The organism is Yoonia litorea, from assembly GCF_900114675.1.
In the GTDB taxonomy this organism is placed as follows: Bacteria; Pseudomonadota; Alphaproteobacteria; order Rhodobacterales; family Rhodobacteraceae; genus Yoonia; species Yoonia litorea.
In genome coordinates, this window is sequence record NZ_FOZM01000001.1 from 1,462,938 (window position 1) to 1,519,354 (window position 56,417).

Genomic DNA, 56,417 nt, shown 5'->3' on the forward strand with positions numbered 1-56,417 from the left:
GAAGACGACCGCTGGACCCGCGACATCGCAGAAGCCGAACTTCTGACTGATGAGGCGCACGCCGAGTTGCGCCTGCTCGAAGCGCAATCGCGCGCAGGTGAAATTGCTGACGCTTATCTGGCAGATGCAAAGTCAGGCGAGCGTGGCCCCGAACCAACCCATTTCCGCGAAGAATTCCGCACGCGCGGCCCTTCGAACTATCGCCACGGCAAGCAGGTGGAGCTGAACTGATGTATACCTACAACGACTTTGACGAAGCCTTTGTGCGCTCCCGCGTCGCCCAGTTCCGCGCGCAGGTCGAGCGCCGTATCGACGGCTCGCTGACCGAAGACGAGTTCAAGCCGCTGCGCCTGATGAACGGCCTTTATCTGCAGCTGCACGCCTATATGCTGCGTGTGGCAGTGCCCTATGGCACGCTGAACCCGTCGCAAATGCGCCAGCTCGCCGATATCGCTGACCGCTGGGACAAGGGCTACGGGCATTTCACCACGCGTCAGAACATTCAGTATAACTGGCCAAAATTGCAGGACGTGCCGGACACGCTTGAGGCATTGGCTGACGTGGGCATGCACGCCATCCAGACCTCGGGCAACACGATCCGCAACGTGACCGCCGACCATTTCGCCGGTGCCGCCGCAGACGAGATCGAAGACCCCCGCCCCGTCGCAGAGCTTCTACGCCAGTGGTCCACCGACCACCCGGAATTCCAGTTCCTGCCCCGCAAATTCAAGATCGCGGTCAGCGGTGCCGAGCATGACCGCGCTGTGACCAAGGCCCATGACATCGGGTTGCGCATGGTCCGCAACGCGGCTGGCGAGCCCGGCTTTGAGGTGATCGTCGGTGGCGGGCTTGGCCGCACGCCTATGGTCGGAAAGGTCCTGCGTGACTTCCTGCCCAAGGCCGATCTGCTGCCTTATGTCGAGGCCATCGTCAGTGTCTACAACCTGCTTGGCCGCCGCGACAACAAATACAAGGCACGCATCAAGATCACCGTGCATGAAAACGGTTTGGAGAAAATTCAGGAGCTGGTCGAAGAGCGTTTTGCGGCCATCCGTGGTGAATTTACAGGCTTCGATCAGGACCTGCTGACAGAGATCGAAGCGGCCTTCGCCCCGCCCGCCTTTGTCACCAAATCCACCGACGGTTATGAGGCCGCCCGCCTCGCTAACCCTGCTTTCCGGTCATGGACGGACACAAACCTCGCTGACCACAAGGCGGACGGTTACGCCATCGTATCAATCAGCATCAAAAAGCACGGGCAGACACCCGGTGATGCGACCTCGGACCAAATGCGCGTGATGGCGGACCTTGCCGAACGCTACAGCCACGGTGAGCTACGCATCAGTCACGAGCAGAACGTGATCCTGCCGCATGTCCATCAATCGGACCTGCCAGCGGTTTATGCCGCCTTGCGCGAAGCTGATCTTGCCACTGCAAACATCGGATTGGTCTCGGACATCATTGCCTGCCCTGGCATGGATTACTGCGCGTTGGCCACCGCCCGATCCATCCCGATTGCACAGGAGATCGCAACACGTTTCGATGACTTGAAGATCGAACACGAGATCGGCGCGCTCAAGATCAAGATATCGGGCTGCATCAATGCCTGTGGCCACCACCACGTCGGCCACATCGGCATCCTCGGTCTCGACCGGGCTGGTGTGGAAAACTACCAGATCACACTGGGCGGTGACGGCACCGAGACAACGACTATCGGCGAACGGGCCGGCCCTGGTTTCAGTGCAGATGAAATCATGCCTGCTATCGAACGGTTGGTGAAAGGCTACCTCGACCTGCGCACAGACGAGACCGAGACCTTTTTGCAGACCTATCGCCGTCTGGGCCTCGCCCCTTTCAAAGAGATTCTCTATCCAAGTGAGGAGAAAGCAAATGCCGCTTAAGGAACTTGCCGAGCGCCGCAATTTGTTGCACCGCAAATCCGACGCGCAGACCGTTTTGCGGCACGCACTGGACGATCAGAGCATCGGCCCTGTGGCGCTGGTGTCGTCATTTGGAGCGGAAAGCGTCGTCCTGCTGCATATGATCTCCGAGATCGACAAGGCGACGCCGGTTATCTTTCTCGATACTGAAATGCTTTTCCCCGAAACGCTGACCTACCAGCGCGACGTGGCAGCCTATCTCGGCCTGTCAGATGTGGGGATTGCGAGCCCCGACCGCGGAGACGTGCTGACCGAAGATGTGGACGGTATCCTGCATCTGGCCGACACCGATGCCTGCTGCGACCTGCGCAAGTCACGTCCGCTTGAAAGGGCGCTGGAAGGATTTGGCGGCTGGATCACGGGCCGCAAACAATTCCAGAACGGCCAGCGCGCGCAGCTCCCGCTTTATGAAAAGGACGGGCGCCGCATCAAGGTCAATCCGCTGGCATCCTGGTCCGCCCAGGATCTCAAGGCCTATATGGACAAGCACGACCTGCCACGGCACCCGCTTGTGGCGCAGGGTTACCCGTCGATCGGCTGCATGCCCTGCACCACACGCGTCAGCGCACATGAGGACCCGCGTGCAGGCCGTTGGCGCGGCAGTGAAAAAACAGAATGTGGAATCCATTTCGGCACCGATGGACGCGCTGCGCGTGTTGTCGCCGCCGAATGAGTTTTCTTGCCAAGATGAAGACGGAGCGTGGCTCCCGGAGATCAAAATGACAGTGATTGTGACAGACAGCGGCTTTGCCGCAGATGATTTTTCCTGCGGCTTTGTGCCATTGCATGAGGTGGCGGCGAACGATTGCGACTATGGGATCGATCTGGCCTCTGACACGGCCCCTGCGGCGCTGGCAGGGCTGACGAATGCACCAATGATCCGGATCGACTTTCCGTCGTTTGCCGATGGGCGTGGCTTTACGCTGGCACAGCTTTTGCGCCGCGCGGGATACAAAGGCCGCCTGCGAGCCAAGGGCCACGTGATCGCAGATCAATACGCGATGGCCCGCCGCAGTGGCTTTGACGAGGTCGAGATCAGCGATGACCTCGCCACCCGGCAACCTCAGGACCAATGGCTGGCGCGCGCTGACTGGCAAAATCACCACTATCAGGCGCGTATGCGCGGGTAATCCCGCCCCGCCCCTTTCCCTGATCCAGATCAACGACTAAGACGGAGGGCGGCCCTATTGGGGTCGCCATGAGACATATGACCGAGCAAAAGCCTGTGACACTTGATACCGCCAAGCCCGTGCCCACCCTGCCAGATGCGCAGACCGTGACGGACGTCAAACACTACACCGACCGCCTTTTCTCTTTTCGCGTGACGCGCCCTGCGTCACTGCGATTCCGCTCTGGCGAGTTTGTGATGATTGGCCTGATGGGCGATCCCGATCCGAAAACCGGAAAGCAGAAACCGCTGCTGCGCGCCTATTCGATCGCCTCTCCTTCGTGGGACGAGGAACTGGAATTCTACTCGATCAAGGTTCAGGACGGCCCGCTCACCTCGCGCTTGCAACATATCCAGCCCGGAGATGACCTGATCCTGCGGCCAAAGCCCGTTGGCACACTTGTGCATGATGCATTGCTGCCCGGTAAACGGATCTGGTTCTTTGCCACTGGCACAGGGTTTGCGCCCTTCGCCAGCCTTTTGCGCGAGCCGCAAACCTATGAAGATTACGACGAGGTCATCATCACTCATACCTGCCGCGAGGTGGGCGAGCTGACCTATGGCCGCGACCTGATTGAAGGCCTGAAGCAGGATGAACTGCTGAACGAAGTCATTGGCGAAGGCTTCTGGAAGAAGATCAAATACTACCCAACGACGACCCGCGAAGAGAGCCCTAAAATGGGTCGCATTACTGACCTGATGCGCTCCGGCGAAGCCTTTGCCGATCTGGGTGTCCCGCCGCTGTCACCCGAGACGGATCGTGCAATGATCTGCGGCAACCTGGCCTTCAACCTCGAGCTCAAGGATATGCTGGAGGAATACGGTCTGGTCGAGGGTGCGAATTCAAATCCGCAGCACTACGTAGTCGAAAAAGCGTTCCTCGACTGATCCGTCGTCCTATGAAGAAGAAATGGCCGCGCCCTGTCAGAGCGCGGCCATTCTCGTTTCTCACGTCGCGGTCTTACTGATCAGCAGCTTCTGTTTCGCCAGCATCGGTTGCCTCATCGGCGTTACCTGTCAGACTATCCAGCGCGTCGCCCAAAGCGTTGGTTGCGTCTTCCACAGCATTGCTGATTTCGTCGGTTGCTGCGTCAACGGCTTCCTGAGCGGCCTCTGTCGCATTCTCAACAGCGGCTTCAGCCTCAGCGGCAAGTGCTGCAGCAGCGGATTCTGCCTCTTGCTCTGCAGCTTCCAGTTCAGCGGCAGCTTGTGCCGCGGCTTCATCAGCAGCGGCTTGCGCTTCGGCTGCGGCCTCTGCGGCAGCTTCTTCGGCAGCAGCAGCTTCAGCGGCGGCGGCTTCCTCTGCCGCGGCAGCGGCAGCTTCTGCTTCTGCAGCGGCTTGGGCAGCAGCGGCTTCAGCCTCTTGTGTTGCGCCAGTCAGTACGCCAATGGCCTGATCAGGCGTCCGGCCTTCGACGGCATACTGGTAGCCGAAAAAGCCGACAACGGCGGCGACAACGATGATGATGATTGCCCGCATTGGTCCAATCCTTTCCAATTTGCAAATTGGGCCCCCAAAAGACCCGATGTTGAGATATGGTGGAGCAAAGCGGAAACAAGAACAGGTGACGAGGGGGAAATTTCTCTCTTTTGCATCAGCTTTTGCGGGTTGAAGCGGCAACGGCAGAGGTTTAGTTTCTCCAACACCTGTACGGAATAACATAAAGGATAAAGACCATAGGACGTCGACCCCATAACGCGCCACCGCAACGTGACACTGGCCCTCGTATCAACGAACGCATCCGCACCGCTGAAATCAGACTGATCGGTGCAGAGGGCGAAAACATCGGTGTGGTGACACCCGAACGCGGTCTGGCTTTGGCCGAAGATGCTGGCCTCGATCTGGTCGAGATTTCGCCAAACGCAAACCCGCCGGTTTGCAAAATCATGGACTATGGCAAGTTCAAATACGAAACCCAGAAGAAAGAAGCTGAGGCGCGTAAGAAGCAGAAAACGATCGAGATCAAAGAGATCAAATTCCGCCCCAACACCGATAACCACGATTACGAAGTGAAGATGAAGAACGTCTTCAAATTCCTGGAAAACGGCGACAAGGTTAAGATTACGCTTCGTTTCCGTGGACGCGAAATGGCACACCAGGAACTCGGTCGTCAGCTGCTGGAGCGTGTTGCTGAAGACACCAAGGAGCATGGCAAGGTCGAGAACTTCCCCAAAATGGAAGGCCGCCAGATGGTCATGCTGATCGGACCGCTTTCCAAATAATTGCGCTCCCATATAGAATGCAAAAGGCCCCCGCGGATGCAGGGGCCTTCTTTGTTTTTGCCTTTAGGCTTTAGCGCAGCAAGCTTGTAATATTGCGCACTGAGGCGCGACGGTTTGCCCGTTCTGCCTGCAGGGTCTGCACCTTGAGCGCGCTTTCGCCGTAGCCTTGTGTAATAAGGTTTTCCGGCGGGATCGCGAAATACTCCGTCAGCGCCAGGGCAACTGTCTCTGCCCGTCTGTCAGAGAGAGCCAGATTGTAGCTGGCATTGCCGACCGCATCAGTGTGCCCTTCGATGAGGAAGACCTGCGAAGGATCTTCTTCAATGATATCGGAAATCGCCTGACCAAGGTCGATCAGTTCGCGTGCCTGATCGGGCGCAATTGCAGCGGACCCGGATGCGAATGTGATCGTGTCCAATTCAACCTCAGGTGCCAGCTCGCGTACCTGTCGGATCTGACGGATTTGTCTGAGCGAGAACGTCCGGTCTATGTCGGCCCGCTGGCTTGCAAGTAGCGCCGCCCGCAAGGTCTCAACATCGCTTTCTGATGCCTGCGCTTGTGGCGATGGCTGCTTTTGCAAGGAAAGCTCAACGACATCGACAGGGTCAGCGGCTTGCGTATCGTCAAAGAGGACAAATTCACGGCCATCCTCAAGGACGCGCGTACGACGTAATACGCGCCCATCAGCAGCGCGAATAGTAACGATCCGCTCACCGTTTTCGCGGAAAACAGTTGTACGGGTCGATCCGTCGTTGAAGTTTTCAGTTTGCACCCGTGCACCAGGCTGGCGCAGCAGGACGTCATCGTCTTTCAAAACAACGAGTTCTCCATCGCGTTCAACGATCACGCGGTCCCCGCTGTTTGAGACAACCTGATCACCATTATTGAGGACCTGACCGACAACAGCAGCGCCGAGCCCCAACAAGAGCGCGCGTTCAAAATTGCTGAGGCCGCTGTTGTCATCAGAGGTGTCCGTCGCAACAGCTTCTTCTGTCGCTGTGGCCGAGGTTGAGAAATCCTCGTCACTCGAGCGGACGTCTTCAGCGGTAATCTCTTCTGTCTGGACTTCGGCCGTTGCTTCGGCTTCTGCCTCTTCGCTGTCGGCGGCGGCTGCCGCAACAGAGGCAGGTGCCTCATCGACAACGGGTGTCTCAGGCAGGGTTTCTTCGGCTTCGGCAGTCGCTTCACCGACCTGGCTTTCCTCTGCCTCAGGTGTTTCTGCTTGGACCGTGGCGGCACCTTCATCGGTCGTTTCTGCCAACGGTTCTTCGGTTGCAATCACCTCGACGTCCTCATTACCTTCAGGTGTGCCAGAAGAAACGACGACCTCTTCCTGCGCCTCTGTCTCAGTTTCGGCCTCCGCTTGCGTTTCTGACTCGGTTTCAACTTCGGTTTCCGCTTCGGCTTCGGCCTCTACTTCAACTTCGGTTTCCGCTTCGGCTTCGGCCTCTGCTTCGACTTCAGCTTCAGCTTCAGCTTCAGCTTCAGCTTCGACCTCTACTTCAGCTTCAACTTCGGCTCCGCCCTCTACTTCAGCTTCGGCTTCAGCCTCAGCCTCTGCTACTTCTTCTGGTTCGGCTTCGGTTTCAGCCGCGTCAATTTCGCCTTCGACGGTCTCTGCCTGGCCTGAAACCTGACCTTCTTCGGCCAGCCGATCCGTGATCGCATTGGCGTATTCAGCGGTGCTGGTGATCATCTCACCATCAAGTCCGCGACACGGAAGATCCACTTCGGCCAGCAGTTCCTCAATACCGATTGCCATGTTTTCGACCACAACCGGTTCGTCGGCAACCTCCGTTTCAGGTGTCAGACCGACACAGTATTCGCGGCCATTGCCGTTACCGTTGCCGTTTCCATTGCCTTGCTGTGCCTGCGCAAGCGCTGGCATGACGATCAGGCTCGCACTCATCACGAGTGATGTTGTTGATTTCAATATGGATTTCCGCATACCGCCCTCATTTGTTAAATCAGCCGCATACCACGGCACATCGTTTACAAACGAATGAGAGGGGCGATTTGTTCCGCGCCGCGCATTGCGGCACGGAACAGACTTACTTAGCTCGCGGCAGAAACGGCCCGACCTGTCATGACCTTGACCAGATGTGCGCGATATTCAGGCGACCCGTGGAGGTCGCTGATCATGCCATCCGCTGAGACCGAAAGCTCACTGATCGCATCGGCAGAGAAATTCCCTGACAAAGCGTTTTCGGCTTCTGTCCAGCGGTGGACACCTTCCTCGGACGCACCTGTCACAGCGACACGCACACCATCTGCGTATTTGGCGACGAAGACACCGACCAGTGCGAAACGTGATGCCGGTTGCACAAACTTCTGATAGTGAGACTTCTCAGGGACCGGGAAGCGCACCTCTGTGATGATTTCGCCTTCCTCAAGAGCTGTTGTAAACATCCCCTGAAAATAGTCGTCGGCCGCAATTGAGCGTGAGTTGGTGATGATCGTCGCCCCTGAGCCCAACGCAGCGGCAGGATAGCAAGCGGCTGGATCGTTGTTGGCGAGTGAGCCGCCAATTGTCCCCCGGTTGCGCACCGCAGGATCGCCGATCCGTGACGCAAGCCCGGCGAGGCCGGGATAATGCGCTGCTGCCTCGCGTGCGACGGTGGCATGGGTAGTTGCGCCACCAATGCAAACCTCGCCAGCGTCGCTCATGCAGACACCCTTCATTTCGCCGATGCCGGTCAAGGAAACCAGCACTGAAGGCATCGCCAGACGTTGCTTGAGCGTGGGGATCAGTGTCTGTCCCCCGCCCAAGGCCTGCGCCTCGTCTGTTTTCATCGCAGAAGCCGCGTCAGCGATGCTTGCAGGCCGTTCGATTTCAAATGCGTACATTGCCCGCTCTCCTTTATGCGTTGTTCATCGCCGACCAGACACGCGATGGCGTCAGCGGCATGTCGATGTGAGTGACGTTCTTGCCGCCAGACTGCAGCGCGTCGATGACTGCATTGACGACTGTTGGCGGTGAACCGATGGCCCCGGCCTCGCCGCAGCCTTTCACACCCAGCGGATTATGCGTGCAAGGCGTCCCTTGGCTGTGATCTACCGTATAGAACGGCAGGTCGTCAGCGCGCGGCATTGTGTAATCCATGTAGCTTGCGGACAAGAGCTGACCGTCGGCATCATAGCTGGCCCCTTCGAGAAGCGCCTGACCGATGCCCTGCCCCAGACCACCGTGGACCTGGCCCGTGACGATCATCGGGTTCATGACATTCCCAAAATCGTCCACAGCCGCGAACCGATCAATCCGCACCTTTCCAGTTTCAGGATCAACCTCGACCTCACACGCATAGGCGCCTGACGGATAGGTGAAGTTTGCCGGATCGTAGAAGGCCGTCTCTTCAAGTCCGGGCTCGATATCCTCGATTGGATATTCGTGCGGAATGTAGGCTTTGAGCGCCACCTCACCAAAGCCCACCGACTTGTCGGTGCCTTTGATGGTGAACTGGCCATCAGCAAAGTCCACGTCGTCAGCAGAGGCTTCCAGCATATGCGCTGCGATCTTCTTGGCCTTGGCGATGATTTTCTCCGTTGCCCGCACCATCGCAGACCCGCAAACCGCCAACGAACGTGAACCATAGGTCCCCATACCAAACGGGATCTTTGACGTGTCACCATGGACGATGTCGATGCTCGCTGGATCAATTCCCAGCATCTCGCCCACGATCTGCGGGAAGACGGTTTCGTGTCCCTGCCCATGGCTGTGTGCACCTACCATAATGCTCAGGTTACCAGTGGCGTTCACGCGCACAGTTGCTGCATCGTAAAGACCAACCCGTGAGCCAAGGATACCGACGAGGTTCGACGGTGCGATCCCGCAGGCCTCGATGTAGCTGTTCAGTCCCAATCCGCGCAGCATGCCTTTTGCTTCGGACGCCTTGCGACGTTCAGCAAAGCCATCGCGGTCGATGATTTCTTCCAGCTTGTCCATCAGCGCGTCATAGTTGCCGCTGTCGTATTCAAGGCCGGCGGCCGATGCGAATGGGTACTGGTCAGGCTTGACGAAATTCTTGCGTCTGACCTCGACCGGATCGAGCCCCAATTCACGGGCAGCTTTGTCGATAACCCTTTCAATCGAGTACGTCGCTTCGGGACGTCCGGCACCCCGGTATGCGTCCACAGGGGCTGTGTTGGTGAAAACTGCTTTCACGTTCACATAGACATTGGGAACCGTGTAATTCCCAGCCATCAGGGTCCCGTGCAGGAACGTCGGTGTCGCGGTCGAGAAATTCGACAGATAGGCACCGACATTCGCCATCGTTTCGGTACGGAAGGCAATGAACGTGCCGTCTTTTTCACACGCAAGTTCAATCTTGGTCACGTGATCGCGGCCGTGCGCATCCGTCAGGAAGGACTCTGTGCGATCAGCCACCCATTTGACCGGACGGCCCACCTTTTTGGAGGCCGCGAGCACCAATGCCTCTTCGCCGTAATGGTAAATCTTGGAACCGAAACCGCCGCCCACATCTGGTGCGATCACTGTCAGCTTGTTTTCTGGAATGCCCAGCACGAAGGCAGAAATCAGCAGCCGTGTCAGATGCGGGTTCTGCGAGGTAGTTTGCAGCGTGTAAGCATCCTGAGCACGATCGTAGGTGCCGATCGAAGCACGCGGCTCCATGGCATTGGGGACCAGACGGTTGTTGACCAACTCAAGCGTGGTCACATGCGGGGCGTTCCTGATCGCTTCGTCAGTTGCCGCACGGTTGTCCTCGATCCAGCCCCAGTCGAAGCACTGGTTTGTCTCGATTTCATCATGCACGAGCGTCTGGTTTTTCAGCGCCTCTGCCATATCAACCACAGCTGGCAGTTCCTCGATATCCGCCTCGATAGCTTCTGCGGCATCGCGCGCTTGTTCTACCGTTTCGGCAATAACCGCAGCGTAGGCATCACCAACATGGCGCACTTTGCCATGCGCCAGCACGGGGCGCTTGGGTTCTTTCATCGGCTCGCCATCACGGCTGTTGATCAACCAACCCGCAGGGTTCCCGCCGACGTCAACGAAATCCTCACCTGTGAAGATCGCCAGCACGCCTGGCATACCGTCGGCCGCACTTGTGTCGATCGCGTTGATCTTGCCGTTGGCGACTGTCGAGCGGACAAAGACCGCGGCAGCTTGACCGAAGGCGTTGATGTCCGCTGTATAATTTCCGGAACCCGTCAGATAGCGCACGTCCTCGCGGCGCTTTGTGTCGGCTCCAATTCCACCATCTTTTGGCATAGTCTCTCCTCCCTGACCCGTTGCGCGCCTCCTCAAGCGGCAACAGGTTGGCTGTCTGAATTTCGATTATTCGGCGGCGATTGCGACGTCCTGTCCGGACGCGGCCATGATCGCTTTGACGATGTTATGATACCCTGTGCAGCGGCAGATATTGCCTTCGAGGTATTCGCGCACCTCGGCTTCGCTTGGCTTGGGGTTTTCCTTGAGCAAAGCCGCCGCGGACATCACCATGCCGGGTGTGCAAAAACCGCACTGAAGCCCGTGGTGGTCCTGAAAAGCCTGCTGGATCACGTTGAGGGACCCATCCGCATTTGCCTGCCCTTCGATGGTGCCAACCTCGGCGCCATCGGCCTCTGCGGCAAACATCGTGCATGCCTTGACGGCTTCCCCGTTCACATGGACGACGCAGGCACCGCATTGTGACGTATCACACCCAACATGCGTGCCGGTCAGGCGCAAATCCTCGCGCAAAAAATCAACCAAGAGCGTGCGACCTTCAACGTCTCCAGAAACGGCTTTCCCGTTCACGGTCATTGATACCGTTGGCATAGAGTCCTCCCAAAAAATTATGCTTTGGAATGAGTTAAGCACGCGCGGGGTGACTTGAGAACACCCTTCTTACGCTGCAGTTGCAAACTCTGGCGGTTTGCAGCGCAGCATCACGGATAAGTGTCTTCCCGAACTGCCAGTGGGAACACTCTGTCTTTCAGATTTCAGCACGCGGCTTGGGACGTGAGGGGATCTCTTTCAGCAATCCGCCAACGCCCATCTTGGCAAAATCGTCTGGCGTCAGGCTCTCACCGCAAATCACACGTTCGATCACCCAATCAGCCCCATTGAGCGCCGGAGAACGCGCGCATCCGGGCAGCCCGATCACCGGTCGGTCGCCCAGCCGGCCCAGAAATAACAAGTTGCCAGGATCAACAGGCATACCGAACTGGGTGAGCGTGCCGCCAGCCGTGACAAGCGCGGACGGGCCTACATCGGCCACATCCGAGGTCGCTGAGGCTGTCAGAATGAAGAGAACGTCAGCATCTGCTTCTCCCAACGCCGCAACCAAGGCATCAGTGTCATGCGCAACCAACCGCCGCGGACCCAATGTCACCTGCAGCCGCGCGAGCCGGTTTTTGAGTGCCGTTTCGCCCTTGGCCGACGTTTCACCACCCCATGTGGTCTCGATGAGCGCAGCGGTGGCGTATTGCGGCGCCTTCAGTGCAATGGCCTGAGACGCCAGTGCCCCCGCCTGCATTACGTCGGCCTCTGCCACGGCGTAGGAAATGATCTTGACCGTCGCCACCATCACCCCTACGTCCACGCGCGCCAATGGCGGCAGCGTTGCGACTGTGATCATCGGATTGATGGCATTGAACGCATCAATGGCCTTAGCATCGACCGCAACAATGCCGGGCCCCTCTGCAAAGAGGTTGACCCGTCCGGTCGCCGCCTGACTGATGCGAATACCCGACCCCGCCAGTGCCGCAGCCAGTCTTTTGGCAGCTTCGTCTTCGGAAAGGTCATGCTCATCGTATTGCGCCACAGTGATAGCTGTCTCTCCGGCTTGCTTTAACAGGGCAATGTCATCTGCCAGCAACACCGTTCCCTTGCGTAACCTTTTGTCGGCGACAGTCAGCGAATGTGCGAGCACGGCGCCTTCCGCCTCTTCGACGGGGACTTTGCCGAATTTCACGTGCCTTTCCTCAAGACGGAAATGACCTGCGCCATGATACTTACCGCGATTTCAGCAGGCTGCCTGCCGCCGAGATCGAGACCGACCGGCGCGTTCAAGCGGGCGATGGCATCGGGCGCGAAGCCTGCCTCTTCGAGGCGCGCAACGCGCTTTGCATGCGTCCTCTTCGACCCAAGGCAACCGATATAGAAGGCATCTGTGCCCAGCGCCGCCTTGATCGCAGGATCATCAAGCTTTGGGTCGTGGGTCAGTGTCACCACGCAAGTCCGCGTGTCGGGTGCAAGCCTTGTCATCGCCTCATCCGGCCAATCATCGGCGATCGTCACACCTGGGAACCGCGCCTCGGACCCAAAGGCAGGGCGCGGATCAATCAGTGTGGGTGCATACCCGCAGGCCTGCGCCATGGGCACCAAATGCTGCGCAATATGGACAGCACCCACGATGATCATCCGCAATGGCGGATTATGGATGGCAACAAAGGTTTCGCCGTCGTCAAGCACGCCGGACTGATCGAGACGGAAGCGATCCGAAAACTCCTCTGGCTGTCCCAAGCGCGGTTTGCCCCCGGCAAGACTGGTGACGTAGGCTACCGGTTGATGCGCCTCACGCGCCTCCACTAACGCCTCAAGGTTATCGACTGGCATCACGCTGCCAACAGGCTCGACGAGGACTTTGATCTCACCGCCGCACGCTAAGCCGACTGCGAAGGCTTCGTCATCGCTTACGCCAAATTCGAGCAAAGCCTGTTTCCCGCTTTCGATCGCATCTATCGCTTCAACGATCACGGCCCCCTCGACACAGCCACCTGAAACCGATCCTTCCATCGCGCCGTCTGAATCGATCAGCAATTGGCTGCCGACAGGGCGAGGTGCTGAGCCCCAAGTCTGCACGACGGTTGCAAGGGCAACGCTGCGCCCTTCGCGGTGCCACGCCAGTGCCAGACGGGGCAGATCTGTGATCACTTCGGCCATCACGCTGACCCCTTGTTATGCCGCATCCCGCCCCATCATGGCGAGGAGGCGTTGCTTCTCACCACCATTATCGCGCCCCGACAGCGCCGTGGCCAGCCCTTCAAGAGACGCGATGTTATGACCTGCACGAAAGCTGGTGCAATGGGGCAGCATCTGCATGATCCCATGCGCCTTGGGCGCAAATCCGTCCCAGCGCAAGAGCGGGTTCAGCCAGATCACCTGCCGCGCTGTCAGTTTCAGACGTTCCATTTCACGACCCAAGTCATAAGCGCCTCCACGGTCCAAACCGTCTGTGATCAACAGGACAACAGCACCCTGCCCCATCACACGGCGCGACCAGTCGCGATTGAATGCGTGCAAGCAGTCTCCGATGCGCGTACCACCGGCCCAATCCTGTGCCTCGCCACCTGCGGCGGCCAGTGCAGCATCCACATCGCGACGCCTAAGATGGCGCGTAATATTCGTCAGTCGGGTCCCGAAGGTGAAGGCATGCACAGCCGCCCAGCCCTGCCCTTGTGCGTTTGCCACCGAATGTATGAAATGAAGGACAGCGCGAGAGTATTGCGACATGGACCCCGATATGTCGCACAGCACAACGAGGTTGGGATAACGCAGGCGGTTCGTCCGTGTCGCAAATGACGTGATCTCTCCGCCTTTGCGCAGGGACCCGCGCATGGTGGCGCGCCAGTCAGGCGTCTTTCCATGACCCAAAATCATGCGGCGGCCCCTGATTGGCGGCACCGGTAGTGTCAGGCGCGCCAGCATCCGCTTTGCCCTTTGCATCTCCTCATTGCTCATCAATTCGAAATCGAGGGTGCGCAGTCTTTCGTCAGCCGAGGCTGTCTGGCTGGCATCGATATCAATGGCGATCTCGTCATCAGCTTGCGCCTTTGGCTCCGGCAGCGGCCGCTCTTGCCCATCGAGCAACGCCTCGGCTGCACGTTTTTCAGCTGCCTGCGCCTGACGGTCTTCCTGCACACCATGCACGGCAGGCAGCATCATCGCCATCATATGTTCAAGGTATTGCGGGTCACGCCAGTAGAGCCGGAACACTTGCCCAAAGATCAATCGCTCTTCTGGCTTGCTGACGAAACACGCATGCAGCGTCCAATAGAAGTCCCGCTTGGACGTAAAGCCAACTGCGGCAATCGCATTTATAGCATCAACGATGCGACCGGGCCCTACAGGCAAACCTGCGCGCCGCAGCGCTCTGCCGAAATGGGTGATGTTCTGTGCGAGCTTGGGATCATCAGGAAGTGGCAGATCGGGATACCGCATCGGTCAGGCCCATCCCCGTTCATTCGATCCGAGCATGCGTGCCATCACGACGCCAAGTCTGAACGCGCCTCGTCCAGCAACCGCTTCGCCTCTGACCCCTGAAGCTCCTGGATATCGTCCTGATATTTCAAAATCGCACCAAGGGTGTCGACGATAGTTTCCGGGCTGAGATTGACCACATCAAGCGCAAGCAGGCATTTGGCCCAGTCGATTGTTTCGGCGACCCCGGGTTTTTTGAACAAATCCTCCCCCCTCAGACGCTGCACGAACGCAACGATTTCGCGGCTCAACGTTTCTGCTGCTTCCGGTGCTCTTGCTTTGAGTATCTCCAACTCGCGGTCAAAGTCGGGATAGTCGACCCAATGATAAAGGCAGCGACGTTTGAGAGCATCGTGCACCTCGCGGGTCCGGTTGGACGTGAGAATCACGATCGGTGGTGATTCAGCCTTTATCGTGCCTCTTTCCGGGATCGTGACCTGAAAATCACTCAGGGCTTCGAGCAAGAAGGCCTCGAAAGGTGCGTCGGTCCGATCAAGCTCATCAATCAAGAGAACAGGTGCGCCGCCAGGCTGCGGCTGCATCGCCTCCAGCAAAGGGCGGGCGACGAGAAACTCATCGGAATAAAGATGTCGCTGCAGCTCTGCCTGATCAACACCACCCTGCTCGGCCATTCGGATTGCCATCATCTGTGCGGCAAAGTTCCACTCATAGACTGCGGATGCTGCATCAAGACCCTCATAGCACTGCAAGCGGATCAGGCGTCGCCCCAACGAGGCTGCGATGACCTTGGCAATTTCTGTCTTGCCAGTTCCCGCCTCACCCTCAAGAAAGATCGGACGCCCCAGTTCCAGGCCAAGATAAACCACTGTCGCAAGCGCCCGGCCGCAAATGTAGTCTTCGCTCGCGAGCGCTGTCTGCACCTCGTCTATCGACGCATAAGTCATGGCTTCTCCTTTGCGCCATAGAACTGCACCCTGATCACATGGCGTCAAGCACACATTGCCTCACCCTCCGCAAAGGCCTAGCTTGCGGCTCAGAACAAAGGGGCATGCCATGAACGAGTCGTCGCCAATTTCAAAAGCAGGTTTCGGACCGGACCTTGCCAGCTTTGACTGGGCAGATCCGTTGCGCCTTGAAGGCCAACTGACAGAAGATGAGCGTATGCTGCGCGATGCCGCCCACAGCTTTGCGCAATCAACTTTGCAGCCACGTGTCACGTCAGCTTACCGTGAAGAGACTGTCGCTCCTGAGGTTTTTGCTGAAATGGGGGCGGCTGGTCTTTTGGGTGTCACGATCCCAGAAGAATACGGCGGCCTTGGCGCCGGATATGTCACTTATGGACTGGTCGCGCGCGAAATCGAGCGTGTGGACAGCGGCTATAGATCAATGATGTCGGTCCAGTCCTCACTGGTGATGTATCCAATCCATGCCTACGGCACCGAAGAACAGAAACAGAAATATCTCCCTGGCCTTGCAGCCGGATCTTTGATCGGCTGCTTTGGCCTGACCGAACCCGACGCGGGCAGTGACCCCGCCGGAATGAAAACCACTGCCAAGAAAACAGCGGACGGTTATGTGCTGTCAGGTTCAAAGATGTGGATCAGCAACGCGCCCATCGCTGATGTCTTTGTCGTTTGGGCGAAGTCCGAAGCACACGATGGCAAGATACGTGGGTTTATCCTCGAAAAAGGGATGAAGGGCCTGTCCGCACCCAAGATCGGCGGAAAACTATCGCTGCGTGCATCGGTCACCGGCGAAATTGTCATGGACCAAGTCACTGTCGGCGAAGAGGCACTATTGCCCGGCGTGTCAGGGCTCAAAGGGCCATTTGGTTGTTTGAACCGCGCACGCTACGGCATCGCATGGGGCGTGATGGGCGCCGCGGAAGCGTGCTGGCACGCCGCCCGCAGCTATGGGCTTGATCGCAAGCAGTTTGGTCGCCCCCTGGCCCAGACCCAGCTTTTCCAGAAGAAGCTTGCCGATATGCAGACTGAAATTGCGCTCGGCACGCAAGGTGCATTGCAGCTTGGCCGTTTGATGGAAGCGGGCAATGCGGCACCGGAAATGATCAGTCTGATGAAGCGGAACAACTGCGGCAAGGCGCTCGATATTGCCAGAATTGCCCGCGACATGCATGGCGGCAATGGAATCAGTGAAGATTTTCAGGTCATGCGCCATATGGTGAACCTTGAGACCGTCAATACCTACGAAGGGACCCATGATGTGCACGCATTGATCTTGGGTCGCGCACAAACGGGCCTTCAAGCCTTCTTTTAATGGCGAATAGATAACAATAAGAGGGGCTACCCTCGAAGTTTTGTCGCAATAAAATAGTATGACTCATACAACAGCCGTGCGGTTTCGCGGCTGCGGAGTATTGTTATGAGTATTGAAGATCGACAATTAGATATCGAAACCAACCTTGTCGACCTCGGCCCAGAAAGCTGGATGGCACAGATTCGCCAGATCAGCATGGCCAACGGTTTTTTTGAGGACTTGGGTAAAGAGCATGCTGCTGGCTTTTTGGAAGCAGGCAACAACCTCTTTGTAACTTTCGAGAACGTGGACCGTGTCCGCGAATTTGCTTATGCGGCTGAACCGCGGGGCTTTGCCTATGCGCGCCATGACGGGTGGTCCCACCTTGCGCTTTATTCAAAGGGAACCAGTTGGTTTCGCGATCCGGCTATCTATGCCTTCTTTGATCGCCTGATGGACGAAGGTTTCTTTGATGACTTTGAACATGTCGTGTTCTACGGCGGTGACGGTGGCGAAGCCTATGCGGCTGCCGCCTATTCGGTGGTTTCACCCGGGGCGACAGTCATTGCCATCAGGCCACAGGCGACGCTCGACGCGGAAATGGCGCGGTGGGACCCACGCTTTTACAAAGAGCGGCGTTATGACTTCACATCGCGCTATGGCTATGCCCCCGAGATGTTGGACGCGGCCGGGCGTGCATTTGTGGCCTATGACCCATATGAGCGTTTCGATGCTGCACACGCCGCGCTTTTCCGTAGCGATAACGTGACGTTGCTGCCTTGCGCCATGTTCGGGAACGCGCTCGACCGGACATTTGACCGGATGGGCATCCATGATCTGATCATCAAGCTTGCCATGGACAAGGCGCTGGACCGCAAACGTTTCTGCCAACTGATCCGCGCGCGCCGATATGACCAGACCTATACACGCGATCTGGTCAGTCACCTGCTCGACAAGGATCACGTCTGGCTGGCACAAGTCTTGTGCAACTACATGCTCAAGCGTGATCGCACAGGTTATTTTGCCAGCAAGCTTGAAGAGATGGCCGAAGACGACGTGGTAAGCTTCGGCAAGTAATCTCAATCGCTATCGGTGCGGGCCTCTATCACGCGCTTTATTAGCGCATAAAGACGCGTGCCGAAATAGCCGAGCACCACCCCGAGGGCGATTGCAAAGGTTGACCCGCTCTCAAGCAAGGCAGAAATGACCGCAGCGCCCAGAAGTGCGATCATGAAACTGATTGCGCGCGTTTCGGCAGGCTCAACCTTGAAATAGTTTTGCAGAAATGCCTTTACCGGGGCTGTGACCGTTTCCTCGATTTTCGGCACCAACAGTCCAGCAATGAATGCAACGATGAAACCCAGCATTGAGACGGCCCCTTCCAAGTCAGAACTGCCACCAGACTATTCCGAATGGGACATCAAACTGCAAGGCTGTTCAGAAGCCCTATGGCGCTGCTGAGTTGAAAGGTGTAACCCCTTCGGCATGTCCGAGAAAGAATTGACACGCCTCACAATACGGCGCCCTGACGACTGGCATCTGCACCTCAGAGACGGGGCGATGTTGCGGGCCGTTTTGCCCGAAACGTCCCGCCATTTCGCACGTGCCATCATCATGCCCAATCTGGTGCCGCCTGTTGTGACAGCGGACCACGCCAAAGCCTACCGTGATCGGATCATGGACGCCCTGCCAGAGGGTCATAGCTTCACCCCTTTGATGACGCTGTACCTCACCGAGGATACCGACCCTGCCGACGTCCGCTACGCGCATGAAAGCGGGATTGCGACCGCGGTGAAGCTCTACCCAGCGGGTGCGACAACGAACTCGGCCTCGGGCGTGCGGGATTTCGAAAAAGTCAGACCGGTCCTTGAAGAAATGGCCGAGATCGGAATGCCGCTTTGCGTGCATGGCGAGGTCACCGACAACGACATTGATATTTTTGATCGCGAAGCAACTTTCATTGATCGTGTTCTGAAACCCATCCGCAAAAAGACCCCTGACCTGAAAATCGTGATGGAGCATGTGACGACGCAGGACGCCGTCGATTATGTACGTGACAGCTCAAAGAACCTTGCTGCTACGATTACGACCCACCACCTGATCATCAACCGCAATCACATACTGGCCGGTGGCATCAAACCGCATTTCTATTGCCTGCCTGTTGCCAAACGTGAAGCCCACCGCGTGGCCCTCGTGCAGGCGGCGGTTTCGGGCGACAAACGCTTTTTCCTCGGCACAGACAGCGCGCCGCACACAGATGCCGCCAAACTGCAGTCTTGTGGATGCGCAGGCATCTTTACCGCCCCAAACACTATGTCCTGCCTGGCAGAAGTGTTTGAGGCAGCGGATAGGTTGAAGAAACTGGAAGCCTTCGCGTCACTCAATGGTCCGGCCTTCTATGGCTTGCCGCCAAATGACGACACCATCACCTTGGTCAAAGGCCCACCCGTCACCTATCCCGAAAGCATCTCGACCGAGGACGGGCCGGTTACAGTCTTTGACCCGGGTTTCGATCTTCATTGGCGTGTTGAGGGCTAATGCCCTGCGCGTTGCGATTGGCCACTTAGAACCAACAGGAGCTGCCTAATATGATCCCGACATCCTTCCCTGCAAAAGAAGAAATCGCGCGTTTGACGGCGGGGATGCTGATTGAGATCGGGGCCGTGAATTTCAACGCCAAAGAGCCGTTCACGCTTGCCTCAGGCAAACAGGCACCGACATATGTCGATTGCCGCAAGCTCATTTCGTTTCCACGTATTAGAGCCACCTTGATGGATTTTCTTTCTGTCTCGATCATGCGTGAAGCGGGCTTTGAGGCGTTCGACAATATCGCAGGCGGGGAAACAGCAGGAATTCCGTTCAGTGCGATGGTTGCGGAACGTCTGGCATTGCCAATGACCTACGTGCGCAAAAAGCCAAAGGGCTACGGGCGCAATGCGCGCATCGAAGGTGTTATGACCGAGGGCCAACGCGTTCTGCTGGTCGAAGATCTGACGACTGACGGTGGGTCCAAACTGTCTTTTGTCGATGCAATCCGCGAAACAGGCGCGACGTGTAGCGCCACCGCCGTGATCTTTTTTTACGGTATTTTCGATGGTGTGGAAGACATGCTGGCCGAGCATGGCGTGCAGCTCATCTCACTTTGCAACTGGTGGGACGTGCTTGCCGAGGCAAAAGCGCGTGGTGCCTATGACGCGGAAACACTCGCGGCTGTCGAGGCTTATCTGAACAATCCCGCTGAATGGCAGCCTGCGACCGGCTAAACGCAAAAAACTTATCCAGAGCCATTGTGCATAACTGCGTCCGAGAATCGCTGAGGCGTCTTGATCTTGCGTCAGCCTTGGTGATTCCCACAATTTCTGGTAAGCATTGTCGCGAGAGAGGCTTCTGCACAGATTTATCCAGAGGCTTATCCCCGATCATATCCTCCTAGCTTGCAGGGGGCCGGAAAGCTAAGAAGTCCCAGGGCAGCGAGGGGACAAAAATGAACGAAATTACCCAATTCAACGCAAGCGGTCAGGACGTGGCGGCAGAGGATGCGATGCCGCACTCCATCGAAGCTGAACAGCAGCTTCTGGGTGCCATTCTGACAAACAACGATATCTTTGACCGCGTTGCTGCGATTATCGGACCGAAACACTTCTACGATCCTGTCCATGCGCGCATTTTCGAGACTGCCGCTTCGCGGATCACGCGCAACATGCTGGCCAGTCCCGTCACACTGAAGGCCTTCATGGAAGATGATGAAGGTCTGAAGGAGCTTGGTGGACCGCCTTATCTCGCGCGGCTTGCTGGTGCGGCCATATCGGCATTTGCCGCCCGCGACTACGCGCAGATGATTTACGATCTGGCGACGCGCCGCGAACTGATCAGGCTTGGGCGCGACATCACCGACAAAGCCGCGCGCGTCGATGTCGATAGCGAGCCGCGCGAACAGATCGTCGAGGCTGAACAGGCGCTGTATACTCTGGCAGAACAAGGCGTGTCCGAAAAAGGGTTCCAGTCCTTTCTCGCAGCCGTCACCGAGGCCGTGAATGTCGCCAACACCGCTTACCAGCGTGATGGCGGCCTGGCCGGGCTCGCCACGAACCTCACCGATTTGGACAAGAAGCTGGGTGGCCTTCACAAATCCGACCTTTTGATCCTCGCCGGTCGCCCTTCAATGGGGAAAACCTCGCTTGCCACCAACATTGCCTTCAATATCGCGCGGTCCTATCGCCGTGGACAGCTTCAGGATGGAAGCGAAGGCGCTGTCGATGGTGGCGTCGTTGGATTCTTCTCTCTGGAAATGAGCGCAGAGCAGTTGGCAGGTCGTATCCTTGCGGATGCATCAGAGATTTCCTCGCACAAGATCAGACAAGGCGACATGACCGAAGCGGAGTTCCGTCGCTTTGTGGACGCTGCGAAAGAGCTTGAGGCCTGCCCTCTTTATATCGACGACACAGCCGCCATCCCGATCTCACAACTTGCAGCACGCGCACGTCGTCTCAAGCGCACGCATGGCCTTGATCTGTTGATCGTCGACTATCTTCAGCTGGTACGTGGTACGTCAGACAACCGCGTGCAGGAAATCGGCGAAATCTCGATGGGTCTCAAAGCAATCGCAAAAGAACTCAACATTCCGGTCATAGCTTTGTCGCAATTGTCGCGTCAGGTAGAATCACGCGAAGACAAGCGTCCGCAACTCTCGGACTTGCGTGAGTCGGGCTCTATTGAGCAAGATGCGGATGTCGTGATGTTCGTGTACCGTGGCGAATACTACATTGAGCGTGAGAAGCCTGATGATGACAACCTGGAAGCCATTGCAGCCTGGCAAGACAAGATGTCTCGCGCCCACGGTAAGGCTGAAGTCATTGTCGGCAAGCAGAGACATGGCCCAATCGGGACCGTTGAGCTTGCGTTTACCGCAGAATTTACCCGTTTTGGCAACCTTGCAAAGCCTTGGCAGCAAGGTGACGAGCAGCAGTTTTAGAAAGGAACGCGCTATAAAAAAGCTATTAATCGCCATGTTGATGATGGCCTCTCCTGCCATTGCGCAAAGCAACGCGGAGACTGTTGTGCGGTTTACGGGCTTTCTTGGTGACCTGCGCTTTTCGGCGGAACAACTCAGAGCGGAACTGGACAACGCCACTGATGACACCGCTCAGGTCGCGATTGCACTTGATGAAGATGCGTCAGCCGCTTTTGCGCTGTTTACCCGGACACATCTGAACCAGCCGGTGACGATGTTCGTTTGTGGTGAAACGGCCGCTGCACCGACAATCACCGCTGAGATCACGTCAGGGTTCGCGATCACCGACCCGATTGAGCGGGATCGCGCCGCTGAGATCGTCGATGCGCTCAATGGGCTGCAGCCCTGCCCTGAGTAGGCCGTTTCCGGGACGATAAATACTTGCCCCATACCCCGCCCCCTGCCACAAGGGCGGCATGAGCACCGGACGCCTGATCATCGACCTTGACGCGGTTGTCGCCAATTGGCGCAGCTTGGATGCAATGACAAATTGCAAGACGGCTGCGGTCGTCAAGGCGAACGGCTACGGTCTTGGTGCGGCCAATGTCGCCAAGGCGCTTTTCAAAGAAGGTGTGCGGCAGTTTTTTGTTGCCGTCGTCGAAGAGGCTGAGGTGATCCGGGCAGAACTCGGCCCCAAGCCTGAGATCAACGTTTTTTCGGGTCACATGAAAGGCGACACAGACGCGGTCCGCGAGTTGCGCCTGACCCCGATGATCAACTCCGTTGATCAACTGACGCGTCACCTTGAAACACTGCCTGATCATCCTTTCGGCGTTCAGCTGGACACGGGCATGAACCGCCTTGGCATGGAAATAAACGAATGGGCTGCGGTGGCCGAAGTGGCTCTCGCCCAACGCCCGAAACTGGTCATGTCGCACCTGGCGTGCGCCGACGAGCCTGACCACCCCATGAACCCTTACCAGCTCGCCCAGTTCAGAAAGATGACGGATGGCATTTCCGTGCCACGATCCTTAGCGGCGACAGGCGGCATTCTATTGGGCCCTGAATATCATTTTGACCTGACCCGCCCCGGGATCGGCCTTTACGGCGGATTGCCTTACGCAGAGGCGCAGCCGGTGGTCGAGCTTGATCTTCCGGTCGTGCAGATCCGCGACGTAGCTGAAGGCGAGGTTGTGGGTTACGGCAATTCCTGGCAGGCCTCGCGGCCCTCCCGGATTGCGACAGTTTCGGGCGGCTATGCCGACGGCATTATCCGGATGTTGTCAGACCGGACGCGTCTCTATCATGGAGAGACCCCCTGCCCGCTGGTTGGACGGGTCTCAATGGATTTGCTCACGATTGATGTGACAGACCTGACTGAAGAGCCCGCCAAGCTGACATTGATCGGCCCACAGCAAAGCGTTGACGATCTGGCCGCTGACGCAAGGACCATTGGATACGAAATCCTGACACAACTGGGGGCACGGTATCAGCGCAAGACCTTTGGAAAATAGATGCTCACTATTCTGCGCATCGCCAATCTGTCTTTGCTGATCCTGTTTCCAATTGCGTGGTTTGCACCGTTGATGCGCGCAGGCCTTTTGCCGCTCTTTGGCTTGAGCGAAATCAGCGTCATTTCAGGCATGCAGGCCTTGTGGGACAGCGATGTCGCCTTGGCCCTGCTCGTGACAGCCTTCGCCCTCTTCGCGCCCTACCTCAAGACAATCGGGTTGGCCTTGGTCCACTTTAATTTGCTGAAAGATCAAACGCTTCCGGTGCTTTCTTGGATCGGAAAACTAGCGATGGCGGATGTGTTTCTCGTCGCGCTCTACATCGTCGTTTTCAAAGGCGTCGGCATTGGCCGAATTGAAACGGGTTGGGGGCTTTATCTATTCACCGCCTGCATTCTTGCCTCCATCGTCATTGCCGCTTTTACCCCTAAGGCCAAGGCAACTGCATAGACGCTTGTCGCATCTGCCGAATTGGTCCAAAAGGTGAACATGGCCAAAGATCTCTCATACGCATGTTCCGAATGTGGCGCGGGCTACCGCAAGTGGTCAGGCCAGTGCGATGGCTGCGGCGCTTGGAACACAATCCATGAAACCAAGGCGCTCAGTAGCGGCCCCAAAGGCAAGACCCTTGGCGCTGTACGCGGACAGGCAATCGCACTGACAGATCTTGAGACACAGGAGAGAGAGCCGCCGCGCACAGAAGCAGGGGTCGGAGAACTGGACCGTGTCCTTGGCGGTGGTCTGGTCAAGGCATCCGCGCTGCTGGTGGGCGGTGATCCGGGGATCGGTAAATCAACACTGCTTTTGCAAGCTGCTGCAAGATTTGCGCGTAACGGATTGAAGGTCATATACATTTCCGGTGAGGAGTCCAACGCACAGGTCCAGATGCGGGCACGCAGGCTCGGGTTGGAAAAAAGTCCCGTGCTTCTCGCGGCAGAAACAAATCTGAGAGACATTTTGACAACCTTGGAAGCCGAGAAACCGGACCTTGCCATCATCGACTCTATCCAGACCATGTGGGCCGACACCGTTGAAAGCGCGCCGGGCAGCGTCAGTCAGGTGCGCGCGTCAGCCCATGAACTGACCACCTTTGCCAAGCGCAACGGGATGGCGGTGATCATGGTTGGTCATGTCACCAAGGAGGGTGCTATCGCAGGGCCGCGCGTGGTCGAGCACATGGTCGATACTGTGCTCTACTTCGAAGGGGAGCGCGGCCATCAGTTCCGCATTCTGCGCAGCGTCAAAAACCGGTTTGGCCCCGCTGATGAAATCGGTGTGTTCGAGATGACCGGCAAAGGTCTGGCCGAGGTGAAAAACCCTTCGGCGCTTTTTCTGTCCGAACGCGGCACACCTGCCCCGGGATCGGTGGTCTTCGCCGGGATCGAAGGGAGCCGGCCCATGTTGTGCGAGATCCAAGCCCTTGTTGCGCCCTCACCGCACAGCCAGCCGCGCAGGTCCGTGGTCGGTTGGGACGGTGGGCGCCTGGCGATGATCCTAGCCGTGTTGGAGTCCCGCTGCGGCATCCAGTTCACTGGCCTTGATGTCTACCTCAACGTGGCCGGCGGGCTGCGGATTACCGAGCCTGCTGCTGATCTGGCCGTGGCCGCAGCGCTGGTTTCTGCGCGGGAAGATGCCGCTTTACCGGCTGAAGCTGTGGTTTTTGGTGAAATTAGCCTCTCTGGCGCGCTCCGACCCGTTGTTCAGGCGGAAAATAGATTGAAAGAGGCTCAGAAACTTGGTTTTACAAAAGGCATTGTCCCGGAACAGGCAAAGCAGCCTGTCGTCACTGGCTTGCATCAGCAAAGCGCCAAGACCTTGGCCGGATTTGTAGAAAACGTATTCGGCGCAAGATAAGCGCGCCATCAGGAGACGGACCATGGAAGGTTTTACGCTGGTCGATGCAGGTGTCGCGATCACAATCCTTGTTTCGGGGGTGCTCGCCTACAGTCGCGGGCTTGTGCGCGAAACCATGGCGATCCTCGGATGGATCGGTGCCGCGATCATCGCGTTCATCTTCGCAGATCAGGTAGAACCGCTGATCAAACAAGTGCCTGTTTTGGGTGACTTTATCGGCGACAGTTGCGAATTGGCGATCATTGCGGCGTTTGCTGCGGTTTTTGCCGTTGCGCTCATCGTGGTGTCGATCTTTACGCCGCTCTTCTCCTCGGCCGTCCAGCGCTCAGCCCTTGGTGGAATTGATCAGGCACTTGGGTTCTTCTTCGGTGTTCTGCGCGGTATCATCCTTATTGCGGTTGCGTTTTTCGTTTACGAGACTGTTTTCGCAGCACAAGAGTTTGCCATCATTGATGACAGCCGCTCGGCAGAGGTCTTTGCCCAGTTGACACAACGTGTTGAGGAGCAAAACCCTGAACAAGCACTTGGCTGGATTACCGAACAGTACGGGCAGCTGGTCGGCAGCTGTGGCGCACCCGCAGACGCAGGCAGCGACGCTTAACGCAGGCTGGCACCCGCTCGATCTTCGCTCTTGCCTTACCTAAGGTGAACCTTCAGGCTGCTTCGAGAAAACCTCGGAGATAAGCCATGCGGGTTGTTGTGACGACATTGGCGCTCTTGGCGGCAGTCATCCTCGTCGGCGGCGCAAGCATTGCAGTCCTCAACAGGGACATACCTGACTATGCGGTGCCTGACGGCCCTTGGAAGGCGGGCACCGCTCTTGATGGGCTGACGTTCTTTACTTTCGACCGTGTCATTGAGACCGAAGACGAAATCCTTGACGCTTTGGTCTTTCGGGACGGGAAATTTCAGTCGGCCATGTGTCAGGTCTATTGCGATTTCGGCTGGCATGACTACCGCACCTTCATAGATGGCGAGACCTTGCACTTTACCACCACAACCCGCTGCCCCGACGCGCCCCACACGGTCGTTTTCTACGGGACAGTCGTTGACGGCGCGGTGACTTTTGAGGGGACCTGGACCACGCGCCGCTGGTACTGGACACATCAGGTCAACGTCGTCGGTCGTGGTACATTGGTACCGTCAGAGGAACATATCGCAGCGGGGATCGCGGGGTGACGGCAAACTCAAGTGTTCGCCTGAGCGGGTTCTTGCTCCGCTTTGTCCTGCTCATTGCGCTGATCGTCGGCGCGACATGGGCCTCACATACGATCCGCGACGCGCTCAATCTTGAGATTATGCCCCGCAATGAACAAAGCGTGCATACCGCCGTGATGTTCGGGACTGTGGCCTATGTCGTGCTTTTGGCCATCCCCTTTGTTCCCGGTGCCGAAATCGGGATTGCTCTGCTCGGCTCGTTTGGCGCCTCCATCGCGCCACTTGTCTATGCTGCAACGGTGGTTGCAATGATGCTGGCCTACTGTGTCGGACTACTTCTGCCTGCATCCATTCTGGCGCGGATGCTGGCCTTCCTGCGCATGGACCGTGCAGCAGAACTGCTTGACCGCGTATGCGCCCTTCCGCGCGAAGAACGTCTTTCTGTCTTGCTGGAAAGCGCCCCGCCGTCTCTGGTGAGGCTTGCTTTGCGGCGGCGCTATCTGGCCCTAGCGTTGGCCGTGAATGTCCCTGGCAACGCTGTGATCGGCGGCGGCGGTGGAATTATGATGGTTGCGGGCCTCAGCGGCATATTCGCACCGCTGCCAACCTTGATCGCTGTGATGATCGGCGTATCCCCTGTGCCACTGGCGATAATGCTTTTTGGCGCACGCTTCTGATCGTTTCGTGACATGGCGTCGCTGACCCTCTATGGAGAAGCCCAAGCGAGACCCAACGGATTCGGAGCTGCCCCTTGTCCAACAAGATGCCCCCCGCCCATCCCTTTGATGATGATAAATTGCGGGAGGAGTGTGGCGTTTTCGGCGTGATCGGTGTGACCGATGCCGCAAATTTTGTCGCACTTGGATTGCACGCGCTACAACACCGCGGACAAGAAGCTGGCGGGATTGTCACGCATAGCCCTGAGACGGGCTTCAATCAGGCCCGCCGGATGGGACTGGTCCGCGACAACTTCACCTCTGAAAAGATGATGGCGATGTTGCCGGGCTCTATCGGGATTGGTCATGTGCGCTATTCCACCGCCGGCAACAAGAACCAGCAGACCGCCATCCGCGATGTCCAGCCCTTCTTTGGCGAGTTTTCGATGGGCGGCGCGGCTGTTGCGCACAATGGCAACATCACCAATGCAAATTCCCTGCGGCGTGAATTGATCGAGCGCGGCTCAATCTTCCAAAGCTCGTCTGACACCGAATGCATCATTCATCTAATGGCGCGCTCGATGGGGCGGAATATTCCCGACCGCATGGAAGAGGCGTTGCGCAAAGTGGAGGGCGCGTTTTCCATCGTTGCCATGACCCGGACCAAGCTGATCGGCTGCCGCGATGCGCTCGGCGTGCGTCCGCTGGTGCTGGGAAAGATTGGTAATGGTTGGGCGCTGGCATCCGAAAGCTGTGCGCTTGATATCATTGGCGCAGAGTTCGTGCGCGAAATCGCGCCCGGCGAAATGGTTGTGATCACCGAAAAGGGTGTCGAAAGCCACTATCCGTTCCGCCCGAACCGCGCACGTTTCTGTATTTTCGAGCACGTCTACTTCAGCCGCCCCGACAGCATCGTAGGGGGGCGTTCCGTCTACGAAACGCGCGAAAATATCGGACGCGAGTTAGCAAAAGAGGCACCCGTTGAAGCCGACATCGTCTGCCCTGTGCCCGATAGCGGGACACCTGCGGCCATTGGATATTCACTGCAATCCGGCATTCCTTACGCCATGGGTATTATCCGCAACCAATACATGGGGCGGACCTTCATCGAACCGACGGAACAAATCCGCAATATGGGCGTGCGCCTCAAGCTGAACGTCAATCGTGCATTGATCAAAGACAAGCGGGTCATTCTGGTGGATGACAGCGTTGTGCGCGGAACCACCAGCAGAAAGATCAAGGAAATGATCCTCGACGCTGGTGCCAAGGAAGTCCATTTCCGCATTGCCTCGCCTCCGACGGCTTGGCCATGTTTTTACGGTGTGGACACACCACAACGCGAAAAATTGCTCGCTGCGACGATGACCGAAGACGAAATGCGCAGCCATCTGGGTGTCGACAGTCTGAAGTTCATCTCGCTCGATGGCCTCTACCGCGCTGTAGGAGAGGCAAACGGCCGTGACCCCAATGCGCCGAGCTACTGCGATGCTTGCTTCTCAGGGGAATATCCGGTGGCACCCTCTGACATGATCGAACAGGGTTTTCAGGCCAAAACAGCAGCGGAGTGAGGGTCTGGCAGCCTCACGCTGATGTGATAAAACACCGTAGCGTAACGACCCCTGCCCCCCTTCACTCTGCGTTCATGACGTGTGAGAAGGCCGCCAGAAACTACTGACGCAGAATCTCCCATGGCAGAACCAGACAACGCCCTTGCAGCTCAGGCTGCAACCATTACCGATGCAATCGACATGAGCGCACTCCAGCTTTTGGGTGTCATGCAGGCCCATGACGGACCTGCGGCACTGCTGCGGTCCTCACGCGGTCAGATCGCACGGGTGCTCGTCGGTGACGAAGCCTTCGGCATCCGCATCACCGCAATTGGTGATGATCGTGTGACACTGACCAACCGCTGGGGACAGTCTCAGGCGCTTGGATTGCCACAAGGCTGAACACCGTTCGGGCTTGATCAAGACTTGACCTCTGCGCGAGTTCGGCACATGAGGCAGGCATGACAAAAACAGCTCTCATCACTGGTGCTTCCCGCGGCCTTGGCGCAGCACTTGCGCTTGCTCTGGCACCTACCCATCACGTGATCGCCGTTGGCAAGACGGTCGGCAGCCTTGAAGAACTCGACGATGCGATTCAGGCGGCTGGCGGTCAGGCCACGCTCGCCCCGATGGACATCACGGTTGACGAAGCGATGCAGCAGTTATGTCGCGGCATCTACGACCGCTGGGGCAAGCTTGATCTTTGGGTGCATACTGCCATCCACGCGGCACCTCTGGCACCTGCCGGGCACCTCGCCCCGAAAGATCTGGCGAAATCGATGAGTGTCAACGTCGAAGCCACCGCCAGGTTGATCTCTTACGTAAGCCCCCTTTTGGGTGACAGCGGCCATGCTGTGTTCTTTGACGATCCACGTGGCGGTGCGCAATTCTTCGGTGCTTACGGTGCCACGAAAGCCGCGCAAATCGCGCTTGCCCGCAGTTGGCAGGCTGAAAGCGTCAATACAGGTCCGAAGATCAGCATTTTGCACCCCGCACCGATGCCGACAGGCACACGCGCGCGGTTCTTCCCTGGTGAAGACCGTGACCAGCTCACCAGCACCAGCGATGAAGCGGCGCGTCTGTTGGATGAAATCCTTAGCGCCTGAGCGACCTCGCCGTTTCAGTGCTTCACGTATCCGGCTTTCCGTCGGGCCGATGACAGATGCGCGCCTGATCTCCCAAGACCGTTGCACAAGCACCGCGATCGACGCCTTGCGCGACCTGCCGCGCTTGCCGCTTTTGATGCTCTGCCTTAGGAACGCAAAACAAGGGCGGAGGGGAATTTTATGCGCATCCTGATCACAAACGATGACGGCATCAATGCACCCGGCCTGAAGGTGCTGTCAGACATTGCCAATGACGTCGCCGGCCCAGATGGCGAGGTTTGGACTGTCGCCCCAGCATTTGAACAATCTGGCGTCGGCCACTGTATCAGCTACACCCATCCGACGATGATCGCGCAGCTTGATGCGCGCCGCTTTGCCGCCGAAGGATCGCCTGCGGATTGTGTGATTGCGGGTCTCTACGATGTCCTCAAAGAGACACCACCGGACCTCATCCTGTCTGGCGTCAATCGCGGCAATAACGCTGCTGAAAATACGCTCTACTCTGGAACGATCGGCGCTTGCATCGAAGGTGCGCTTCAGGGGGTCCGGTCGATTGCCTTGTCCCAGTTTTACGGGCCCGACAACGCAGAGCTCGACAATCCATTTGAAGCGGCCGCCGTGCACGGTGCGGCAACCGTAAAGGCACTGCTGCAAGAAGCGCTCTGGGATGAGCAGGACTACATGCCCTTCTACAACGTGAACTTTCCGCCCATACCTGCTGGACAGGTCAGAGGGATGGCCGCTACCACACAAGGGTTTCGCCTGAACACGCGCTTTCGGGCAGAGGCACAGACCTCCCCTACGGGCCGCAAGTTTCTCTGGGTCCGTGGTGGGCCACAACACGAGCCGACAGCCCCGGGGACCGATGCGGCAGCAAACCTTGAAGGCTTCATCTCGATCACGCCAATGCGGGCCGATCTGACGGATTACGACATGGTCAAAAATCTTAGGGATGCGCTTCAGTGAGCTTCGACGCCGCGACCAAGATGCAGTTCCTCTACGCTTTGCGCAGTAAAGGTGTGACGGATGCGCGCGTGCTGACCGCGATGGAACAGGTTGACCGCGCCGACTATGTGAAAGGCACATTCGCCGAACGCGCCTACGAAGATATGCCCTTGCCCATTGCCTGCGGGCAAACGATCAGCCAGCCGTCCGTTGTTGGATTGATGACACAGGCACTTCAGGTCTCACCGCGTGACAAGGTTCTCGAAGTTGGCACCGGATCCGGATACCAGGCCGCGATCCTCTCAAAGCTCGCACGGCGGGTTTATACCGTCGATCGGTATCGCAGACTTGTGCAGACGGCCCGTGCTGTGTTTGAGGCAAACGACATCACAAACATCACAGCCTTCACAGCCGACGGCAGCCATGGCCTCGATGAACAGGCCCCGTTTGATCGGATCCTCCTCACAGCCGCGGCAGAAGACCCCCCCGGCCCCCTGCTGGCGCAGCTGAAGCCGGGCGGGATCATGGTTCTGCCGGTTGGCCAGTCGGATGCGGTCCAAAGCCTGATCCGCGTCAGGCGTACCGATGAAGGCCTTGAATACGACGAATTAAGGAGCGTCCGGTTTGTGCCCTTGCTTGAAGGGCTCGGACAGGAGTAAACTCCCTGCAAAATAAGGATGGCACCGCATCAGAGGGCCATCACGGCAAAAATATAGAGGAGCGGTCGAATGGCAATCGGGCAGAGGCCAATCAAACGCGTGTTGATTTCATCCGTAGCGGTCTTGGCGCTGGCGGCATGTGAAGACTTTGATTTTGATCTGAGGGATATCGGGAACGGCTTTGACACATCGTCGGCTGTCCAATCGCTTCCTGGCAGGCCAAGGCCTGACGATCGCGGCGTGATTTCATACCCGAACTATCAAGTCGTCGTGGCACGCCAGAATGATACCATTCGCGGCATTGCTATCAGGCTTGGTCTCGATGCCCAGACCCTGGCTGATTACAACGGCATCGACCCTGACGTCGTCTTGCGCCAAGGCGAGATCGTGGCCCTTCCAGCGCGCGTGGCAGAACCCTCGCCTGCAACCGGTGCAATCAGCACCGGGCCGATCCAGCCGCTCGATGTGACCGCAATCGCCACCAGCGCCCTGGATCGTGCCGATGCCGATGCCGCTTCTGGCACGGTCACGGCAACACCCGCACCAGCACCGCAACCACAAGCCAGCGTGCAACGCGGGACAGAGCCGATCCGCCATCAGGTTGTACGCGGCGAGACGGTCTTCTCATTGGCGCGTCTTTACAATGTGCCGGTGACTGCGATTGCCGAATGGAACGGGCTCGATTCCGAATTTACCATTCGCGAAGGACAGTTCCTCTTGATCCCTCAAGGCGGCGCCCCTGCCCCGGCGACGGTATCTGCACCGGGGGCCGGGTCTGAAACGCCTGTACCACCAAGCGCCGCCACACCGCTGCCTGACCCTGCAGCGGCGGCGCCGGCAGTTATAGCGACTGCGACACCTGACGCGCCCGACCTTGGCCAGGCATCGACACCTGCCGCGAGCGACGCACGGTTTTCAATGCCGCTGCAAGGGGCCATCATCCGTGACTACGCCCCCGGCAGCAACGAAGGTATTGATATCGGCGCCGCGGCTGGTTCCGACGTCCGTGCGGCAGGCAGCGGGACCGTCGCAGCCGTGACAACAGATACCAGCGGCGGTGGCATTGTGGTGATCAAGCACAGTGACGGGCTTTTGACGGTCTACACGCAGCTTGCCGATCTGACTGTTGCCAAAGACGACAGCGTCAGTCAGGGGCAAGTGATCGCGAAGGTCCGTTCAGGCAACCCCAGCTTCCTGCACTTCGAGGTCAGACGCGGCCTGCAGAGCCTCGACCCCTCAGACTACCTGCCCTAGGTCAGGTCAGGCTGACGCCGCGACGCCCTGCAAGATCGGTAAAGTACTGCCAAGCCACGCGGCCCGACCGGCTGCCGCGTGTCGCCTGCCATTCAATCGCTTCTGCGCGCAGGGTCGCGTCATCAATCTCAACACCGTAAGCATCGCAATAGCCACGGATCATCGCCAGATATTCGTCCTGCGTGCACGGATGAAATCCAAGCCACAGGCCGAAACGATCCGAAAGCGAAACCTTCTCCTCAACGGCCTCTGACGGGGAAATCGCGGAGGACCGTTCGTTCTCGATCATGTCGCGCGGCATCAGATGGCGTCTGTTGGACGTGGCATAAAGAACGACGTTATCGGGACGCCCTTCGATCCCGCCGTCCAGAACGGCCTTCAGTGATTTGTAATGCGCGTCATCATGGCTGAACGAAAGATCATCGCAGAACATGATGAAACGCTCAGACCTGCCACGCAGCATGTTCAGGCAACGGCCAATGCTTGGCAGGTCCTCGCGCTGGATTTCGACGATCTTCAGCGCAGGCTGTTCCGCATTCAAAGCGCCATGTATCGCCTTCACAAGGCTCGATTTTCCCATGCCGCGCGCGCCCCAAAGCAGTGCATTGTTGGCAGGCAGGCCTTCTGCAAACTGTCTGGTATTTGCAAGCAAGGTATCGCGCGATCTGTCAACGCCAACCAGCAGGCCCACATCAACCCGATTGACCTGCGCGACAGGTTCCAGCCGGTCCGGTTCTGTGTGCCAGACGAATGCTGTCGCAGAGCTGAAATCCGGCGCCTCTTGAGGCGCCGGGCTGAGCCGCTCAAGGGCAGCGGCGATCCTTGAAAGGCTCTTCTTGCTCACGTCTTCTGGTCTGGTTCAGCTTCGCCGAGGTCGTCTTCATCGAGATCAAAGAGGCTCTCATCCTCGCCAATGATCCCTTCTGCACGGGCCTGACGGTCCTTCTTGCGCTCAACGCCAGCGACAAGATGGATGGAAATTTCATAGAGGCCGAAAACCACGACAAACAGAATGATCTGCGTCACAACATCAGGCGGTGTCACCAGTGCGGCGACAACAAGAATGCCAACGACAGCATATTTCCGCGTGCCACGCAGTCCACGAGAGCTTGCCAATCCTGCTGACCCCATCAAGGTCAGAAGCACAGGAAGCTGGAAGCAGATACCGAACGCCACAATCATCTTGAGGGTGATATCAAGCGTTTCGTTGACCTTGCCGTTAAAGACAATATCGACGCCTTGATCGGTTTCAGGCACGACCGCCGGTGGCAAAGCCAGCCCTCCCCCAGCTGAAGGCAGCAGTTCAGTGCCCGGCGGCGGCGTGACCGCATTTGACATGATCGCGGTCACGAAGGACGGCAAATCCGCAAACCCGAGGAAGAACGCCATTGCCAGCGGCACAACGATGTAATGCGCAAACGACGCCCCCAGCATGAAAAGCAGCGGCGAGGAAATGATGAAGGGCAGAAACGCATCCTTTTCCTTGCGGTAAAGGCCAGGAGCCACAAACCGCCAGAGCTGGTAGGCGATGACCGGAAAAGACAATGCCAATCCGCCAACGACAGAGATCCGGATCAGCGTAAAGAAGTATTCCTGCGGCGCGGTGTACTGCATGACCGGGTTCGGGTTACCCAGATCGCGCATCGTCTTCTCGATCGGACCAAGAAGGAAATCGAGCAGGATGCTGCCGAAAGAAAAGCAGATCACCATCGCGACCAAAAACGCGATAACCGAATAGATCAAACGCGTGCGCAGCTCGGCCAGATGCTCAATCAATGGCGCGGAGCTGTCTTCGATCTCGTCCTGTGTGCTCATGGCTTCTTCTCGGGGTCTGGTGCGACGGGCGATGGCGCAGCGACAGGCTCAGGCGCGATTTCAGGTTCGGCCGAGGCCTCAGCCGCATCGGCAGCCGCTTCCGCTTCGGCTCTTTCGCGTGCTTGGCGCTCGAGCGCCGCATCGGCCATGGCCTTGCTCATCTTCTCTTTCGCGGCTTGGCGCTCTTCAGAGAGTTTCTGCGTCTCGGGTCCCTTTGTGATCCCGGTCGCCTCTTTCAACTTCTCGGTGCCGAATTTTGCAGGGTTTGCAGCCGCGTTGATCGAATTGGAGATGTCTTTGACACCGGCCTCATTCGCCGCCTGATCCATTGCACGGCTGAATTCGCGCGCCATCATGCGTGCCTTGCCAGTAAACTGACCAATTGTGCGAAACAGGCCCGGCAAATCCTTTGGCCCGATCACAATCAGGGCCACAACGCCGATCACCACCATTTCGCTTGCGCCGAGACCAAACATCGCCAAGCAATCCTACATTCAGGTCGAAAGAAAGATCAGACTTTGTCTTTTTCTTCGGCGGGTGTGACGTCTTTGGCTTCAGCAGAGCCTTCTTCGATCTCACGCTTGCCGTCGTCGACGCCCTTCTTGAATGCGGTGATGCCTTTGCCGACTTCACCCATCAGGCTTGAGATTTTGCCACGGCCAAACAGGACCAACACGACAACAGCGATCAAAAGCAGACCGGGCAGACCAATATTGTTGAGCATCTTTTTCTCCTTGTGCGGGTCGCGCCCCGCGAGCAGTTCTACAATCTGGAACTGACAAATAGGCCCCCATGTGCCTGTTGGGAAGCGCGAATACATGTTTTCACAGCTTTCACACCCCTTTTTTATAAAGGTTTTCGCCGATATGTGCCAAAAACTTGTCAGTTGCCAGAAAAATGGCAAAACTCGGCCGAAAGAGGGGGAATCAGATGCGCCGCGCCGACCGCCTGATGCAGCTTGTACAAATCCTGCGCGACGGCACATTGCACCGCGCCGCTGACCTTGCGGCGGCGACGAACGTTTCATTGCGCAGCATCTACCGTGACATGGAAACCCTCGCCGCATCAGGTGTGCCGATCGAGGGCGAACGCGGAATCGGCTACAGGGTGACAGCCGCCATCACCCTGCCCCCGCTCAACCTGACCATGACCGAGATGGAAGCACTCCATATCGGGCTGAGTGCGGTGGGCAACAGCGACGATGCCGAGCTTTCGAACGCGGCCAAGGCGCTCTTGTCCAAACTCGATGCCGTCACCCCAGAAGATCGCAGTCGCGCGCCCGTCGGCTCCGGTTTTGCCATCTACCCCTTCGCTGACGCAGCGCGCGGGTTCCAACATCTCCCACTGATGCGACAGGCCATGCGGACCCGGCAAAAGCTCGAAATCACGACAGGCGGTCAAAAGCGGACAGTGCGGCCGCTGCAACTTGACTACTGGGGACGGCTTTGGACCTGTGTCGTCTGGTGCGAAACCACCAAAGATTTCGACGACATTCGTGTCGATCAAATCGAAGCGCTGCGGGTTTTACCAAGTCTCTTTGTCGACGAGGCAGGAAAATCATTGCGCGATTACAATCAACGCCGAAAGGCCTAGTCAAAGCCAGCGCGCAAAACCGGTCAACGGTCTGAAATAGGCAATCATGCGCATGTCGCCTGCGGCATCGCCCCAAGGGGCCACGCCATGAAGACTATGGCGATGCAGTAATACCGCCTGCCCTGGCTCTGCGTGAATTTCGATCCTGTCGCAGGTCTCGAACACCGATTTCCGCGCAGCCTGATAAACATCGGTCACATCGGTATCGGCCCACTCCGACGGGGGTTTCCCGTCAAATGCCGCGGTGAAGGCATCACGCATGATGATGTGACTACCTGCCCAGACGACCAGCGGACTGGCCGTTGAGACATTCAGTGGCAGGCCAAGAATAAACCCATGCGGTTCTCTGAGGTGCCTCCGTTTTTGCGGACCCTCGGGCAGCAACCCATCAACATGGGCGGCATCTCGGTCGCGCCTGAAGCGATGGGCCGCATCTGACTCAGCACTGTCTTTGCGCGGATAACCCGGAAAGACCACCGAAAGCTGCGCCCGATGCCAATGATCTGGCGCTTCAATCGCTTCCATGAATGGCCCGTTCAGCGGAATGCCTTTGATGCTGCCATCTGGCGCATTAGGCAAAGCATCGACACCTACAAACCATGTCCCGCCGTGTCGCCGCTCACCGCCCTCAGAGAGAATTCTTAACCCTTCCTCACAGGCAGCCTGCGCCCATCGCAAGGTGGCGTCTGCCCGCTCAAAGACAACGAAACCGTCTTCTTGCCGGGTCCGCTCTACCATCCAAGTGCTTTGCGCAGCATGTTGAGCGCCACAAGGATCAGAAAGATCCCGAAAATCCGCTTCAAAGGCCCGGCATCAAGCCGATGGGCCAAGGCAGCCCCCCAAGGTGCCGTTATCAGCGTCATAGCCACGATCAGACCAAAGGCGAGAAAGTTGACAGCGCCCACGGTAAACGGGGGTGCCACCTCAAGATCAACCAGCATAAAGCCAATGACCGATGGGACAGCGATAATCACACCAAACCCGGCAGCCGTCGCGACCGCACGATGGATTGGCACATTGAAAAGCGTCATCGTCGGCACACCAAATGACCCTCCTCCGATGCCCATGAGCACAGAGAGGAATCCCAAGATCGGCGAAAGAACAGCGCGCAGCGGGCCCTTTGGCATCTCCTCTGCAAGCCGCCAGGCGGTTTTGCCAAACGTCATGTAGAGGCCCACGATGACGGCAAGAATGCCGAAGATCGCCTGCAACGCCTCGGAACGCAGCGCCGCTGCAACGGTCACACCGATACTCGCCCCGATGACGATGCCGATGCCCCACGATTTCAGGATATCCCAGTCAACGGCGCCCTTCTTGTGATGCGCCATGACCGATCTGAGCGATGTCACGATGATTGTGGCCAGAGATGTGCCGAGACAAAGCTGCATCAGTTGAGGACTGTCAAAGCCCAAAGCGCTGAAGACATAAAAGAATGCAGGGACAAGAACGATACCGCCGCCCACACCAAGCAGCCCCGCCAACACACCCGCGAAAGCGCCCAGCGCCAACAGCAAGGCCGCCATTGTCGCCAGCAGCATCATGTCATCCATTGTTTTACCCTTTTATGCGGCCGCACGTGTCACAAAACCAAGCGCGGCCAAAACGACATCAGGTCCCGCCCCGTCGCGGTGGGCGTTTTCTGACAGGTGTCGCCGCCAACCGCGCGCGCCAGGGCGACCCTGAAAAAGCCCAAGCATATGGCGGGTGATCTGGCCCAATTTGCCCCCATTTGCAATGTGCCGGGAAATATAGGGCAACATCAGGTGGACGACCTCCTCCGCCGAAGGCGCATCGTCACAGCCAAAGATCCTGCGGTCGGCATCAAGCAGAATATCCGCAGGCACATGATAGGCCGCACGGCCAATCATGACGCCGTCCAGACCGCGCCCAAGGAAGTCTTCTGCGGCATCCAATGTCGCGATACCACCATTCACAGATAGATGAAGATGGGGAAACAAGCCCTTCATATCCATAACCAAATCGTAATTCAGTGGTGGAATATCGCGGTTCTCTTTCGGGCTCAGCCCTTGCAACCAGGCTTTGCGGGCATGGATCGCGAAACGGTCAACCCCAGCCGCAGACACCTGTGCAAGGAAATCAGGCAGAACTTCTTCAGGCATTTGATCATCAACGCCAATCCTGCATTTTACGGTCACGGGGATGGACACCGCTGCACGCATCGCGTTCACGCATTCTGCCACGAGAGCAGGCGTCTCCATCAGGACCGCGCCAAAACTGCCCGACTGCACACGATCAGACGGACACCCGCAGTTGAGATTGACCTCATCATAGCCAAACCCTTCTGCGATGCGCGCCGCTTCGGCCAGTTGCGCGGGATCAGACCCGCCAAGCTGGATCGCAACCGGATGCTCAGCCGCATCAAAGCCAAGCAGCCTGTCACGATCGCCATGGATAATCGCAGGCGCTGTCACCATCTCGGTATAAAGCAGCGTCTTCTGCGTCATGAGACGATGAAAATACCGACAATGACGGTCCGTCCAGTCCATCATCGGTGCAACGCTCAGGCGTGCCGCTTTGGTAACTTCACTTGCTGACATGTCTCGTAAGGTGCTGGCGGTTTCGGACGTCTTGGCGTTGCAAATAGAGCCTGATGCCGCAAACCGCCAGTCTTGCCGCTCTTTGCACGCCAAGCGCACCAAGAATATCGCAATTTTTCACGCTTTACGTAACGTCAGGTTGGTTTCGAATCGGAAACACAACCTATACGTGTTTCAGGGTACTTCTTTCGCGCCCTAGCAGATATTTCATAAAGGAAATGTGAATGAGTTTCAGTGATGCTGTCCTTTTACGCATGTTACGAAGCATTCTGCTGAAATTTTGTTGACTGCGAAAACGGCTGTGCGGCAAGAAAGACGGGCTGCAAAGCAGTGTGAGTGTGCGAGTAATTTTTGAAGAGTAATGTGATGCGAGTACCTGGTTATGTAACGGCTTTCACGGCCATCATGGCGGCTTCCGCCATGCCAACGAGTGTCAGTGCGGGGGAAATCGCGCTGACACTCAAGGCGCAGGAATTGACACTGGTTGGCGAGTTCGCCGGCTATGTGGACAATGTCTACGTTTTGATCACCTCAACAGGCACGATCTACGTTCCTGCCGACCTGGCCATCTGCGCTGGTGAGGGATGCATTGATCCGGCAAATCCTGGGCAGGCAAGCGGCTAAAGGCTGATCGCCTGCCCTGTCCGCGCGCTTTCTTGTGCGGCAAGGCCGATCTGCACGGCCCTGGCCCCATCCAGCAAAGTCACCTCAACGTCGCCTTCACCTCTGATGACGGCGTTGAACCTTTGATGCTGGTAGAACGTCGATCCGTTGTGGTCGCCGGCCTCCAGCAATGTGGGATCGACGGGGATCTCGGACACATAGGGTCCCTTTGGCGCGCGCGGGGATATGATCAGCTTCGGGACCGGAGGCTCACCAAGCAGCTTTGGCCAGAACCGGCCCGGCCCCGGCACAAGCGCCTCGATCTTGCCTTTGGGACCGACGGCGCTGATTTCTTCCTGATATTTGGAGCCTTCGGCGAACATGCAAAGCTCAAGCATCGCGCGTGCGCCGTTGGCAAAATCTAGGATCACATAGCCGTTGTCCCAGATATCCGGCGTCTGGCCATCGTAACGTTCGTCAATGTGGTTCAGCGATTGCCCCGCGCTTGCCATCACCCTGATCGGCTCATCTTTCAGGATATGCCGCATCAGGTCAAAGAAGTGGCAGCATTTCTCAACCAGAGTCCCGCCGGTTTTTGCGTTAAACCGGTTCCAGTCACCCACCTTGGGTAGAAACGGAAACCGATGCTCACGGATGGTCAGCATCTTGATGCCGCCGGTCGCCTGTTCTGCCTGTGCGATAAGCGCGGCAACAGGGGGCATATAGCGGTACTCCATCGCAACCCAGACAGGATGTGGATAGTCTTTGAACACCGCATCCAGCACCGCCGCATCTTCCGGGCGGGTGTAAAGCGGCTTTTCGCAAAGGATCGGCACGGGTCGGGTTGCCGCGATCTTTTGCAACTGTTCCACATGTAGATAATTGGGGCTGACGATCACTACCGCGTCGAGGTCAGGATGGGCGAGCAATTCGTCCAGCGTGTCGGCAACATGCGCCTCCTGTGCCAGTGTCGCCGCAGATTCTGCGAGTTCGGCAACGGGGTCATAGACCACTGAAACCTTGCCTGACGGGAGCAGATTGATGTTCTGAATATGCTCGCGACCCATCATGCCGCAACCGATCAGACCGTAATGAACCATGTCCACGATGATTACCCTTTTCCCATACGTGAGATGTAGTTTGCGCGGCTGGCGTCATACCAGGTGCGCGAATATTCGGCCGCTTCCTTGGCGGCAGTGCGGCTGATCCGTGTGATGTAGCCTGTTGTGGTTCCGGCAGGCAGGTGAAACGCAGGCGGCGTCCACTCAGGCAGCACAGCGACACCGATCCGGTCCTCGACGGCAGCGACCGAAAGACCCAGCTCTTGCCTGTAGAACCGATAGAGTGAATCCGAAAGATCACCGGTCGAGACATTGGCCCGCCACCCTGCATCAAGCCAGATTTCCTCAAGCGCGATCAGAACATCGCCCAGATAACGCAAACGCCGGATGCGGTGCGCCTCAGCATGACCGCCCAAGGCCGCAAACTCCGGCGGTTTCGGCAGTCGCTTTACCGACAGGACTTTCGCGCGGGGCAATCCGCCGCCCTGCAAAAGCTCAAGCCGGAAAAATGCATAGACGCTTTCGACGGCTGGTCGGTGCCGGACGTAGTTGCCGGACCCCTGCACACGGTCGAGCATGCCTTTGGCTTCTACATCCGCCAGCGCCTTGCGCAACGTGCCCACAGCAACACCATGCTCGTCAGCCATATCGCGCTCTGGCGGCAGGCGCGCACCATCGGCCAAGCGCCCCGCTGCAATCTCGCGGATCAGCATTTCGCTTAGCTCCATGAACTTCGGCAAGTGAGAGGTTTGCGCCAATGCGTCTCCTCCCAAATCCGCACGACTCACAAATTGATACAGTATTGATACAGATCATGGCGCGTGCTACGCAAGTGCAAAGACAGACTTCTGGGGAGGAGAATCAATGACTGTCGTGCCGGTCACCAGCGCCGATCTGGATGCTGCGGAAGTCTCCTGGTTTTCAGCACTTTGTTCTGACGACTATCAGTTTCTGGGGGTCCCCGATGGCGATCTGCGCTCATCATGGGAGCATTGCCGCGACATTGCGCTGACCGCCGAAAAACAGGGTTTCCGCAACATTCTTGCCCCGTCGTCCTATCAGGTAGGACAAGATACGCTGTCGTTCGTTGCTGGCATGGCGCCATTGACTGAAAAGATCAACTTCCTCGCCGCGATCCGCTGTGGTGAAGTGCAGCCGATCATGCTGGCGCGCACCATCGCGACACTCGATCACATGCTGAAGGGCCGGCTGACGTTGAACGTCATCAGTTCGGATTTCCCGGGTGAGGTTGCCGAAAGCGCCTACCGCTACAAGCGCAGCCACGAGGTTGTCGAGATCCTGCGCAAGTGCTGGACACAAGACGAAGTCAGCTATGACGGCGATATCTACCAGATTTCCAAACTCACCACAGACCCTGCCAAGCCATACCAGCAGAATGGCGGTCCGCTGCTCTATTTTGGCGGCTATTCCCCTGCTGCACTCGAACTCTGCGGTGCACAATGTGACGTCTATCTGATGTGGCCAGAGACCAAGGACATGCTTGAACAGCGCATGAAGGACGTCAATGAACGCGCCGCCGCCCACGACCGGACGCTCGACTACGGTCTGCGGGTGCATATGATCGTCCGTGATACCGAAGCAGAGGCCAAGGAATACGCCGACTATATCGCCTCCAAGCTTGATGACGAATACGGCAAACTGATCCGCGACCGCGCCCATGACAGCATCAGCCTCGGTGTCTCGCATCAGGCGCGCGCCCGCGAACTGGCCGACAAATACGGCTACACCGAACCGGGCCTCTGGACCGGTGTGGGCCGCGCACGCTCTGGCTGTGGTGCGGCGCTGGTGGGATCGACCGACCAGATCCTTTCCAAGATCGAGGACTACCAGAAGATGGGCATCCGCGCCTTCATCTTCTCGGGCTACCCGCACATCGACGAGGCCGAACACTTCGGCAAGCGGGTCATGCCCGAACTGAAGACCTGCTCGCTGCCGCATGAATATGGCCGCGTGCCGTCAGAGACACCCGCAACACCCTTAGGAAACGGAGTCCGCCGCTAATGGATCGCATCAAGATCACCGACGACCTTTCATTTAGCCGCATCGTCTACGGGATGTGGCGGCTAGGCGACGACAGCGACACCTCGCCCGCCCATGTGCAGGCCAAGATTGAAGCCTGTCTCGAACAGGGCATCACCACAATGGATCAGGCCGACATCTACGGCGGCTATGAGGCCGAAGAGGTGCTTGGGGATGCATTGCGCGCGGCCCCTGCCCTGAAAGACAAGATCGAGATCGTCACGAAATGCGATATCGTCGCCCCCGCTGGGCGCTATGCCGACGCGCGGGTGAAATACTACGATACCAGCCGCGCGCATATCCTTGCTTCTGTTGATCACTCGCTGCGCCTGATGGGCGTGGACAAGATCGACACGCTGCTGGTCCACCGCCCCGATCCGATGATGGACCACCATGAGACCGGCGCTGCACTTGATGAAGTGGTCGCGTCAGGCAAGGTCCGCACTGTGGGCGTATCCAATTTCAAACTGCACGACTGGACGCTGCTGCAATCGGCAATGAAGACCCAACTGGTGACCAACCAGATCGAACTCTCGCTTTCAGCGCATCAGGGTTTCACCAATGGCGACGTCGCCTACCTGCAAGAGCGCAACGCGCCGATCATGGCATGGTCGCCCCTCGGCGGCGGCAGCCTGATGACGGGCTCCGGTGCTGTGCAGGATGCCATGGCCGCAGTGGCCGGGGCCAATGGTGTCGACAACGCCGCCGTCGCTGTCGCCTGGCTGCTCGCGCATCCGGCGAAGATCATTCCGGTGATGGGCACGAATAACCTTGACCGGATCAAGACTCTCTCCGACGCTGCAAAGGTACAGATGGACCGGCAGACCTGGTTCGAACTCTATACCGCCGCTCTCGGCCAAGAGGTTCCATAATGGACGCAGGCACACTCGCCACATTCGATCCCAGCACCGACAGCGACAGCTTTCGCGGGGCGCTCGGCACATTTGTCACCGGTGTCACTGTGGTGACAACCGACAGCGCCGAAGGGCCAATGGCCATCGTCGCCAACAGCTTTGCCAGCGTTTCGCTTGATCCGCCGCTGGTGCTGTGGTCACCAGCCAAATCGTCGCGCCGGTTCGAACATTTTGTCGGGTCACGCCGCTTTGCCATCAATGTCCTCAGTACAGATCAGCGCGACATCTGCGCGGCTGTGGCCAGATCGAAAACCGCGATCAAGGACGTGCCCACGCATCCGTCACACTGCGGCATGCCGCTGATTGACGGCGCGCTGGCCACATTCGAATGCAATCTGCACGCCACCCACGACGCAGGCGACCACGTGATCATCGTGGGCCTTGTGACCAAGGCACACCACCGGATGGGAGACCCGCTGGTGTTTCATGGCGGAAAATACGGAGAGTTTCACCCAAGCTGATTTCATCTTGGCCGGAAAACTCTGGGGGAGGCGCGACAGCGCCGGGGGCAAAGCCCCCACGACCAAAGACCTGAGGGCACAGCCCTCCAACAACAAGGGGGAAAACCCCCGCTAAAACAACAAGCGGGCGAAAACCCCGCTCATAAACAGGGGAGGAGCCGCAATGTCGGTCCTGTTTGGCCTGCTTTGGCCCCTAGAACGGTTTAACACCGTTGTTCTTGCCATCGGCAAGGCAATTGCGGTGGTGGCCCTTGCGATCATGGTTTCCTTGATCCTCGGGCAGGTTTTCTTTCGATATGTCCTCAACGATGCGCCGAACTGGACAGAAGAAGGCGCGCGCTTCGGCATGCTGTGGATGACGGGCCTGATGGCACCGCTGGCCTACCGTATGGGCGGCTTCGTCTCGATTGACATGCTGGAACGCGCCCTGCCCCGGATGGCTGCGGCGGTGCTTTCACTCATCCTTCTGGGGATCGCGCTTTGGGTCCTGATCATTGCGTGGGACCGTGGGCTGAACAACCACGTTGACACGATCTCGGGCCGCGGGTGTTCTTCGTCTCTGCGCTGGCCCTTCGGCTTCGAGATCGGCAAATGCGGCAACCGGTTTCAGAACAATTACCAGTTCGCCTCGCTTTGGGTCGGTGTGAACCTGCTTATCCTCGTCAATCTTGAACTGATCATCCGGCAGGTAATCAAGCTTCTGGGACATGGCGACCGGTTGACCAACCTGCAAACCGAAGACGTCGGGGGGGCTGACTGATGCTTTTGTGGTTCCTTCCGCTCTTTCTGATCCTGATCATGATCGGGCTACCGGTGGTTTTTGCACTGCTGGCCTCACCCATTGCGCTGATCATGTACGAAGGCGATACCCGCAACGTGGTCGCGGGGCTTTATCGCAACCTTTACAACGGGATGGACAGCTTTCCTCTGATGGCGCTGCCCTTCTTCATGCTGGCTGGCGAGATCATGAACCGCGGCGGTATCACGCTGCGCCTTGTCGAGTTCAGCCAGGCCTTCATGGGGCATCTGCGCGGCGGGCTGGCGCATGTGAACATCCTGTCCTCTATCCTGTTCGCAGGGCTTTCAGGGTCAGCGGTCGCGGATACCTCTGCACTCGGCTCCACCCTGATCCCAGCGATGGAAAAGAACGGATATTCGCGCAAGTTTGCGGCGGCGATTACAGCGGCCTCATCGGTGATCGGGCCGATCATTCCGCCCTCGGGCATTATGATTATCTATGCCTATGTGATGGGCGAAAGCGTCGCGGCGCTCTTTCTCGCTGGCATTGTCCCCGGTGTTCTGGTGGGCATCGGCCTGATGGTGATGGTCCGCCTGATGGCTGATCGCTACGACCTGCCAAAGGCCGAACGCATCGTCACCCAAGGACAGGATATCTCGACCGTCGAGTACTGGGTAAGCTTTGCGCTGATCCGCATCAATGTGGCAGGGCTTCTGCTGGCGGTGTATTCGGGGTTGGCCGGACTGCTGGGCCTTTCGTTCGAAAACGAAGCCGGTGACACGGTCCACCGTCTGAACCTCTGGATTGTCTTCGGGCTGCTTCTGGTCATCTCGCATTTCCTGCTGATGGGCTATCGCAAGCGTGTCAGCCATGATTTCCGGATGGTCTGCAAAAAGGCGGTTGCACCGCTGCAAACGCCGCTGATCATTCTGGGCGGTATCCTTGTGGGTGTCTTCACCCCGACCGAAGCCTCTGCAGTGGCGGTGTTCTATGCGTTGATCGTCAGCTTCTTCGTGCTGCGCTCGATGAAAATGAAAGACCTCGGCGCGGTCCTGACCCGCTCGGCGCTGGCCACATCGGCGGTGCTCTTGCTGGTTGGTGCGGCGGTGGCCTTCAAGACGGTCGTTTCGCTGTCCTATGCCCCTCAGATTCTCAGTGACTACATCCTGTCGCTATCCGAGAACCCGCTGATGCTGCTGTTCCTGATCAACATCCTCCTCTTCATTGTGGGGATGTTCCTTGATGCGGGTCCGGCCATCATCATTCTGGGACCGATCCTCGGGCCGATCTTCCTCGACCTTGGCGTACACCCTGTGCACTTCGCGATCATCATGTCGGTCAACCTGACCGTGGGGCTGGCAACGCCACCGATGGGACTTGTCTTATTCGTGGCCTCATCCGTGTCAGGAGAGCGGGTCGAGACCATCTCGCGGGCAATCCTGCCGTTCCTAGCCGTGCAGGTTCTGGTGATCTTCCTGATTACCTACGTGCCCGCCATTTCCATGACAGTGCCTTATCTGACGGGTTTCCTGGGCTGTGGCCCGGACGTCGGCTTTAGCGCTTGCATTAGCCCGGGACCGGGCGTCAACTAACAGCATCAAACAGGGAGAGAAAAATGCTGAAACACCTCACCAAAGTCGCGGTCACCGCCGCTCTGCTGGCGACCCCGCTGGCAGCCTGGGCTGGTGGGCACACGGAGTTTACAATCCGTGCGACTGCTAACTCAAACGAAAACGACGAAGACTATGACGGTCTGGTTGTCTTCAAGAACTACGTCGAAGCAGCCTCCAACGGCCGGATCGCGGTTGAGCTTTTCATCGGTACACAGCTTTGCGCAACCGGCGCAGAATGCCTTGAAGGTGTCTCCGAAGGCTCCATCGACGTCTACATCTCCACCTCAGGTGGTGCTGCTGGCATCTTCCCATATGTACAGGTGCTCGACCTGCCGTATCTGATGTCGGACGACCGCGTCGCCGAAGCTGTGCTGTCTGGTGATTTCGTCCGCCAGATGCGTGACCGCGCGCTGGCTGACAGCGACAACACCATCCGCCTGATGACCGTCGGTAACACAGGTGGCTGGCGCAACTTCGCCAACACAGAGCGCCGCGTGCAAGGCCCTGACGATCTGGCAGGCTTGAAACTGCGCACCGTTGTGGCCGACCTGCCTGTCCAACTGGTCGAGGCAATGGGTGCCTCTGCGACACCTATTCCATGGCCAGAGCTCTTCACATCGCTGCAGACTGGCGTTGTCGAAGGCACCGCCAACGGCATCACCGACATCATGGGCATGAAGTTCCCTGATGCGGGCCTTCAGTACCTGACACTGGACGGGCATTCCTACATGGGTGCGCTCTGGTGGATGAGCAACGAGAACTTCATGGCAATGCCAGAAGACCTGCGCCGCGTTGTTGTCGACGGCTTCTATCAGCTGCAGCAGGCAACTTTTGCCTCGCCAAAGCGCAAGTCGATCGAAGCCTATGAAGCCTTCGTTGAAGGCGGCGGCGACATCTACGTTCCGACACCAGAAGAAAAAGCCGCATTCGCCGAAGCCGCGGCCCCTGTTTATGACTGGTTCCGTGAAAACGTGGACGGCGGTTCTGAAATGCTCGAAGCATTGCAAGCCGCAGTTGCCGAAGTGGAAGGTGAACTGGCCGAGGCTTACGGATCTGACCTGAACTAAGTCCAAGGTCCCGGAAACAGCAAGGGCCGCCCCGAAACGGGCGGCCCTTCGTTTTGTAAAGCGGTATGATCAGGCCGCAGCAGGGCGCTGATGTTCGCCTTCTTCCACTTCTTCAACGATCTTGGCGATAAAGGCCGGCAGATCGTCAGGGTTGCGCGAGGTGATAATCCCGTTCGAGATGGCAACCTCTTTGTCGACAAAAGCCGCGCCTGCGTTCTTCAGATCAGTGCGGATCGAGTGATAGCAAGTCATCTCGCGCCCTTCAGCGACACCTGCCTCGATCAGCAGCCAAGGCGCATGGCAGATGGCCGCAACAATCTTGTCGTGGGTCACAAAGTCACGCACCGTCTGGACCGCAGTCTTATCGGTGCGCAGAATATCAGGGTTGATCTGACCACCCGGCAGCACCAGGCAGATATAGTCTTCGACGTTGACGTCGGAAATCTTGAGGTCGGCCTCAACCGTCTCGCCCCAATCGTCAGTGTCCCAACCTTTGATCGGTTCACCGTCAAGCGTCGCGACATGCACTGTGGCACCTTTTGCGCGCAGTTGCTCAAGCGGTTCCATCAGTTCGGACTGCTCGAACCCGTGCGTGGCCATGATCAGAATCTTTGCGTCAGCGATATTAGGCATCGTCGTCTCCTCTTTGGTTGCGTTCGACACACCAACGCGATGCGGCCTTCAGCGTTCCTGAGACTGTCCAGCAAGCGGCGCAATCAGCTCTTCTCGCAAAAGAAACGTGAGGGACGCCTGCACGTCGCCCTGCAACTGCGAAGCATCGACATCAGGATAGATCACCGCAAGCGCGGCAAGGATATCTGCGCCGCTCGCTGGCTCTGCCGTCAGCTTCCACACAATCGCAAGCAGCGGGTTGAGTTGGTGGATGGCCAACCCCCTCTCGCTTGCCACATAGATGGCCCGGTCGGTCTCGACCTCGGTCGTGCCTGCCGTCTGACGATAGCGGGTTGCCATATCGGCGGTCTGCGTGCCCCTTTGCCAACCTTCTTCAAGCGGCGCGGGACGGGTCGGCAAATGCGCATCAGATGCAGAAAGGCGCGCCTCAGGCAGACCGTCCAACAGTGGCGAGGTCCGCAAAAGCGCCGTCGCCTCTTCCACATCACGATACACAAGCTTCAGAACAGGGATTGTCTGCACCAACGCCCTTGCCACATTCAGAATGGCTCCGGCATGGATCTGACGGCCAAAGTTCTGCTTGGTGATGACAGACAGGGCATCGTCGATCGGCACCGGTGAAAGGGCGGCCGGACCTCTATGATCGTCAGGCCGCTCAAGCAGAATGATTGCCCCGACAGGCATCGCTGTTCCTGCTTCAGGCAAGGACAAACCGCTCAGATAGCCATACTGGCGGTTGCGCAGTGTAATGGAATCATCCACCCATACAGCGAACCCCTCGGAAACCGTCTCAGGCAGCGGCAAACGCAATCGCGGTGCAATCCCGTTGGCCAGCCCCGAAATCACACGCGTCTGTGGATCAACGGCAAGTGGCACAAAGTCATCGGTAAAAACCGGATGACCCTCTCTGCCCAAGGCCGCTGTAAGAAGGCTCTTTCCGGCGCGTCTTTGGCTGGGGAATACGATCAGCCGGTCCCTGATCTGGATTGCTGCCGCATGCAGACACAAAAGATCGGGACGGCTGCGCAGCCGCTCCCAAGATATTTCGGCAATCAAGTCGCAGACAGCATTCACCGGGTCATGCAGCACGGACGTCTTTTCGGCCAGCGGCGCATCAAGCTGCCACTGCGTCTCAGAATGACGGCTCAAACGCGCAAATGACGATCTGTCCATGCCATCGCCATCCACTGCATTGAACGGCCAGGCGGGGATCGCGGCCTTGATCACCGGAAGCATCTCATCGCCCTGCGCCAACGCAAGCGGAGCGGCAAGATTCTTGAATTTCACAAGCGTATCTTCGGTCATCGCAAAAAAGAATGCGGCCACCCGTGGGGTGACCGCAAGTCCTGAGTGAGTGTGTGAGTGTGTTAGTGTGGGCGAGAACTGGACTAGAGGTCGCGCACGCAGGTGCTGCCATCCCAGTCACCACCCAAGGCTGCACAGTCCTCGGCCTTGCTCGCGCCTGACGCCATCGTTGGCGAGCTTGCCTTGCTCGCTTCACTTGGTGCGCTGGCCGCGCTGACCTTGCTGGCCTCGGAAGGCGCGCTCGGTGTGGAAGCTTCACTTGGCTCAGATGGCGCGCTTGGCTCTGAAGGTTCACTTGGCGCGCTTGGCTCGCTTGGCTCGCTTGGCTCTGACGGTGCACTGCCTTCGGATGCATGTGCCATCGACAGCGTTGTAAACGCCGGAGCGGCATAAGCGGCGGCGGCAAGACCCCCAATACGGGCGAGCATCTTGCGGCGGGAAAGATCGTTGGTTTCGTCGGTCATTCCTAGTCCTTCTTTGTTCGTGAGTGACTGTTTTCACTGCCTTGGTTGATCAGACTTGGTTGATCAGACAGCGCTCTCGGTATGTAGGATCATAATGCGACGAAAATCTGGCAGCCATCTATGCGGAAAATGTTTAATTTGAGCGGCTAAACCAAAGTTATACGCAGCATTTCGCCATTCTCAACGGTCTGATCTGCAAGACCCGGTGACCGAAGCATCCGATATTCTGCCTTTGCTTCTATACAAGACCGTTCAAGTTGTGTTTACCTTGGGTAAGCATTTGAGGGAGACCATGACGGCGAAGATGAAGCGCGTTTCTATAGTCACGTTGATCGCTGCGGCAGGCACTGCCGCGTTCATTCTGTCGGCCCAGGCTCAGGAAAGCCCCCTGCCCGACCTCGGTCTGCCAATCACCGATCCTGATGATATCGTCGCTGTTTGCGGCGGTGACCCCAGCGCAGGCGAGCCGCATTTCGAGGTATCCTGCGCGGCCTGTCACACGCTCAATAGCGACGAGTTGCACGGGGTCGGCCCAAACCTTTACGCGCTCTACGGGCGCACCGCAGGCAGCGCGCCGGGCTATGCCTATTCAGACGCGATGCAGACCGCCGGTGCAGAAGGTTTGGTCTGGGGCCGCGATACCCTGCGGGCTTTCTTGCTTGATCCGCAGTCGGTCGTGCCTGGCACCAGCAAATCACCAATGGCCGGTATGGACGATGAGGCCTACCGCACTGATCTGATGACCTACGTGCGGCTGACGACCACACCGCCGCCCCCTGCCCCCGAGGATGTGACCATCCCTGACACGCTCTTGGCGATGGCAGGTGACGCGCCTTACGGCGAATACCTCTCGGCCGAATGCGCAAGCTGCCATGTGTCTGGTCAGGCCAGCGCAACCGGCGTCCCGCAGATCGACAACCTGACACGCGAAGCGATGATCCTTGCCCTGCTGCAATACCGGATCGGCGCGCGTGACAACCAGACAATGGCCACTGTCGCCCGCCAGCTCGGTGACGAAGAGATCGCGGCCCTCGCCGCCTATTTTTCACAACAACAGAATTGAACCATCAGGGGAGAGAACAATCATGGCATTGAATAGAAGAACTTTCATCGGCACAGGCGTCGCAGGTGCGGCAACCCTCGCCGCGCCGACCGTTTGGGCTGGCGGGCACGGCAGACCGAAGGTTGTGGTGATTGGTGGTGGTGCCGGTGGTGCAACCGCCGCACGCTATATCGCCAAAGACAGCGCCGGTGCGATTGACGTCACGCTCATTGAACCGCAGCGCCGCTACTACACCTGTTTCTTCTCAAACCTCTACATCGGCGGCTTCCGCGAGATGGAAAGCCTCGGCCATTCCTACGCGACACTGGCCGCCAACCACGGGATCAACGTGGTGCATGATCTGGCCGTCGGCGTTGATCGCGACGCCAAGACCGTGACAACAGCCGCCGGGCACGTCCTGCCCTACGACCGTCTGATCCTGTCACCCGGCATCGACTTCGTGGATGGCGCAGTCCCCGGTTGGGATGTCAGCGCACAAGGTGCGATGCCCCACGCCTATAAGGGCGGCACGCAGGCGCAACTGCTCAAGGCCCAGATCGAAGCCATGCCGGAAGGCGGCACCTTCGCCATGGTCGCCCCGCCCAACCCGTACCGCTGCCCGCCCGGCCCATACGAGCGGGTCTCGATGGTGGGACACCTCCTCAGCCAGATCAATCCGACCGCCAAGATCCTGATCGCCGACCCCAAAGAGGCTTTCTCCAAGAAGGGCCTCTTCGAGGAAGGCTGGGCCACCCATTACGAAGGCATGATCACATGGATCGGCGCGCCCGACGGTGGCGGCGATGTCAGCGTGAACCCCGACGCCATGACCATCACCATCAACGGCGAAGTGACGGAAGTGGACGCCTGCAACGTCATCCCTGCGATGAAAGCCGGTCGGATCGCCGATATTGCCGGTGTCACCGAAGGCAACTGGGCCCCTGTGAACGCCGCTGATCTGTCCTCCAAGATGGATGAGAACGTGCACGTGCTGGGCGATGCCTGCGCACAAGGGGATATGCCCAAATCAGGCTTCTCGGCCAACAGCCAGGCCAAGGTCTGCGCCAATGCCGTCAGAGGGGCGTTGACCGACAGCCGCGTCTTCCCTGCGCGGTTCTCCAACACCTGCTGGTCGCTGATCGCCACCAATGACGGCGTCAAGGTCGGCGCGACCTACGAGGCCACAGAGGAAAAGATCGCCCGCGTCGATGGATTCATCTCGCAAACAGGCGAATCCGTCGCCGTGCGCGAGGCGACCTACCAGGAAAGCCTCGGCTGGTACGACGGGATCAGCAGCGACATGTTCAGCTAAACACAGTCACTGAAAACACTGCAAAGGCCGCCGGATCAAAGGCGGCCTTTTTTTATGGAGAACGAGAGGGCGAGAGCGGCGAGGTTCGAGGAACGCGGCATGCGGGGGTGACGGGTACGAGCCCGAACTGAATGTCGTCATAGGGCATAGGAATGATCAAACGCGCTGAATTTCAGCGTAACTTGGCAGAAGCAAACTCAGCTTCCAGACACAAACACACAAGCATCCAATAATTGCTCAACTCAGGCATCTGACTATTGAGGCGTGAACGATTGCAAGAGCATGCCAAACACTCTTGCAGGGCTGCTTTCCCAGTCTCCGTATAGTTGGTAGCCGTACAACTCGGCCCGACCGTTGCCATCCATATCTGCCGGTGTCAGGCCAAATCCGACATAGCCTGATGTCGGGTCTAGCCATGTTGGAGGGGCTGGCACAAACCTGCCCGCACCATCGTTGAAACCGATGACCAAGGGTGTGTCTCCGGGTCGGTTCCGCCAGAGCGGATTGCCGCCATCGGTGACCAGATCAAGATCACCGTCACCGTCAAGATCCACAAGATGACTGTTGTGTGCAAAAATAATCTCACGCTCGTCTTCATAGCCTTGCGGCCACATCCGTCTATGCGTGTGATCGACGTATCCGTCTTCGGTCCACATAAGGATGCGGATAAACTGACCTCGCCAGTTCGCGTTGTTTGATCCGGGAACAAAACACTCCGTCAGGACAAGATCCAGCATGCCATCATTGTTCAGGTCAATCGGCTCCAGATCAGCCGTAAATGTCCCAAGGCCCCATTTGCCAGCAGGCAGTTCGGTAATTCTTTCGCGACCAAACTGACCCGTTTCGTCACCATGAAGGATGATGCTCCCGTCGATCTCGGTGAAGGTGAAAGGGTCACTTACGCCCTGTGAAAGCAAGGCCAGATCTTCAAAACCATCCCCGTCAGCGTCAAAAAACCGACCTGTGGAATAATAGGGGCGGAACTGGCGTTGCCTGCCGCTCAAATCGACCAGCCTGCCATTCATGTGATTTGCTGCCACCGACCGATCGAATTTCCCCGAACCATCGTTGATCAGAAAGTAGGGCTCGATCGGTGTGTTGTCTCCATTGGTTGCAACAAAGAGATCCAGATCACCGTCGCCATCGATATCGCTTGATGCCGCTCCGTGGGCGAAATCATCGAATACCGGAAGATGGGTGAACGAGACGTCTTCGTGCCCGTTTTCCGAAGACAGGAGCAAGACGTTCTGTTCACCTGGATAGGGCGGCTTATCGACGCCGGAGGCTGCAATGAAGAGGTCATTGAGACCATCACCATTAAAGTCTGCGACCACCCCCTCTCGTTCAAGGATGCGCGATACGCTGTCTGGAAAGCCGGCCCACCTATCAGTGCCCTGAGAGAGAATTTGCAGAGGTGTAGGCACCGCAACCACGTTGAAGCTGCTATCGACTGCGTCCTGAACCAGAACCACCTCGTCACCACCATCACCATCCAGATCACCGGCGATCAGAATCCGTGGCACAACATTGTAGCTTTCTAGTCCCGGGCGCTCTCTGATGTCAGTTTCGGTCACCCATTCCATTTCTATCCGAGGCAAGTCCGTTTTGAATGTGGACGCGGTGCTGGTTCGAGAGGCTGCAATGGCATCAAGCTCAGTTTTGAATGCGCTATCGATGGATGCAGCGTTTAGCCCGAACATTTCCGCCGCCTCGGCGACTGCCGCCAAGGTACGGCGACCTGCTATCCCGTCAGCTCCGCCCACTGAAAACCCCAACGCGTTCAGATTCGTTTGCAGGCTCCGGACATCGCTACGGTCAAGTGCTACCTCTTGCGCATGAACCAATTGCGTGGACGCTGAAAACACAAATGCAATCGTCGAAAGATGAAGAAGTTTGCTCATTGCCCTGAGCCTCCTGCCGGAAATGCAATGTGTTTCGCACAAATTAGCAGTTTGCCTCTAACGTGTGGCAAGAAAAAACGCAGCAAATTCGCGATACCGCTGACAATCCGCATTTCATCCAGCGCCCGAATTGCTCCCGATGACCCCACCCAGTGCGATCTCTGTCCGGCAAAGACAGCGCCCCCGCTCATTCCGTCACTGTCTCACACCAAGTCGGCAGCCTACGATGTCCACGCCAAGCGCCGCGCAGAATGCACCTCCGCATTGCTGAGTGGATTATTCATCCCCCGCCATCCGGCAGTTGCTCCAGCAACCTCAACGGAACGGGTACATCCAGACCTTGTAGTCATCGATCAGCACCTCGGCGCGCGCACGTTGGTCGGCTGTCAGCCGTGGCGTGATTTCCTCCAGAGAGATCAGCGCATCAGGGTCGCCCCCTATTGCTGAGAGCGCATACCAAAGATAGGCTCTGACAAGGTCCGGCGCGGGGATGCCGCGGCCCACTTCATAGTACCAACCAAGACCGGATTGCGCGCCAGGATGCCCTTTCAACGACGCCCGAAGATACCAGTCAAACGCGCGTTCGTCGTCCTGTTCGACACCAAGGCCAAGCGCATACATCACGCCGATCCATTCTTCGGCTTCGGCATTGCCAGAGCGGGCGTAGATCTCAAAAAGCGCGCGGGCTTGCTCGAATTCACCCGCTTCCATCAGATCACGAGCCGTTTCCATATCCGCGCGCGCCGGGGTGCTGCACAGCACAAGCGCCATCAGAAGAGCTGCACAGCTGGTGTACAGCCTGTGTACAGTCTGTGTACGCGCAGTGTACGGGCGGTGCATGGGGCTCTCCTCGGTCTTTTTCTTGGCGCTGGCATCGCGCAGGCGCAGGTGATCAGCCCGGATGATTACATCCCCACCGACCCTGATCAAGCCCGCATCGGACAGTTGCTCTTTTACGATAAGATACTGTCAGGAAACAGAAATATCTCATGCGGGACCTGCCACCACCATGATCATGCAGGCGCTGACGGTCTGTCGCTCGGCATTGGCGAAGGCGGTGTCGGTGTCGGCCCTGACAGGACCGCAGGGACAGGCCCCGACCAGATCCGCAAACGCATCCCCCGCAACGCCCCAAGCCTTTGGAATCTTGGACATAATGAGATCGACGTGCTGTTCAACGACGGGCGTCTGACCCGCTCTGATCTCTACGGCAACGGCTTCGACAGCCCCGCCGAAGAATGGCTCCCCCAAGGCCTCGACAACCTCGTCGCAGCACAAGCCCTGTTCCCGATGGCCGCCCAGTTCGAGATGATGGGAAATCTCGGCGAAAACGATGTCGTCGGCGCGGTCCACAACCGCATCGACCGCGGCTGGCCGATCATCGCAAAGCGCGTCCGCACCATCCCTGAATACGGGGCGATGTTCGTGCAAGCCTTTGATCACATTGAAGAACCCGGTGACGTGAGCATTGTCGAAATCGGCAACGCCCTTGGTGCGTTTATCATCAGCGAGTGGCAGTCTTTTGACAGCCCCTACGACCGCTGGCTGGCGGGCAAACCGCTGGCGGAGGATGCCGAAAGAGGCCGGCAGCTTTTCTTCAACAACCGCTGTGCCACCTGCCACGCAGGGCCGCTCTTTACCGATCAGCAATTCCACGCCCTCGGCCTGCCGGCCTTCGGCCCCGGGCGGACAAGACGATGGGATCAGATCCCGCGCGACGTCGGGCGCATGGCCGAAACGGACCGGCTGGAAGATGCCTATCGCTTCCGCACGCCTTCGCTCAGAAATGTCGCCTTAACAGCACCTTACGGGCACAACGGGGCTTATCCGACCTTGGAGGCCATGATCCGTCACCATGCCGATCCTGCCGCGGGGCGCGCCGATTGGACAACTGATATGGCGCATCTGCCAGATGTCCCATGGCTGGCCGCGGGTGATTTTGCAATCCAGCAAGATGATCTGGAAATGGCGCGGCAGGCGCAGGCGCTCGATATCAGGCCCATGCGACTTTCAGAGAATGATATCAGCGATCTGGTCGCCTTCCTCAACGCGCTCACCGGCGAGACCGTTGACCAAAGGCCACTGGGCCGTCCTGACACTGTGCCAAGCGGCCTGCCTGTCGATTGACCGGCGTCATTACTGGCCCTCAAATATCCCCGCCGGAGGCATCTGTGCTCACACACAGGCACCACGCCTGACATGTCAGCCCTGACGGATCAACACACCAAGGTCAGCGACATTGGTACCTGTTGCACCGGTCATCAACAGATCACCCGCCTCAGAAAGCGCCGCATAGCTGTCGTTATTGGCCAATAGGCCCGCGACGTCGCCAATCCGGTCCAGCGTGCCCTGATCAACAATCCCGCCTGCCGCGTCTGTTGGCCCGTCCCTGCCGTCTGTACCACCTTGCAGACAAACGAAGTCCGCCCAACCGCGCTTGCAGGCCTCTAACGCGATCCGCAAGGCGAGTTCCTGATTGCGGCCACCGCGTCCGCTGCCGCGCAGGACCACCGTCGTTTCGCCACCCCAGAGCGTTATCCCTGGGCCGGCACTCTCGCAAATCACGCGCGCGGCGTCTGCGACATCTCCCTCGACGGGTGTGGTGAGAACCTTGGCCCCAGGCGCAGTTTGGCGCATCGCTTCGACACTGATCGCATTTGACCCCACCAGAACGTTGCGCGCCTCCGGCAAAGCTACGGCTGGCGCTTTGGCCTTGAGATGTCGCTTCACCGCGTCCGGCAAACCTGCCCAAATGCCTGCATCTTGCAAAAGCGTGACCGCGTCATTGGCCGTTCCGATCGGGGCCACTGTCGGACCGCTTGCAATCACGGCAAGATCATCGCCAACCACATCCGACAGGATCAGCGCTGTGACCTGATGCGGTGCCGCTTGCCGCAAGAAA

At 58.1% G+C, this 56,417-nt stretch carries 60 protein-coding genes (2 of these 60 cut by a window edge); 36 read left to right on the top strand and 24 right to left on the bottom strand.

All coding sequences use genetic code 11. The features are described 5' to 3' along the window. From BM316_RS07560 to BM316_RS07580, 5 genes are all read left to right on the top strand, one after another. Positions 1 to 231, top strand: partial view of a DUF2849 domain-containing protein gene (locus BM316_RS07560; protein WP_090205962.1) — the 3' portion only. 72 nt of this gene lie to the left of the window's left edge; the window shows 231 of its 303 coding nt (coding positions 73-303); its start codon lies off the left edge, out of view; it ends in the stop codon at positions 229 to 231. Next, entirely contained in the window at positions 231 to 1,901 is a 1,671-nt protein-coding gene (locus tag BM316_RS07565) for a nitrite/sulfite reductase (RefSeq protein WP_090205965.1), read from the top strand. The genes BM316_RS07560 and BM316_RS07565 overlap by 1 nt, the downstream gene beginning before the upstream one ends. After that, complete coding sequence (locus BM316_RS07570; protein WP_090205968.1) at positions 1,891 to 2,613, top strand: phosphoadenylyl-sulfate reductase; 723 nt, start codon at positions 1,891 to 1,893, stop codon at positions 2,611 to 2,613. Before BM316_RS07565 ends, BM316_RS07570 begins: the two co-directional genes overlap by 11 nt. A gap of 46 nt (positions 2,614 to 2,659) precedes the next feature. Further along, entirely contained in the window at positions 2,660 to 3,070 is a 411-nt protein-coding gene (locus BM316_RS07575) for a DUF934 domain-containing protein (RefSeq protein ID WP_090207723.1), read from the top strand. 77 nt (positions 3,071 to 3,147) lie between these two features. Further along, entirely contained in the window at positions 3,148 to 3,996 is an 849-nt protein-coding gene (locus BM316_RS07580) for a ferredoxin--NADP reductase (protein WP_090205971.1), read from the top strand. 73 nt (positions 3,997 to 4,069) lie between these two features. On the opposite strand, the gene BM316_RS07585 is transcribed toward BM316_RS07580, so the two are convergent. Then, on the bottom strand, positions 4,070 to 4,588 hold the full coding sequence (locus tag BM316_RS07585) for a hypothetical protein (RefSeq protein WP_207493633.1): 519 nt from the start codon (positions 4,586 to 4,588) through the stop codon (positions 4,070 to 4,072). A gap of 248 nt (positions 4,589 to 4,836) precedes the next feature. Here BM316_RS07585 and infC point away from each other — a divergent pair, with 248 nt between their 5' ends. Next, entirely contained in the window at positions 4,837 to 5,331 is a 495-nt protein-coding gene (infC, locus tag BM316_RS07590; RefSeq protein ID WP_446001689.1) for a translation initiation factor IF-3, read from the top strand. Between the two features lie 70 nt (positions 5,332 to 5,401). On the opposite strand, the gene BM316_RS07595 is transcribed toward infC, so the two are convergent. The 8 genes from BM316_RS07595 to BM316_RS07630 all read right to left on the bottom strand — a co-directional run bounded on the left by BM316_RS07595 (position 5,402) and on the right by BM316_RS07630 (position 15,441). Continuing rightward, positions 5,402 to 7,279, bottom strand: coding sequence for an OmpA family protein (locus tag BM316_RS07595; RefSeq protein WP_090205978.1), 1,878 nt, complete (start codon positions 7,277 to 7,279; stop codon positions 5,402 to 5,404). A 107-nt stretch (positions 7,280 to 7,386) separates the two neighbouring features. Next, entirely contained in the window at positions 7,387 to 8,178 is a 792-nt protein-coding gene (locus tag BM316_RS07600) for an FAD binding domain-containing protein (protein WP_090205981.1), read from the bottom strand. Positions 8,179 to 8,191: 13 nt separating this feature from the next. Beyond that, positions 8,192 to 10,561 (bottom strand): xanthine dehydrogenase family protein molybdopterin-binding subunit, encoded by a 2,370-nt coding sequence (locus tag BM316_RS07605; protein WP_090205984.1) that lies wholly within the window; start codon positions 10,559 to 10,561, stop codon positions 8,192 to 8,194. Between the two features lie 66 nt (positions 10,562 to 10,627). Next, positions 10,628 to 11,110 carry a (2Fe-2S)-binding protein gene (locus tag BM316_RS07610; RefSeq protein ID WP_090205987.1) on the bottom strand — a complete coding sequence of 161 codons (483 nt, stop codon included), beginning with the start codon at positions 11,108 to 11,110 and terminating at the stop codon, positions 10,628 to 10,630. Between the two features lie 157 nt (positions 11,111 to 11,267). After that, a complete protein-coding gene (locus BM316_RS07615; RefSeq protein WP_090205989.1) occupies positions 11,268 to 12,248 on the bottom strand; it encodes a molybdopterin-binding protein in 981 nt (326 codons plus the stop codon). Then, positions 12,245 to 13,219: an XdhC family protein gene (locus BM316_RS07620; RefSeq protein WP_090205992.1), complete on the bottom strand. Its 975-nt coding sequence runs from the start codon at positions 13,217 to 13,219 to the stop codon at positions 12,245 to 12,247. Before BM316_RS07620 ends, BM316_RS07615 begins: the two co-directional genes overlap by 4 nt. A gap of 15 nt (positions 13,220 to 13,234) precedes the next feature. Beyond that, positions 13,235 to 14,497, bottom strand: coding sequence for a vWA domain-containing protein (locus BM316_RS07625; RefSeq protein ID WP_090205995.1), 1,263 nt, complete (start codon positions 14,495 to 14,497; stop codon positions 13,235 to 13,237). A 44-nt stretch (positions 14,498 to 14,541) separates the two neighbouring features. After that, positions 14,542 to 15,441 (bottom strand): AAA family ATPase, encoded by a 900-nt coding sequence (locus BM316_RS07630; RefSeq protein WP_090207726.1) that lies wholly within the window; start codon positions 15,439 to 15,441, stop codon positions 14,542 to 14,544. 109 nt (positions 15,442 to 15,550) lie between these two features. Here BM316_RS07630 and BM316_RS07635 point away from each other — a divergent pair, with 109 nt between their 5' ends. Together BM316_RS07635 and BM316_RS07640 are read left to right on the top strand one after the other, a co-directional pair. Next, positions 15,551 to 16,774 (top strand): acyl-CoA dehydrogenase, encoded by a 1,224-nt coding sequence (locus BM316_RS07635; RefSeq protein WP_090205999.1) that lies wholly within the window; start codon positions 15,551 to 15,553, stop codon positions 16,772 to 16,774. 105 nt (positions 16,775 to 16,879) lie between these two features. After that, positions 16,880 to 17,830: a hypothetical protein gene (locus BM316_RS07640; protein WP_090206002.1), complete on the top strand. Its 951-nt coding sequence runs from the start codon at positions 16,880 to 16,882 to the stop codon at positions 17,828 to 17,830. A 2-nt stretch (positions 17,831 to 17,832) separates the two neighbouring features. On the opposite strand, the gene BM316_RS07645 is transcribed toward BM316_RS07640, so the two are convergent. After that, on the bottom strand, positions 17,833 to 18,120 hold the full coding sequence (locus BM316_RS07645) for a hypothetical protein (protein WP_090206005.1): 288 nt from the start codon (positions 18,118 to 18,120) through the stop codon (positions 17,833 to 17,835). Positions 18,121 to 18,238: 118 nt separating this feature from the next. On the opposite strand from BM316_RS07645, the gene pyrC reads away from it, so the two are divergent. The 16 genes from pyrC (at position 18,239) to BM316_RS07725 (ending at position 32,394) form a co-directional block, all read left to right on the top strand. Continuing rightward, on the top strand, positions 18,239 to 19,291 hold the full coding sequence (pyrC, locus tag BM316_RS07650) for a dihydroorotase (protein ID WP_090206007.1): 1,053 nt from the start codon (positions 18,239 to 18,241) through the stop codon (positions 19,289 to 19,291). 50 nt (positions 19,292 to 19,341) lie between these two features. Next, on the top strand, positions 19,342 to 20,016 hold the full coding sequence (locus BM316_RS07655; protein ID WP_090206010.1) for an orotate phosphoribosyltransferase: 675 nt from the start codon (positions 19,342 to 19,344) through the stop codon (positions 20,014 to 20,016). 221 nt (positions 20,017 to 20,237) lie between these two features. Beyond that, a complete protein-coding gene (locus BM316_RS07660) occupies positions 20,238 to 21,725 on the top strand; it encodes a replicative DNA helicase (RefSeq protein WP_090206013.1) in 1,488 nt (495 codons plus the stop codon). Between the two features lie 40 nt (positions 21,726 to 21,765). Beyond that, positions 21,766 to 22,122, top strand: coding sequence for a SecDF P1 head subdomain-containing protein (locus BM316_RS07665; protein WP_131802548.1), 357 nt, complete (start codon positions 21,766 to 21,768; stop codon positions 22,120 to 22,122). 58 nt (positions 22,123 to 22,180) lie between these two features. Continuing rightward, on the top strand, positions 22,181 to 23,218 hold the full coding sequence (gene alr, locus BM316_RS07670; RefSeq protein WP_090206018.1) for an alanine racemase: 1,038 nt from the start codon (positions 22,181 to 22,183) through the stop codon (positions 23,216 to 23,218). Continuing rightward, positions 23,219 to 23,665, top strand: coding sequence for a paraquat-inducible protein A (locus BM316_RS07675; RefSeq protein ID WP_090206021.1), 447 nt, complete (start codon positions 23,219 to 23,221; stop codon positions 23,663 to 23,665). Between the two features lie 39 nt (positions 23,666 to 23,704). Continuing rightward, a complete protein-coding gene (gene radA, locus BM316_RS07680) occupies positions 23,705 to 25,069 on the top strand; it encodes a DNA repair protein RadA (protein WP_090206024.1) in 1,365 nt (454 codons plus the stop codon). A 22-nt stretch (positions 25,070 to 25,091) separates the two neighbouring features. Beyond that, positions 25,092 to 25,670 (top strand): CvpA family protein, encoded by a 579-nt coding sequence (locus BM316_RS07685; RefSeq protein WP_090206027.1) that lies wholly within the window; start codon positions 25,092 to 25,094, stop codon positions 25,668 to 25,670. A gap of 86 nt (positions 25,671 to 25,756) precedes the next feature. Further along, entirely contained in the window at positions 25,757 to 26,248 is a 492-nt protein-coding gene (locus BM316_RS07690) for a hypothetical protein (protein WP_090206029.1), read from the top strand. A 32-nt stretch (positions 26,249 to 26,280) separates the two neighbouring features. Then, on the top strand, positions 26,281 to 26,904 hold the full coding sequence (locus BM316_RS07695; RefSeq protein ID WP_242649792.1) for a hypothetical protein: 624 nt from the start codon (positions 26,281 to 26,283) through the stop codon (positions 26,902 to 26,904). Between the two features lie 86 nt (positions 26,905 to 26,990). Further along, positions 26,991 to 28,451, top strand: coding sequence for an amidophosphoribosyltransferase (purF, locus tag BM316_RS07700; RefSeq protein ID WP_090206035.1), 1,461 nt, complete (start codon positions 26,991 to 26,993; stop codon positions 28,449 to 28,451). 120 nt (positions 28,452 to 28,571) lie between these two features. After that, positions 28,572 to 28,832: a hypothetical protein gene (locus BM316_RS07705; RefSeq protein ID WP_090206038.1), complete on the top strand. Its 261-nt coding sequence runs from the start codon at positions 28,572 to 28,574 to the stop codon at positions 28,830 to 28,832. 59 nt (positions 28,833 to 28,891) lie between these two features. Continuing rightward, positions 28,892 to 29,536 (top strand): SDR family NAD(P)-dependent oxidoreductase, encoded by a 645-nt coding sequence (locus tag BM316_RS07710; protein ID WP_090206041.1) that lies wholly within the window; start codon positions 28,892 to 28,894, stop codon positions 29,534 to 29,536. A 180-nt stretch (positions 29,537 to 29,716) separates the two neighbouring features. Then, on the top strand, positions 29,717 to 30,502 hold the full coding sequence (surE, locus tag BM316_RS07715) for a 5'/3'-nucleotidase SurE (protein ID WP_090206044.1): 786 nt from the start codon (positions 29,717 to 29,719) through the stop codon (positions 30,500 to 30,502). Continuing rightward, positions 30,499 to 31,140: a protein-L-isoaspartate(D-aspartate) O-methyltransferase gene (locus tag BM316_RS07720; RefSeq protein ID WP_090206047.1), complete on the top strand. Its 642-nt coding sequence runs from the start codon at positions 30,499 to 30,501 to the stop codon at positions 31,138 to 31,140. Before surE ends, BM316_RS07720 begins: the two co-directional genes overlap by 4 nt. 69 nt (positions 31,141 to 31,209) lie before the next feature. After that, entirely contained in the window at positions 31,210 to 32,394 is a 1,185-nt protein-coding gene (locus BM316_RS07725) for a M23 family metallopeptidase (protein ID WP_090206050.1), read from the top strand. A 1-nt stretch (position 32,395) separates the two neighbouring features. Here BM316_RS07725 and BM316_RS07730 read toward each other — a convergent pair whose 3' ends face one another. From BM316_RS07730 to BM316_RS07745, 4 genes are read right to left on the bottom strand one after another with little or no spacing between them, the layout of a single operon-like run. Continuing rightward, positions 32,396 to 33,238 carry an ATP-binding protein gene (locus tag BM316_RS07730; RefSeq protein WP_090206053.1) on the bottom strand — a complete coding sequence of 281 codons (843 nt, stop codon included), beginning with the start codon at positions 33,236 to 33,238 and terminating at the stop codon, positions 32,396 to 32,398. Further along, complete coding sequence (tatC, locus tag BM316_RS07735; RefSeq protein ID WP_090206055.1) at positions 33,235 to 34,209, bottom strand: twin-arginine translocase subunit TatC; 975 nt, start codon at positions 34,207 to 34,209, stop codon at positions 33,235 to 33,237. Before tatC ends, BM316_RS07730 begins: the two co-directional genes overlap by 4 nt. After that, positions 34,206 to 34,685: a Sec-independent protein translocase protein TatB gene (gene tatB, locus BM316_RS07740; protein WP_090206058.1), complete on the bottom strand. Its 480-nt coding sequence runs from the start codon at positions 34,683 to 34,685 to the stop codon at positions 34,206 to 34,208. The genes tatC and tatB overlap by 4 nt, the downstream gene beginning before the upstream one ends. A 35-nt stretch (positions 34,686 to 34,720) precedes the next feature. Further along, the gene (locus BM316_RS07745; protein WP_090207728.1) at positions 34,721 to 34,933 is read right to left on the bottom strand and encodes a twin-arginine translocase TatA/TatE family subunit; all 213 of its coding nucleotides are present in this window, start codon (positions 34,931 to 34,933) and stop codon (positions 34,721 to 34,723) included. 206 nt (positions 34,934 to 35,139) lie between these two features. On the opposite strand from BM316_RS07745, the gene BM316_RS07750 reads away from it, so the two are divergent. Next, positions 35,140 to 35,802, top strand: a complete 663-nt coding sequence (locus BM316_RS07750; protein WP_090206060.1) for a helix-turn-helix transcriptional regulator — start codon at positions 35,140 to 35,142, stop codon at positions 35,800 to 35,802. On the opposite strand, the gene BM316_RS07755 is transcribed toward BM316_RS07750, so the two are convergent. The 3 genes from BM316_RS07755 to dusA are packed head-to-tail and all read right to left on the bottom strand — an operon-like array spanning position 35,803 to position 38,360. After that, entirely contained in the window at positions 35,803 to 36,540 is a 738-nt protein-coding gene (locus tag BM316_RS07755; RefSeq protein WP_090206063.1) for a hypothetical protein, read from the bottom strand. After that, entirely contained in the window at positions 36,534 to 37,352 is an 819-nt protein-coding gene (locus tag BM316_RS07760) for a sulfite exporter TauE/SafE family protein (protein WP_090206065.1), read from the bottom strand. The genes BM316_RS07755 and BM316_RS07760 overlap by 7 nt, the downstream gene beginning before the upstream one ends. Positions 37,353 to 37,364: 12 nt before the next feature. Next, positions 37,365 to 38,360 carry a tRNA dihydrouridine(20/20a) synthase DusA gene (dusA, locus tag BM316_RS07765; RefSeq protein WP_090207730.1) on the bottom strand — a complete coding sequence of 332 codons (996 nt, stop codon included), beginning with the start codon at positions 38,358 to 38,360 and terminating at the stop codon, positions 37,365 to 37,367. A 366-nt stretch (positions 38,361 to 38,726) separates the two neighbouring features. Here dusA and BM316_RS07770 point away from each other — a divergent pair, with 366 nt between their 5' ends. Further along, positions 38,727 to 38,984, top strand: coding sequence for a hypothetical protein (locus BM316_RS07770; RefSeq protein ID WP_131802549.1), 258 nt, complete (start codon positions 38,727 to 38,729; stop codon positions 38,982 to 38,984). Here BM316_RS07770 and BM316_RS07775 read toward each other — a convergent pair. Then, entirely contained in the window at positions 38,981 to 40,063 is a 1,083-nt protein-coding gene (locus BM316_RS07775; RefSeq protein ID WP_090206071.1) for a Gfo/Idh/MocA family protein, read from the bottom strand. The genes BM316_RS07770 and BM316_RS07775 overlap by 4 nt on opposite strands. Before the next feature lie 11 nt (positions 40,064 to 40,074). Next, positions 40,075 to 40,782, bottom strand: a complete 708-nt coding sequence (locus BM316_RS07780; protein ID WP_090206073.1) for a GntR family transcriptional regulator — start codon at positions 40,780 to 40,782, stop codon at positions 40,075 to 40,077. A gap of 106 nt (positions 40,783 to 40,888) precedes the next feature. On the opposite strand from BM316_RS07780, the gene BM316_RS07785 reads away from it, so the two are divergent. From BM316_RS07785 to BM316_RS07810, 6 genes are all read left to right on the top strand, one after another. After that, positions 40,889 to 42,046 (top strand): LLM class flavin-dependent oxidoreductase, encoded by a 1,158-nt coding sequence (locus tag BM316_RS07785; protein ID WP_090206078.1) that lies wholly within the window; start codon positions 40,889 to 40,891, stop codon positions 42,044 to 42,046. Beyond that, positions 42,046 to 42,936, top strand: a complete 891-nt coding sequence (locus BM316_RS07790; RefSeq protein ID WP_090206080.1) for an aldo/keto reductase — start codon at positions 42,046 to 42,048, stop codon at positions 42,934 to 42,936. Before BM316_RS07785 ends, BM316_RS07790 begins: the two co-directional genes overlap by 1 nt. After that, the gene (locus tag BM316_RS07795; RefSeq protein WP_090206083.1) at positions 42,936 to 43,439 is read left to right on the top strand and encodes a flavin reductase family protein; all 504 of its coding nucleotides are present in this window, start codon (positions 42,936 to 42,938) and stop codon (positions 43,437 to 43,439) included. Before BM316_RS07790 ends, BM316_RS07795 begins: the two co-directional genes overlap by 1 nt. A gap of 163 nt (positions 43,440 to 43,602) precedes the next feature. Next, entirely contained in the window at positions 43,603 to 44,199 is a 597-nt protein-coding gene (locus BM316_RS07800) for a TRAP transporter small permease (protein WP_090206086.1), read from the top strand. Further along, positions 44,199 to 45,770: a TRAP transporter large permease gene (locus BM316_RS07805; protein WP_090206089.1), complete on the top strand. Its 1,572-nt coding sequence runs from the start codon at positions 44,199 to 44,201 to the stop codon at positions 45,768 to 45,770. Before BM316_RS07800 ends, BM316_RS07805 begins: the two co-directional genes overlap by 1 nt. A 23-nt stretch (positions 45,771 to 45,793) precedes the next feature. Next, a complete protein-coding gene (locus BM316_RS07810) occupies positions 45,794 to 46,858 on the top strand; it encodes a TRAP transporter substrate-binding protein (RefSeq protein ID WP_090206092.1) in 1,065 nt (354 codons plus the stop codon). Positions 46,859 to 46,927: 69 nt separating this feature from the next. On the opposite strand, the gene BM316_RS07815 is transcribed toward BM316_RS07810, so the two are convergent. Together BM316_RS07815 and BM316_RS07820 are read right to left on the bottom strand one after the other, a co-directional pair. Next, positions 46,928 to 47,491: a type 1 glutamine amidotransferase domain-containing protein gene (locus tag BM316_RS07815; protein WP_090206095.1), complete on the bottom strand. Its 564-nt coding sequence runs from the start codon at positions 47,489 to 47,491 to the stop codon at positions 46,928 to 46,930. A gap of 48 nt (positions 47,492 to 47,539) precedes the next feature. Next, positions 47,540 to 48,817 carry a PqqD family peptide modification chaperone gene (locus tag BM316_RS07820; protein WP_090206097.1) on the bottom strand — a complete coding sequence of 426 codons (1,278 nt, stop codon included), beginning with the start codon at positions 48,815 to 48,817 and terminating at the stop codon, positions 47,540 to 47,542. A gap of 81 nt (positions 48,818 to 48,898) precedes the next feature. Here BM316_RS07820 and BM316_RS16695 point away from each other — a divergent pair, with 81 nt between their 5' ends. The 3 genes from BM316_RS16695 (at position 48,899) to BM316_RS07835 (ending at position 51,614) form a co-directional block, all read left to right on the top strand. Continuing rightward, on the top strand, positions 48,899 to 49,189 hold the full coding sequence (locus BM316_RS16695) for a hypothetical protein (protein ID WP_165606553.1): 291 nt from the start codon (positions 48,899 to 48,901) through the stop codon (positions 49,187 to 49,189). Between the two features lie 363 nt (positions 49,190 to 49,552). Continuing rightward, entirely contained in the window at positions 49,553 to 50,323 is a 771-nt protein-coding gene (locus tag BM316_RS07830) for a c-type cytochrome (protein WP_207493635.1), read from the top strand. 22 nt (positions 50,324 to 50,345) lie between these two features. After that, a complete protein-coding gene (locus BM316_RS07835) occupies positions 50,346 to 51,614 on the top strand; it encodes an NAD(P)/FAD-dependent oxidoreductase (RefSeq protein ID WP_090206103.1) in 1,269 nt (422 codons plus the stop codon). A 254-nt stretch (positions 51,615 to 51,868) separates the two neighbouring features. On the opposite strand, the gene BM316_RS07840 is transcribed toward BM316_RS07835, so the two are convergent. Both BM316_RS07840 and BM316_RS07845 read right to left on the bottom strand, forming a co-directional pair. Further along, on the bottom strand, positions 51,869 to 53,515 hold the full coding sequence (locus BM316_RS07840) for an FG-GAP-like repeat-containing protein (RefSeq protein WP_090206106.1): 1,647 nt from the start codon (positions 53,513 to 53,515) through the stop codon (positions 51,869 to 51,871). Between the two features lie 315 nt (positions 53,516 to 53,830). Beyond that, complete coding sequence (locus BM316_RS07845; protein WP_207493637.1) at positions 53,831 to 54,247, bottom strand: tetratricopeptide repeat protein; 417 nt, start codon at positions 54,245 to 54,247, stop codon at positions 53,831 to 53,833. A 102-nt stretch (positions 54,248 to 54,349) separates the two neighbouring features. Here BM316_RS07845 and BM316_RS07850 point away from each other — a divergent pair, with 102 nt between their 5' ends. Next, positions 54,350 to 55,642: a cytochrome-c peroxidase gene (locus BM316_RS07850; protein WP_242649793.1), complete on the top strand. Its 1,293-nt coding sequence runs from the start codon at positions 54,350 to 54,352 to the stop codon at positions 55,640 to 55,642. A 75-nt stretch (positions 55,643 to 55,717) separates the two neighbouring features. On the opposite strand, the gene BM316_RS07855 is transcribed toward BM316_RS07850, so the two are convergent. Beyond that, on the bottom strand, positions 55,718 to 56,417 hold the 3' portion of the coding sequence (locus tag BM316_RS07855) for a glycerate kinase type-2 family protein (protein WP_090206112.1). 488 nt of this gene lie beyond the right edge of the window; the window shows 700 of its 1,188 coding nt (coding positions 489-1,188); the start codon falls outside the window, past its right edge; the stop codon is at positions 55,718 to 55,720.

Coding starts and splice junctions, on each gene's coding strand:
- BM316_RS07655 (WP_090206010.1), top strand. CDS start 19,342: ATGATCCCGACATCCTTCCCTGCAAAAGAAGAAATCGCGCGTTTGACG.
- BM316_RS07610 (WP_090205987.1), bottom strand. CDS start 11,110: ATGCCAACGGTATCAATGACCGTGAACGGGAAAGCCGTTTCTGGAGAC.
- tatC (WP_090206055.1), bottom strand. CDS start 34,209: ATGAGCACACAGGACGAGATCGAAGACAGCTCCGCGCCATTGATTGAG.
- dusA (WP_090207730.1), bottom strand. CDS start 38,360: ATGTCAGCAAGTGAAGTTACCAAAGCGGCACGCCTGAGCGTTGCACCG.
- BM316_RS07775 (WP_090206071.1), bottom strand. CDS start 40,063: ATGGTTCATTACGGTCTGATCGGTTGCGGCATGATGGGTCGCGAGCAT.
- BM316_RS07570 (WP_090205968.1), top strand. CDS start 1,891: ATGCCGCTTAAGGAACTTGCCGAGCGCCGCAATTTGTTGCACCGCAAA.
- BM316_RS07620 (WP_090205992.1), bottom strand. CDS start 13,219: ATGGCCGAAGTGATCACAGATCTGCCCCGTCTGGCACTGGCGTGGCAC.
- BM316_RS07660 (WP_090206013.1), top strand. CDS start 20,238: ATGAACGAAATTACCCAATTCAACGCAAGCGGTCAGGACGTGGCGGCA.
- BM316_RS07705 (WP_090206038.1), top strand. CDS start 28,572: ATGGCAGAACCAGACAACGCCCTTGCAGCTCAGGCTGCAACCATTACC.
- BM316_RS07565 (WP_090205965.1), top strand. CDS start 231: ATGTATACCTACAACGACTTTGACGAAGCCTTTGTGCGCTCCCGCGTC.
- BM316_RS07630 (WP_090207726.1), bottom strand. CDS start 15,441: ATGACTTATGCGTCGATAGACGAGGTGCAGACAGCGCTCGCGAGCGAA.
- pyrC (WP_090206007.1), top strand. CDS start 18,239: ATGTCCGAGAAAGAATTGACACGCCTCACAATACGGCGCCCTGACGAC.
- tatB (WP_090206058.1), bottom strand. CDS start 34,685: ATGTTTGGTCTCGGCGCAAGCGAAATGGTGGTGATCGGCGTTGTGGCC.
- BM316_RS07585 (WP_207493633.1), bottom strand. CDS start 4,588: ATGCGGGCAATCATCATCATCGTTGTCGCCGCCGTTGTCGGCTTTTTC.
- BM316_RS07605 (WP_090205984.1), bottom strand. CDS start 10,561: ATGCCAAAAGATGGTGGAATTGGAGCCGACACAAAGCGCCGCGAGGAC.
- BM316_RS07675 (WP_090206021.1), top strand. CDS start 23,219: ATGCTCACTATTCTGCGCATCGCCAATCTGTCTTTGCTGATCCTGTTT.
- BM316_RS07755 (WP_090206063.1), bottom strand. CDS start 36,540: ATGGTAGAGCGGACCCGGCAAGAAGACGGTTTCGTTGTCTTTGAGCGG.
- BM316_RS07580 (WP_090205971.1), top strand. CDS start 3,148: ATGACCGAGCAAAAGCCTGTGACACTTGATACCGCCAAGCCCGTGCCC.
- BM316_RS07845 (WP_207493637.1), bottom strand. CDS start 54,247: ATGGAAACGGCTCGTGATCTGATGGAAGCGGGTGAATTCGAGCAAGCC.
- BM316_RS07795 (WP_090206083.1), top strand. CDS start 42,936: ATGGACGCAGGCACACTCGCCACATTCGATCCCAGCACCGACAGCGAC.
- surE (WP_090206044.1), top strand. CDS start 29,717: ATGCGCATCCTGATCACAAACGATGACGGCATCAATGCACCCGGCCTG.
- BM316_RS07810 (WP_090206092.1), top strand. CDS start 45,794: ATGCTGAAACACCTCACCAAAGTCGCGGTCACCGCCGCTCTGCTGGCG.
- radA (WP_090206024.1), top strand. CDS start 23,705: ATGGCCAAAGATCTCTCATACGCATGTTCCGAATGTGGCGCGGGCTAC.
- alr (WP_090206018.1), top strand. CDS start 22,181: ATGAGCACCGGACGCCTGATCATCGACCTTGACGCGGTTGTCGCCAAT.
- BM316_RS07635 (WP_090205999.1), top strand. CDS start 15,551: ATGAACGAGTCGTCGCCAATTTCAAAAGCAGGTTTCGGACCGGACCTT.
- BM316_RS07665 (WP_131802548.1), top strand. CDS start 21,766: ATGATGGCCTCTCCTGCCATTGCGCAAAGCAACGCGGAGACTGTTGTG.
- BM316_RS07710 (WP_090206041.1), top strand. CDS start 28,892: ATGACAAAAACAGCTCTCATCACTGGTGCTTCCCGCGGCCTTGGCGCA.
- BM316_RS07575 (WP_090207723.1), top strand. CDS start 2,660: ATGACAGTGATTGTGACAGACAGCGGCTTTGCCGCAGATGATTTTTCC.
- BM316_RS07595 (WP_090205978.1), bottom strand. CDS start 7,279: ATGCGGAAATCCATATTGAAATCAACAACATCACTCGTGATGAGTGCG.
- BM316_RS07760 (WP_090206065.1), bottom strand. CDS start 37,352: ATGGATGACATGATGCTGCTGGCGACAATGGCGGCCTTGCTGTTGGCG.
- BM316_RS07745 (WP_090207728.1), bottom strand. CDS start 34,933: ATGCTCAACAATATTGGTCTGCCCGGTCTGCTTTTGATCGCTGTTGTC.
- BM316_RS07785 (WP_090206078.1), top strand. CDS start 40,889: ATGACTGTCGTGCCGGTCACCAGCGCCGATCTGGATGCTGCGGAAGTC.
- BM316_RS07625 (WP_090205995.1), bottom strand. CDS start 14,497: ATGCGGTATCCCGATCTGCCACTTCCTGATGATCCCAAGCTCGCACAG.
- BM316_RS07600 (WP_090205981.1), bottom strand. CDS start 8,178: ATGTACGCATTTGAAATCGAACGGCCTGCAAGCATCGCTGACGCGGCT.
- BM316_RS07805 (WP_090206089.1), top strand. CDS start 44,199: ATGCTTTTGTGGTTCCTTCCGCTCTTTCTGATCCTGATCATGATCGGG.
- BM316_RS07840 (WP_090206106.1), bottom strand. CDS start 53,515: ATGAGCAAACTTCTTCATCTTTCGACGATTGCATTTGTGTTTTCAGCG.
- BM316_RS07645 (WP_090206005.1), bottom strand. CDS start 18,120: ATGCTGGGTTTCATCGTTGCATTCATTGCTGGACTGTTGGTGCCGAAA.
- purF (WP_090206035.1), top strand. CDS start 26,991: ATGCCCCCCGCCCATCCCTTTGATGATGATAAATTGCGGGAGGAGTGT.
- BM316_RS07690 (WP_090206029.1), top strand. CDS start 25,757: ATGCGGGTTGTTGTGACGACATTGGCGCTCTTGGCGGCAGTCATCCTC.
- BM316_RS07725 (WP_090206050.1), top strand. CDS start 31,210: ATGGCAATCGGGCAGAGGCCAATCAAACGCGTGTTGATTTCATCCGTA.
- BM316_RS07815 (WP_090206095.1), bottom strand. CDS start 47,491: ATGCCTAATATCGCTGACGCAAAGATTCTGATCATGGCCACGCACGGG.
- BM316_RS07800 (WP_090206086.1), top strand. CDS start 43,603: ATGTCGGTCCTGTTTGGCCTGCTTTGGCCCCTAGAACGGTTTAACACC.
- BM316_RS07835 (WP_090206103.1), top strand. CDS start 50,346: ATGGCATTGAATAGAAGAACTTTCATCGGCACAGGCGTCGCAGGTGCG.
- BM316_RS07830 (WP_207493635.1), top strand. CDS start 49,553: ATGACGGCGAAGATGAAGCGCGTTTCTATAGTCACGTTGATCGCTGCG.
- BM316_RS07770 (WP_131802549.1), top strand. CDS start 38,727: ATGCGAGTACCTGGTTATGTAACGGCTTTCACGGCCATCATGGCGGCT.
- BM316_RS07750 (WP_090206060.1), top strand. CDS start 35,140: ATGCGCCGCGCCGACCGCCTGATGCAGCTTGTACAAATCCTGCGCGAC.
- BM316_RS07685 (WP_090206027.1), top strand. CDS start 25,092: ATGGAAGGTTTTACGCTGGTCGATGCAGGTGTCGCGATCACAATCCTT.
- BM316_RS07640 (WP_090206002.1), top strand. CDS start 16,880: ATGAGTATTGAAGATCGACAATTAGATATCGAAACCAACCTTGTCGAC.
- BM316_RS07790 (WP_090206080.1), top strand. CDS start 42,046: ATGGATCGCATCAAGATCACCGACGACCTTTCATTTAGCCGCATCGTC.